The organism is Streptomyces microflavus, assembly GCF_014650075.1.
GTDB lineage: Bacteria > Actinomycetota > Actinomycetes > Streptomycetales > Streptomycetaceae > Streptomyces > Streptomyces microflavus.
Map to the genome: position 1 here is coordinate 113,209 of NZ_BMUG01000014.1, position 47,615 is coordinate 160,823.

The window sequence follows — 47,615 nt, forward strand, 5'->3', positions numbered from 1 at the left end:
CGGTCGCGGAGAGTCCCGCGATGGCGATGGTGGCGGCGACCAGCCCGATGTAGCCGAAGACCGGCTTGCGGCTGAAGACCGGGAAGATCTCGGTGACGATGCCGAAGAACGGCAGGGCGATGATGTAGACCTCGGGATGGCCGAAGAACCAGAACAGGTGCTGCCACAGCAGCGCGCCGCCGTTGGCCGCGTCGAAGACGTGGGCGCCGAACTTGCGGTCCGCCTCCAGGGCCAGCAGGGCTGCGGCCAGGACCGGGAAGGCGAGCAGGACCAGGACACCGGTCAGCAGGACGTTCCAGACGAAGATCGGCATGCGGAACATCGTCATGCCGGGGGCGCGCATGCAGATGATCGTGGTGATGAAGTTGACCGAGCCGAGGATCGTGCCGAAGCCGGAGAAGGCCAGACCCATGATCCACATGTCGGCGCCGATGCCCGGCGAGCGGACCGCGTCGTTCAGCGGCGCGTAGGCGAACCAGCCGAAGTCGGCGGCACCCTGGGGCGTGAGGAAGCCGGCCACCGCGATGAGCGAGCCGAAGAGGTACAGCCAGTACGCGAACATGTTGAGCCGCGGGAACGCCACATCGGGCGCGCCGATCTGCAGCGGCATGATCCAGTTCGCGAACCCGGCGAACAGCGGCGTCGCGAACATCAGCAGCATGATCGTGCCGTGCATCGTGAACGCCTGATTAAATTGTTCGTTCGAAATCAACTGGGTGCCGGGGCGTGCCAGTTCGGCGCGCATCACCAGGGCCAGCAGTCCTCCCACGCAGAAGAAGGCGAAGGAGGTGACCAGGTAGAGCGTGCCGATCGTCTTGTGGTCCGTGGTGGTCATCCACTTGATGACGACGTTGCCCGGCTCCTTGAGCCGTACCGGCAGTTCGTCCTGGTCGGCGGCATCGGTCTCCACCGGTTGTGAGATGCCCCTCGTCGTCACTGCGACGCTCCTTCGGTCAACGGCCCGTATGGACTCGGCGACCAGGATGGACCCGCGGCGATCGGTCCGGTGGGACATCCCTCCCCGTCCAGCGCGAGCGCCCGGGAAGGACACTCAAATGGCCCAACCGGCCCGGAATAGCTCCCCGGGCAGCGGAGTTGGTGAAGCCACAGAACCACTTCTTCCCCACTCAGCAGGTATCGGAAGGTCGGATCCATGAAGATCGGCATTATTGGCGCGGGCAACATCGGCGGCAATCTCACAAGGCGCCTGACCGCACTGGGACATGAGGTGTCGGTCGCCAATTCCCGTGGCCCCGAGACCCTGACCGCCCTCGCCGAGGAGACCGGAGCCACTCCGGTGACCGCGTCGGAGGCGGCCCGGGACGCCCGGATCGTGGTCGTGACCGTCCCGCTGAAGGCCGTACCCGACCTGCCCTCGGGGCTTCTGGACGGGGCGGCGGACGGCGTCGCGGTCATCGACACCGGGAACTACTACCCGCAGCAGCGCGACGGCAGGATCGCCGCCATCGAGGACGGGCTGACGGAGAGCCGGTGGACCGAGCAGCAGATCGGTCACCCCGTGATCAAGGCGTTCAACGGGACGTACGCGCAGGACATCCTGGACCGGGGCCGTCCGCAGGGCAGCCCCGGCCGGCAGGCGCTGCCGGTGGCCGGGGACGACGCGGCGGCCAAGCAGGCCGTCCGCGACCTCATCGACGAGCTCGGCTTCGACACGGTCGACACCGGTGGCCTGGACGAGTCGTGGCGTCAGCAGCCGGGGACCCCGGTGTACGGCAACCAGGGCGATGCCGACGCCATCGTGAAGGCGCTGGCGGAGGCGTCGCCGGAGCGCACCGCGGAGTGGCGCGCCTGACCCGCGCGGTGAGGGGAGGCCGTGCTGCCCGGGAGCGTCGTCCCGGGCAGCCGGAGGGGGCGGCGTCGGGCGGGCGCCGTCCCGGGCAGCCGGAGGGGGCGGCGTCGTCCCGGACAGCCGGGCGCGGTCACCCGCTACGCGGGCCGCCGGGGCGCCGTCTCCCCCGCCCGGGCCGGCCGTTCAGACCACCCCCGTCACCGTCACCCGTACCGAGACCGACGGCTCGGTGCGGACCGCGGCGAGCGTCGCGGTGTGTACGGCCCGGGTGACGTCGAGAGCACGGTGGCCGCGGTGCAGGACGAGGCGGATGTCGATGTGCCAGGCGCCCGTGGCCTCGTCCCGGCCCACCCGCACCCCCTGCGGCCGCCCACCGGACCCGCCGGCCGGACGCGGGGCCCGGCCGGCGACCCGCGTCCGCAGCAGGTCCACGACGCCGGGGCGCAGGAAGGCGACGCCGGGGACGTCCTGAGCGGCCCCGGCCGCCGCTTCGGCGAGCCGGTCCCGGAGTGTGTCGGCGGTCATCGCGCTGCTCCTCCCGTGCCGTAGCGGTCGTACTCATCGCCTTCGCCGCGTTCGCCGCCGGTACCACCGTCGTCACCTACGTCGTCCTCGTCGAGGATGTCCACGACCAGGACGTCGGCCGCGCCGAGGCGGATCCCGATGTCCCGGTCGGCGACCTCGGCGATCCGTGCGCGTACGGCATCGGCCAGGTCCGGCAACGACCGGTCCAGGGCCGCCGCGACCTCGACGCGTACGTGCACCGGGCCCGTCGGGTCGGCCGGGTCGAGGGGCTCGATCCGGCAGCTCCCGGCCCGTACCCCCGGCAGCGCGTCGACCGCCGCCCGCAGCAGCCGTGCGGCCGCGGCCTCGACGATCCAGTGGTCCTCCTCCGGTCCCCCGAGGGGAAGCGGGCGCCCGGGCCGCAGTTCGAGGCGGACGAGATCCATCACGCGGGCCGTGATGGCGGCCGTGGTCGCCTCGGGCACTCCGGGCTCCTCGGCGCAGGTACGGCGTACGGCATCGCCCAGGCCGGTGAGTTCGGCCAGGGCCGCCGAGCAGTGCGGGCACACCGACAGGTGCGGGTCGTCGGCCGCCCGGCCGGTGTCCCCGGCGTCCCAGACGTCGCTCAGCAGGCGCCCGCAGGCGAGCCGCTCCTCCTCTTCGTACCGGCTCTCTTCCGGCCGGTCGGGGTTGGCGCTCATCGCCATGCGCTCATCGCCTCCGTCAGGTAGCGGCGGGCACGGAAGACCCGGCCGCGGACCGCCTGCAGACTGATTCCGACCGTGTCCGCGATGCTCTCGTACGACAGCCCCTGCATCTCGCGGAGCACCCAGCAGACACGTTGTTCGGGCGACAGGCCCGCCATCGCCCCGGCCAGCGCGTCGGCCGCGGCCCGCGACTCGACGGCGCGGGCGGGGGACGCCTGGTGCTCGGGGGCGGCCTGTTCGGGCACCGAATCGAGGTCCGCCGCCGGTCTGCGTGATCGGAGCCGGTTGAGGCAGCGGTTGGTGACGATGCGGTAGAGCCATGTGTGGAAGGAGGCGTCCCGGCGAAACTCGGGAAGTTTGCGCCAGGCGCTGACGAAGGCGTCCTGAACGGCGTCCTCCGCGTCCGCCCGGTCTCCCAGGAGCCGCACCGCCAACTGCAGCATGGCGGGGCTGTGCCGTCGTACGAGCGCCTCGAACGCCTCCTCGTCGCCCTCCCCGGCCCGTACGACCAGCAGCGCCTCGTCGGCCCGGACGCCCTCCGGCGCCCGTTCCGTCATCTGATTCCCGTCGCCGGGCACGGACCAGCCCCTCCCTCAGTCGGTTGCACGACACCTTCTCGTTGTTGTCGGTCCTACTCGCCGGACAGGCGTCATCCGTCTTTCCTCTTCCGTCCTCCGTTGGACACCTGGCACGGCAGAACGTCACGCACGAGGGGTCGGCGGAAAGTTTCCGGGAACCCGCGTGACGAATCGGCGGACAGCGTGTCCAACGAGAAGTCAGGCGATACGAGCCGAGCGATACGCGAGGAGTTCTCATGACCACCACCCAGACAGCCGCAGCCGTTCCCGCCGCGGGCACGGGGCCGGGCACGGGCGGACAGAAGCAGAGCGGCGGAGTCGGCGGTACGACGACCCTGGGGAGCGGAGCCACCGGCGCGTCCGAGCCCGCGGCGACGCGGGGCCGCACGTCGATCGCCGACACCGTCGTCGTGAAGATCGCGGGGATGGCGGCCCGGGAGATCCCGGGCGTGCACGACATGGGCGGCGGTCTCTCCCGCACGCTCGGCGCGGTGCGCGACCGGGTGCCCGGCGGCCGGCCGAACGTCGGACGGGGCGTCAAGGTCGAGGTGGGCGAACGTCAGACGGCCATCGACCTGGACCTCGTCGTCGAGTACGGCGTCGCGATCACCGATGTGGCGCGCGACGTGCGCGAGAACGTCATCGCGGCGGTGGAGCGGACGACGGGCCTGGAGGTCGTCGAGGTCAACGTGACCGTGAACGACGTGCACCTGCCCGAGGACGACGACGAGGCCGCTCCGGCCGAGACCCGCGTGGCGTGACGGCATGACACGGAGGGTGGACGGGCCCGGCCCGGTGGACGGTGTGCCGGGCCGGGGCGTGCTCGGGGCCGCGGCGGGCATGGCGCTGGGGTTCGCGGGCTGGTTCGGCGGTTTCGGGGCGTTCCTCGTGGTGGCCGCGCTCGGCGCGCTGGGCTGGTTCGCCGGGCATCTCGTGGACCGGGGCACGGGTCTGCGGGAGTTCCTGGACTCGCTGGTGGGGAGGCGGCAGTGACGGTCCCCGCCGCCGGGCGCGGTACGACGACGGTGGCCCCCCGGGCGGTCCGGCGGATCGCCGAGCGGGCCGCCGCCGAGGCGCTGCCCGACGGCGGGTCGGTGATCCGGGGGTCGGCCGCTGTGCGCGGCGCCTCCGCGCGGATCGCGGTCGGTGTGCGGCTGCCCTATCCGGTGCGGGCCGACGAGGCCGCGCAGCGGATCCGGGAGCGGGCGGAGACCCGGACGGCGGCCCTGACGGGTCTGTCCGTGCCACGCGCCGAGGTCCGCGTCGACGCGCTGTCGGTCGCTGCTCCCCCACCGGTCCCGGAGGCCGAGCCCGGCCCGCCCGGCGACAAGGACGGCTCCGGCCCACGGATCAGGGCGCAACGGCGTGTCCCCGCGGCGGTCCTGGCGGTCGTGGGAGCCGCGGCGTGCGGGTTGGTGCTGGTGGACGTGATCGCGGTCCGGTTCGGCGGCTCCCCCGCCGGGTGGCGTACGACGGTGGTCGACTGGGCGGCGGCCCATGGTCCGGCGGACACCGCGGTCCGGCTCGCAGGCGTGGGCGCGGCGCTCGTGGGCGCCTGGCTGCTGGGCTGTGCGCTCCTGCCGGGGCTGCGGCGAAGGCTGCGGATGGCGGCGCCCGCGTCGGAGGTACGGGCAGCGCTGGACCGTACGGCGGCGGCCCGGATCCTGCGGGAGCGTGCGCTCGGCGTACCCGGGGTGGTGCGGGCCCGGGTGAGCGTACGTCGTCGGCGGGCGAGGGTACGGGCCGGTGTGGGGTACGGCCGCCCGGAGGAGGTACGCGCCGAGGTGGTCCGGGTGCTGGGCGCGAGCCTGCTGGAGCTGGGGCTGCACCGTACGCCCGCTCTGCGGGTCCGGGTGCGGCGCGTGGATCGGGACGGGGCTGAGGACGGGACTCAGGACGGGCCTCGGAACAGCGGGGCGGCGTGAGCGGCGTGACGGACTGCGGTGTGAGGGTGTGGGGAGCATGGCGGTGATCAGGCGTGGCGCGGTGAACCGGGCGCTGCTCGGGACGGTCGGTCTTGCCCTGCTGGCCGGTGGAACTCTGCTGGCCGTCGGGGACGGTTCGGGGCTGGGCCGGGTGGGCCGCGAGGTGCCGGGCTGGTGGTCCGGTCGCGCGGCCGACGGGGTGCTGCTGGATCGCGGCGGACTGGCCCGGCTCCGGGAGAACGGCTGGTGGACGCCTGCCGTGATCGTGGCGCTCACCCTCGTACTGGCGCTGCTCGTCCGGTGGTTCGCCGCCCAGGTGTCGGCGTCCGGACCCCGGTGGGTGGGCCTGCGGGGTGCCGGTCTCACGCTGCGGCGGCGGGCGTGGGAGCGGGCGATGACCTCGCAGGCGGGCGCGGTCGACGGCGTGGCCCATGCCCGGGTGCGGCTGGCGGGCCGGCCGCTGCGGGCGTCGGTGACGCTGGTCGTGGAGCCCGAGGCCAGGCCCGTGGAGGTGGTGCGCCGGGTCGCCGCCGGGGTGGTCTCGGACGCGCGTCGCTGCGCGGGCGTACGCGGCCTGCCGACCGATGTACGGGTGCGGGTGGCGAACCGGCGGGAGCGGCGCGCGCGGTGAGCCTCGGCTTGGATGGCGCCCAGGTGCCCGTGGGCCGCGGCCTGGACAGCCCTGGTGTCGGTGAGCCTCGGCACGGAGGACCCAGGGCCGATGCACCGGACCGCTCCCCGGCCCCACCCGTTGCCTACTCGTGAGTAAGGTGTGGGCCCGGGACGCGGCGCCACGGTCCGTCCGGTCCCGGAAACGGCCCGACGACGACCGTGGACAAGGAGTTGCGTCATGCCCCGCACCATGTCCGTAGCGGACAGCACCGTCATCGCCGCCCCTCCGGCGCAGGTCTACGAGCAGCTCAGCGACCCCACCGCCATGGGCCGTTGGAGCCCCGAGAACCGCGGGGCGACCGTGCGGGGAGAGCGGCGCGCCACGTACGTCGGCATGGTGTTCGAGGGCCGGAACAAGCGCGGCGCGGTGAGCTGGACGACCCGGTGCACCGTGACTGCGGCCGATCCGGGCGAGCGCTTCGCCTTCCGGGTCCATGCCATCGGCGTCCGGCGGCCGCGGCTTCCCGGCCCCATCGCGACCTGGGAGTACCGCTTCGAGGCGGTGGACGGCGGGACCCGCGTGACCGAGACCTGGACGGACGACCGGCGCTCCTGGCCGGACTTCGTCGCCAACGCCTTCGATCGCGTCGCGACAGGTGGCAAGACCTTCGCCCAGTTCCAGCGCGGCAACATCCGGACCACGCTCAAGCGCCTGAAGGCCGCCATGGAGGAGGACAACGCCCGGGGCGCCGCGTAGGGGTCCTTTCTTGCTTCGGGGGCCCTCCCTTGCTGCGGAGGGAGTCCGTTTCCCGGACGTGTCACTCCCCCGGTGCACACTGGGGCGCGTACGGGTGGTCCGAGCGCAGGGGGACGTATGGGCAGCGAGGAGGGCGCCGGGTTCGAGCCCGCGACCGGGGACGGGCCGCCGCCCGGTGGGAGCGGGCAGGCGCGCGCCGCTTCGGTGCGGACGGCCTTCGAGGGGCTGCTGCAGATCCGCCGCCTGACCGGGGAGGGCCGGGACGATCCGGAGGCCGCGCCTGCCGCGTGGGAGCTTCACCGGCCGGTCCGGGCCGTCGCGTTGGCCCTGGAGAGTTCCGGAGCCACTCCGTCCGCCGTCGACGCGTCGGGCCGACGAGTGGCCGCCGGGTACCGGGTGCGTACCGGCGAGTCGGCCGGGTCGGTGCGGGTCGACTGGGCCGGGCCGCCCGGCAGCGGCGCCGCGCACCACGAGGAGGAGGCGCTGGCCGAGTGCGCCGAGGTGCTGCGGCGGCTGGGCTGGACCGTGCTGCTCTACCGGGGTCCTCGCAGGCGGCGGTATCTGGAGGTTGAGCCGCCGGCGGGAGTTCCCGGGGTGCGGTAGCGGGCGTGGAGGGGCGTTGTCAGACCCATGGGAGATGCTTGACGGTCCGACACCTCTGACCAGGAGACGCTGAGATGGACAAAGACGAGCTCGCCGCGGCGCAGGCGTATGTCCGCCTGCTGGAGGCCACCCGGGCCGCGCTCTCGGACCCGGAAGACGCACCCTTGTACCTGCCGCTGCTCACCTCACCGATGCGGGAGGCCGACCGTGCCCTGCACGGGGCGGGGCTGACGGGGAACGAGGACAGGCTGTTCGCCCTGGTGCGGGAGTTGCAGCCGAGCCTGTCCGGCAGCGACAGGTAGTCAGGAGCGCCAGGCAGTCAGGGGAAGCGCCGGCCCGGGGGCTCGGTCTCAGGCCGTTCCGCCGGCGGTGGCGCCGGGGGCGAGACCGAGCTCCTGCTCACCCGGCCCGAGGGGGGCGAAGAAGCGGGCGACCGCGCTGTCGTCCACCTCGGCAAGGGTGGCCGGTTTCCACTGCGGGCTGCCGTCCTTGTCGATGATCCGGGCGCGTACGCCCTCCACGAAGTCGGGCTCCTCACGGATCCGGCCGGAGACACGGAACTCCTGGTCGAGGACGGCTTCCAGGCTGCCGAGCCGGGCGGCACGCCGTACGGCGGCGAGCGTGACCTTGAGCGCCAGGGGCGACCGGGCCGCGAGCTCCGCCGCCGTATCCACCGCTGCGGGGGTGGCGCTGTCCTGGAGCCGTCGGACGATCTCCTCGACGGTGTCCGCGGCGTAGCAGGCGTCGATCCAGTCGCGCTGCGCGGCGAGGTCACCGGCGGGCGGCTCCTCGCTGAAGCTCCGCACCGTCCGCGCCACCTCGTGGGCGGTCGCCGACGCGGCCAGGGCCTCGGTCAGCTCCGGCAGACGCCGCGTGGGTACGTAGTGGTCGGCGAGGCCGCAGAGCAGGGCGTCGGCGGCCCCGACGGAGCGGCCGGTGAGTGCCAGATGGGTGCCCAGTTCGCCGGGTGCGGCGGCCAGCAGGTGGGTGCCACCGACGTCGGGCACGAATCCGATACCGGTCTCGGGCATGGCCACGCGTGAGCGTTCCGTGACGATCCGGAGGGAGGCGTGGGCCGAGACTCCGACTCCCCCACCCATCACGATGCCGTCCATGAGGGCGACGTACGGCTTGGGGAAGCGGGCGATGCGGGCGTTGAGGCGGTATTCGTCGCGCCAGAACTCCAGCGATGCGCGGCCTCCGGCGCGGGTGTCGTCGTGGAGGGCGCGGATGTCGCCGCCCGCGCACAGGCCGCGGTCGCCCGCTCCGGTCAGTACCACCGAGGTGACCGTCTCGTCCTGCTCGGCCCGGGCGAGCGCCCCGTCGAGCAGCCGGACCATGGCGTGGGTGAGCGCGTTGATGGCGCGGGGCCGGTTCAGGGTGATGTGCAGGCAGTGACCGCGGGTCTCCAGCAGGACGGGCCGGTCGTCGTTCATGTATGCGCTCCGCTCACTGGGGACGGTGGGGGCCTGAGGGGCGGACCGTCCGCCACGGTCGGCCGGTCCGTTCCCGCCATTCTGCGACTCCCGGGCCGTGCTCCGGACAGGGGGGCGGCGGGGCGGGCCCGGAGGCGGTGCGCAGGGGCCGGTGAGCGGGGGGTCGGGGTTCCGGCGGCTGGTCCGGGTGGGAAGTTCGGTGGTGCTCCGCTGTGGCACTCCGGTGCGTGCGGCTCGACAATTGAGGCCTACGGGGCGCGTCGCCGCGCGCCCCGCCGGACGATCTCCGGAGCATGCATGACCGACCACGAACGGCGGCAGGATACCGAACCCGCTCCGCTGCGCCGGATCGACCGGAGGACCAACGGTGAGATCGGGCCGACGGAGCGCCTCGCCATGAACCGGACCGGGAGCTTCGACTGGGATCTCGACGCCAGGACCCTGGACATCGACGACGCGGGGCTGGCTGTCTTCGGTGTGGACCCTGCCTCGTTCGACTCACGTCCCGGCGCGCTGGTGGAGCGGCTGGAGCCGGCGGAACGGGCTCGGCTGGACGTCACGATCGACGAGGCCATCACCGGCGGCAGCAATTCCTACAACGTTCATTTCCGGGTTCCGCTGGACGACGGGACGACCCAGTGGACCCATGTCCAGGCCCGCATCCTGCGGTCGAAGGACGGGAAGGCACACCGGATCGTGGGGGTGGTCCGTGACGCGACGGCGGAAGTCACCCATTCGGCCTTCGTGCTCGATCTGGAAAAGCGCCGGCAGCGGCAGACCAATATCGTCGAGCGGACCACCAGCGCGATGTCACGTGCGGTGACCGTCGACGATGTGACAGCCGCGCTCACCGGTCCGGGCGGGCTGGCGCGGCTGGGGGCGGACGGGCTGGCCCTGGGGCTGGTGGAGAACTCCGCGCTGAACATCGTGGCGCTGAGCGGTGAGTCGCTGGAGGCGCTCGACGGGCTCGGCTCCGGGGACCTGGAGCGCAACCTTCCGCTGGCCGACGCCATCCGCAGCGGGCGGCCGCGGTTCATCACGTCCCTCGCGGCACTGGCGCGGCGGTATCCGGTGCTGGAGCCGCATCTGGGCAGGCTCGGGTTCCGGGCCGCGGCCTATCTGCCGCTGGTGGCCCAGGCCCGGTCGCTCGGCGGACTCGCCCTCTTCTACCGGGAGCGCACGGTCTTCAACGCCGACGAGCGGATCCTGTGCCTGGGTCTCGCGGCCATCGTGGCGCAGTCGCTGCAGCGGGCAATGCTCTTCGACGAGGAGCGGGAGTTCGCCACCCAGCTCCAGTCCGCGATGCTCCCGCCCCGTATACAGGACATCGAGGGCGGCGAGATCGCGGTGCGGTACCACGCCGCGTGGAGCGGGCGGCAGGTCGGCGGCGACTGGTACGACGTGATCGCCCTGCCCAAGAACCGTTACGGGCTGGTCGTCGGGGACGTCCAGGGGCACGACACCCATGCCGCCGCGATCATGGGCCAGTTGCGGATCGCCCTGCGTGCGTACGCCGCCGAGGGGCACCCTCCGGCGACCGTGCTGGCCCGGGCCTCCCGCTTCCTCTCCGAACTGGACACCGACCGTTTCGCGACCTGCACCTATGCCCAGGTCGACCTGGCGACGGGCGCGGCACGTGTGGTCCGCGCCGGGCACCTCGGGCCGCTGATCCGGCATGCCGACGGGCGGGTCGGCAGTCCGCAGGTGCGCGGCGGTCTGCCGCTGGGCATCTCCACGGAGTTCGGGGACGAGGAGTATCCGGAGACCCGGCTCGATCTGGTGCCCGGGGAGACGTTCGTCCTGTACACGGACGGTCTGGTGGAGGAGCCGGGCGCCGACCTGGACACCGGGGTGGATGCTCTGCGGAACGAGGTGAGCGCCGGTCCTGCGGGGGCCGAGGCGCTGGCCGACCATCTCTCGGACCGGCTCTGGGAACGGTGGGGGTCGGGGGACGACGTGGCGCTCCTGGTCCTGCGGCGCAGCCCCGATGTGGGGTCCTCGCAGGCGCCCCGGCTGCACCAGTACATCCACCAGGCGGACCCGGAGGGGCTGTCCGACGCGCGGGCGATCGTGCGCCAGGCGCTCGCCGACTGGGACATGGCCGACTTCGCCGACGACGCCGAACTGGTCACCGGTGAGCTGCTGGTGAACGTGCTGCTGCACACGGAGGGCGGGGCGGTCCTGAGCCTGGAGGTGCTGCCGGAGCCGGTGCGGCGGATCCGGCTCTCGGTGCAGGACCGGTCGAGCGCCTGGCCCCGGCGGCGTACCCCGGGAGAGACCTCGACGTCGGGCCGGGGGCTGCTCCTGCTCGACGCGGTCGCCACCCGCTGGGGCATCGAACCCCGCGGCGAGGGCAAGGCCGTGTGGTGCGAGATCGGTCCCGCTCCCCCGCCCGCCACCGCTCCTGCGCCGGCCGCCGTGGAGCAGGTGCCGCCCGCCGGGCAGCGATGAGGGGCGTGCCGCGTCACCTTCAGCGATGCGGCACGCCCCTCGACCGGCGGCTCCGACACATCGGGCGGCCCGGCGCCGCTCACCGCCTCAAGCGGGAGCGACTCCGGATGCCCTGGTGTCAGCTCTGGGTGGTACGCCGCTTGCGGACGGCCCACAGGATCCCGCCACCGGCGAGCAGCACCGCGAGAGCGGCGCCACCGATGACCGGCGTCGCGGACGACGAGCCGGTCTCGGCCAGGTCCGGCGAGCTGGGGCTCGGGGCGGGCACGGCGGGCGCGGACTCCGAAGGTTCACCGCTGGGGGTGGCGCTCGGCTCGGGCGTCTGCGTGCCGGGGGTCTCCGACGGCGTCGACTCGGTCGGAGTCGGCTCGGTGGGGGTGGGCTCGGTCGGAGTCGGCGTGGGAGTCGGCTCCTCCTCGCACGCCTCGACCGACTTCTCGTCCTTGAACGAGTGCTTGCCGCCCTCACTGGCGTCCTTGACGTCCAGTCGGACGGTCACCGGACCGGAGTGCTCGGGAAGAGTCAGCTTCGTGCTGAACTCACGGCCGAACTCCTTGGTGGGCAGCAGGTCCTTGCCGTCCACAGTGACCGTCACCGTGTTGGGGACGTTCGGCGAGTAGTTCTTGAGGTCAACGGTCACCTCGGAGCAGGTCACGGCCCAGGTGGGGGTGTGAGCCGCGGCCGGACCGGCGGAGATGACGCCTCCGGTCAGACCGACGACCGCAGCGGCCACGAGTGCTCCCGCGCCACGCCACGATCTCCTGGGTATGGTCATGGATACTTCCTCCAGCTGAATCTCATCGCCCGAATGGCGGTGGGGCGCACAGTACTGCCATCGCCACGTGTGGGCGCACCCACCCCGTGCGTCACCCCCCGAACGAACTCCGGCCATACCTCCGCCACTTCGCCCAAGACGGACAGCTACTTCGCGCCACTGTCCGCCGCCGATGGCTCATGTGGTGGCCGGTGGCGCCCGCCGGGAGCGCCGCGCGGAAAGCTGCGGAGGTCTCAGAGGGCCTTGTGCATGATGTGCAGGCCCACATAGCCCTCGGTCGGGTGGTGGAACCCCTCCGGGAAGGTGCCGATCACCTCGAAGCCGATGGACTCGTACAGCTTGACGGCGTGGACGTTCGTCTCGACCACCGCGTTGAACTGCATCGCCCGGAAGCCAGACGTACGAGCCCACTCGACCGAGTACTCGCACAGGGCACGGCCCACCCCCTTGCCGGAATGGGCGGGGTCGACCATGTACGTGGCGCTGGCCACGTGCGAGCCGTTGCCCATGTGGTTCCGGTTCATCTTCGCCGTACCGAGAACCTCTCCCGCGTCGTCGACGGCGACGACCACGCGGTTCGGGGCTGCGACGTACCACCAGCCCTGTGCGTCCTCCTTGCCGAGGTCGAGCGGGTAGGTGAGGGTCTCGCCCGCGGCGACGATCGTGTGGAAGAACGGCCAGATGGCGGGCCAGTCCTCGGTGGTGGCTTCCCTGATCAACATGCGGACATGATGCCCGACTCGAACATCCGTCTGCGAATGGCTATCCGTCGCTCCGCCGACCCCATCCCAGCCTGGTCAGCAGCCGTTTCCGGCCCGGCTTCCGTACTCCGGTGGGCCTGTGCTCGGCAGGAGGCGACGGGAGCGTTGCCGACTCCACGACGGGCAGGGGCCGTGGTGGAGCCAAGCGCGGGGCGGGCGATAGTGCCGGCGACAGGGCGTGTGGCTGGGCGGAGGGCGGGGCGGGAGCCGTCCGCGCCTCGTGGTCGTCGCCCGGGTGCGGTGCCGGTCGCACCCCACGGGCGTGGTCCAGACCGAGGGTCAGGTTGATCCGCCGCCACAGGATCTCGTCGGGTTCGTCCGCCAGCATCAGCTCCCCCATCGTCTCTCTGGCCGCCACGGAGCCCGGCCGCCCGAAGACGGGCTCCGGCCTGACCCGTGCGAGATAGGCGCGTTCATAGGGGTCCTCCACCACCTCCGCCAGGTGGGCGGGGTCCAGTGCGGTCGCCTCGACCGCGGCCCGCGCCCAGGGGTCCCCGGTGCGGTCCAGCAGCCGCTCGATCCGCTGGGTACGCCAGTTCCGTGCCCTCCGGTCGGCGCCCGCCTCCAGCATCGTGCGCATCCCGAGAGGCGTACGGCCGGCGAGCAGCTCGGGCTCCCGCACCGCGAACGAGGCCAGCTCGTCGGCGAGATAGAGCCAGACCACCGCGCGATACCGGTTCAGATAGAACGTGACCGGCGAGACGCAGCCCGCTCGGGCCAGCCGGGTGAACCGTGCGGCGGCGATGCCCAGCAGAGCGGCGCCGTCCGCGGTGCCGACGGTGCGTACCCGCTCCGCCAACCCGTCGGGAAACCCCGGGTCTTCACGCAGACGCGCGACCTCCCGCTCGGGCACCCGCGGCCGCCCGCCGCCGGGCCCGGCGGTGACGGCGATCAGCCCGAGGTGCACGGCGAGCTCGAATTCGCTGCGCCGCAGCCCCAGTTCCTGCGCCGCACGGCCGGCGGCCACCGTGGCCGCGGGTGCTTCGGGCGAGGTGTGCGCGGCCTCGTCCCGGATCTCGTCCGTACCTAGGATCTGCTGTGCGTCCTCGGCCTGCGCGCGGATCGCTTCCTTGACCGTCATGACCGTCCTCCCCGTGAACCTCGAATACTCTCCGTGATCACGGTAGCCCGGCGGGGTCATATGCGGTCAGGCCTGTGGATAACTCCGTCCGGCCGAGGAAAGCCGCAGTTCGGACGGGTCCCGGAAGGATTTCAGAAAGGTTCGGCGCCCTCCGGCCCGCCCTGGCGGACGGAGACACCGAGGTGCTCGCCGACCCGGTTGACGAGCAGGGTCATCTCGTAGGCCACCTGCCCCACATCGGCTTCGGCCGCGGTCAGCACGGACAGGCAACTGCCGTCGCCGGCGGCGGTCACGAAGAGCAACGCCTCGTCGAATTCGACCATGGTCTGGCGGGCTCGCCCGGCCCGGAAGTGCCGCCCCGAACCACGCGCCAGGCTGTGCAGACCGGACGAGACCGCGGCCAGATGTTCGGCGTCCTCGCGGGCCAGGCCGGTGCTGGCTCCGGTGACCAGGCCGTCGTTCGACAGCACCAGTGCGTGTCGTATGTACTGCACCCTGCTGGTGAGATCGTCCAGGAGCCAGTCGAGTCCCCGGTCAAGCGCCATGTGCTCGTCCTCCCCGTGCCTTCATTCCCCGTACCCCGTGCCCTGCTACGCGCGTAAGCCTTGCGCACCGCCTCCGTACGGGCAAGCGCCCCCCGCCGCCCGGGGCGCCGCTTCGCGCCACACGGGCATCGGGCCCAGGATGAGCGCATGGCACATCACATGACCGATGAAGAATGGCGGGCCTTCCTCTCCGAGGGCACCCGCACCGCGAAGGTTTCGACCGTGCGGGCCGACGGCAGTCCGCACATCGCGCCCGTCTGGTTTCTGCTCGACGGCGACTCACTGGTCTTCAACACCGGCAAGAAGAGTGTGAAAGGCCGCAATCTGGAGCGCGACGGACGGGTCTCCCTCTGCGTCGACGACGACCGGCCGCCGTACGCGTTCGCCGTGGTTCAGGGGCATGCGGAGCTGAGCGAGGACCCCGAGGAGCTGGTGCGGTGGGCGACGCGGATCGCCGGGCGCTATGTCGCGCCGGAGGCCGCCGAGGAGTTCGGCCGGCGCAACGGAGTGGCCGGTGAACTGGTGGTGCGGGTGCGGATCGACAAGGTGATCGCCCTGGCCGACATGGCCGACTGACGGCCGCGTACCGGAGCCGGGCGGTCAGCCGACGGAGTCGAGAAGCCGGGCGGTGTGCATCCGTCCGGCGTACTCGACCGTACGGATCAGGACGTCTTTCCCGGAGTCCCGGTCGCGGGCGTCGCACAGCACGACAGGCGTGCCCCCGTCCAGGTCAAGGGCGTCGGACACATCGTGCGCCGCATAGGTGCGCGCCCCGGGGAAGCGGTTGACGGCGACGACGAACGGGATGCGCCGGCGCTCGAAGTAGTCGACGGCCGCGAAGCAGTCCTCGAGCCGTCGGGTGTCGGCGAGGACGACCGCTGCCAGGGCGCCTTCGGACAGCTCGTCCCACAGGAACCAGAATCGGTCCTGCCCCGGTGTGCCGAACAGATACAGCGTCAGACCGGCGTGGATGGTAATACGGCCGAAATCCATCGCTACGGTCGAGGTGGCCTTCCGCGCCACCCCTGCCGTGTCGTCCACTCCCTGTCCGGCCTCGCTGAGCGTTTCCTCGGTCCGCAACGGCCGGATATCGCTGACCGCGCCGACCAGGGTCGTCTTCCCTGCGCCGAAGCCGCCCGCCACCACAATCTTCAAGGCCATCGCGGTGTCGTCGTCCCGGTGGGTGTTCGGAGCGCTGTGCGTGCTGTGAGCGTTCTCGGCGTACTCAAAGGACATCGACCACTTCTCCCGCGAGTGAGCCGCACACCTTGGCGGAGCTCGGTTCAGCCGTTCGGACATCGCTTCGGCACAGCATGGCAACCGGCTGTGCGAGCCGAGCGGGTTGATCGTTCTTGATCGATGCGGATCCGGCCCGCCCACTCCTGCCGCATCTCGCCCCTCTTCTGGCCTCTTATGGCCCGCATTGCGCTCGGTGTGCCCCGATCACGGCCCCGAGCGATTTCGGCATGGCCTCTACACTGGTTTTTTCGGTCGCGGCAACGGACGTGGTGACGGGTCCGGGCGGGCGGCCCACGGACGGGAGAGACAAGAGTGTCGACAGGTACCGGCGGCGGTTTCCAGGATCCGCCCGCCGAGGTGCTGGCCGAGGCCGCGGCCGCGTTCGGACTCCTGGCGACACCGGCGAGGCTGCACATCGTGTGGGCGCTGGCCCAGGGGGAGAGCGATGTGACGGGCCTCGCCGAGCGGGTGGGCGGCACGCTCCCCTCGGTCAGCCAGCATTTGACCAAGCTCAAGCTGGCCGGTCTCGTGCGTTCGCGCCGCGAGGGCCGCCGGCAGGTGTACCTGGTCGACGATCCCGATGTGGTGACGGTCGTCCGGCTCATGGTCGGCCAGCTCGCCGAGCGGGCCGGGCACCCGGCCCAGGGGCTCGTCCGCCTGCGTGAGCTCGGTGCCTGAGGGCAGCGCAGCCGCGGGACCCGGCCGTACCAGCCCCGGCACTTCGGCCTCCGTGACACCGTTCCCGGCCGTCGGCACATCGCCGTCGGACCCCGTACCCGAGGTCGTCGGCACGGAGCTCGGCACCGCCGACCCGCCTCCCGGCACCGGACCGGACTCCCCGCAGGTGAAGACCTCCCTGCAGATACTGCGCTCGCTGGACAGCGGACCGCGCGGACTCGTGGAGGCGCGGGCGGAGGAGCGGCTCACCCGGTTCGGGGAGAACGTGCTGCCCGCCTGGCGCCCGGTCTCCCGGCCCCGGCGCTTCGTCCGCAGTCTCCGGGACCCCTTCACCTCCGTACTGCTCTGTCTGGGGCTGGTCTCCGCCGTCGTCTCCGCCTGGGGCACGGCCTGCGTGATCCTGGCCCTCGTCGGGGTCAGTTGCCTGCTGCGCTCGACCGAGGAGCACCGCGCCGACCGTTCGACGGCGGCGCTCAGGGAGCTGGTGGCGACCACGGCGACGGTGGTTCGCCGGGCCTCGGCGGACGCGGCGCCCCGGGAACGGGAAGTGCCGGTGGCCGACCTGGTGCCCGGCGATGTGATCCGGCTGGGTCCGGGCGATCTCGTACCGGCCGATGTGCAGGTGCTCCGGGCGGGTGGGCTCACGGTGCATCAGTCGGCGCTGACCGGGGAGTCGGCGCCGGTGGCGAAGCACCCCCTCGACGCACCGGACCCCGCGCTCGACGGGGCCGGGCCCTTCGCGCGGCCGCAGCTGTGCTTCCAGGGCAGCAGTGTGACGTCCGGCAGCGGTACCGCGGTGATCGTGGCCACCGGTGGGGATACCCGGTTCGCCGCCGCGCACGACGGCCGGGCCCGGCAGCGGGGTGCCAGCGCCTTCGACCGGTCGGTGCAGGGCATCTCCTGGACGCTGATCCGCTTCATGCTGCTGACCCCGCCGCTGGTGCTGATGGCCAATGCGGCGCTGCGCGGCCGGGGTCTGGAGACGCTGCCGTTCGCGGTGGCCGTGGCGGTGGGGCTCACCCCGGAGATGCTGCCCGTCATCGTCACCACCGCGCTCGCACGGGGTGCGGCCCGGCTCGCCCGTACCAGCGGAGTGATCGTCAAACGGCTGCCCGCCCTGCACGACCTGGGTGCCGTCGATGTGCTGTGCCTGGACAAGACGGGGACGCTGACCGAGGACCGGCCCGTGGTCGAAGAGGCCGTCGACGGCTCGGACCTGCCCGACCCCGGCGTACTGGGGTGGGCCGCGCTCAGCGCTCTGTGGACCCTCCAGCTGGCGGAGCTGCCCGCGCCGGACGCCCTCGACGAGGCGGTGCTGGACGCCGCCGACGAGGCCGGAGGGTGGGGGCCGTCCGCCGCGTACGAAGGTGTGGCCGCGCTGCCCTTCGATCCGGTGCGGCGGGTCGCGACCGCGGTGCTCCGGCGGCCCGGCCGGGTCGGCATCCACACGCTGGTGACCAAGGGTGCCGTGGAGGCGGTGCTCGAACGGTGTGCCCTGGACGGGGACGAGCGGGAGCGGCTGCTCGCCCTCGCCGGCCGGAAGGCGGAATCGGGGCTGCGTCTGCTGGCCGTGGCACGTGCCGACCGGCCCGCCCGGCCGGGCGCCTACACCCCGGCGGACGAGCGCGGTCTGACCTTCGTGGGCCTGGTCGCCCTGCGGGACGTCCCCACGCCGAGCGCCGCCGACGCCCTCGGCGTACTGGCCCGGCGGGGAGTGACCGTCAAGGTGCTGACCGGCGACCATCCGGGCACGGCGGCCCGCGTGTGCCAGGACCTGGGCCTTCGTACGGACGCGGTCGGCGGGGGCGACGGCATCGTCACGGCCGAGCTGGTGGACGCGCTGTCGGACGCGGAGCTGGCGCGGGTAGCGGACCGGGCGACGGTGTTCGCGCGCTGTACCCCCGAGCACAAGGCCCGGATCGTCTCGGCGCTGCGCGCCGCCGGGCACACGACAGGATTTCTCGGCGACGGCGTCAACGATCTGCCCGCCCTGCACGCGGCCGATGTCGGCATCTGTCCGCGCAACGCGGTCGATGTGGCGCGCGAGGCGGCCGACGTCGTGCTGGCGGAGAAGGACCTCACCGCGATCGACCGGGCGGTGCGGGAGGGCCGGCACAGCAGCGGGAACATCGCGACCTATCTGCGCATCACCCTCTCCTCCAACCTGGGCAATGTCATCGCCATGCTGACGGCCGGGCTGATGCTGCCCTTCCTCCCCATGCTCCCCGCGCAGGTGCTGGTGCAGAACCTCTGCTTCGACGCGGCGCAGCTCGCCTTCGCGTTCGACCGCCCGGCGGCTTCCGCCCTGCGGGGGCCCACCGTGCTGCGGTCCCGCGACTTCCTGCGCTTCATCACCGGCTTCGGACTGCTCAACGCCGCCGCCGACCTCGCCACCTTCGGCGTGCTGGCCCTCGCACTCCACAACGCGGCCGGGACGGACGGCGAGGCGGCGTTCCACGCCGGATGGTTCACCGAGAACCTGCTGACCCAGGCCCTCGTGCTGGTCCTGCTGCGGACGGGCCGCAGCGCCGCCGAACGCCGGGCCGGGGGTCCTCTGCGGGCCGCCGCGGCCGGACTCGCGGTGGTCGGTGTCCTGCTCCCGGTGACCCCGCTGGGGCCGTTGCTCGGGATGAGCGCCCTGCCCCCTCTCTACTACCTGTTGCTCGGCTCGGTGCTGGGCCTGTACGCGGTGGGGCTCACGGCGGCACGGAGGCGCTACGAACGGCACCATCCGGCCGGCGTGGAGCAGGAGCGGAGCGTACGGAAGGCCGGCGCGGAACTCTGAGGGGGCGGCCGTCCCGGCCCCACGGCACAGTTGTACAGTTGCGCAATGCGGCAACTGTTGCCGTGTCGACGGAGAGAAGGGCGGGACCAGAATGTTGCGCAACGGCCTGGAGCCCTGGCACCTGTTGATCCTGGCCGTCGTGGTGGTCGTGCTCTTCGGTTCGAAGAAGCTGCCGGACACCGCCCGCGCCCTGGGGAAGTCGATGCGCATCCTCAGGAGCGAGGCGAAGGCCATGAAGGACGAGGAAGCCCGCTGACCCCCGGGGGCCCGGCAACCCGGACCGGGCACTCGGCCGCCGTTCATTTCACGGCTTGCGCAATCCGGGAACCCAGAAGGCCGCATGGGGCGTTTCTACGAGTAGCGGCCACACGAGTGACAGCAACGCAGCACGCTTGACGGATGACAGATCGAGGGATCCACCGATTCGGCGATCACCGATCAGACGTGCGGACCGACGGAACACTGGAGGAAATTCATGGGTGTGAGCCTGGCGAAGGGCGGCAACGTCTCCCTGTCGAAGGAGGCCCCCGGCCTGACGGCCGTGACGGTCGGCCTCGGCTGGGACGTACGGACCACGACCGGAGCCGATCACGACCTGGATGCCAGTGCGCTGCTGTGCTCCGAGGCGGGCAAGGTCCTCTCCGACGGCCACTTCGTCTTCTACAACAACCTCACCAGTCCCGACGGTTCGGTCCGCCACACCGGGGACAACCTGACGGGTGAGGGCGAGGGGGACGACGAGTCGGTCGAGGTCGACCTGGCCTCGGTCCCCGCCGAGATCGCGAAGATCGTGTTCCCGGTCTCGATCCATGACGCCCAGAGCCGGGGCCAGAGCTTCGGCCAGGTGCGCAACGCCTTCATCCGCGTGGTGAACCGGGCGAACGGTGTCGAGCTGGCCCGCTACGACCTGAGCGAGGACGCCTCCACCGAGACCGCGATGGTCTTCGGCGAGCTCTACCGGCACGGCGCCGAGTGGAAGTTCCGGGCCGTCGGCCAGGGGTACGCATCGGGGCTCGCCGGCATCGCGTCCGACTACGGCGTCAACGTCTGACCGGAACGAGCTTTCTGACCGGGACGAGCTTCGGGCGCCCGGACGGCACTGCGAGTCGGGCGCCCGGCGGCCCCGCCGGGACCCGTGGGCCCGGGCCCGTGCTCCGTGGCGTTCCGTTCGGGCGTCGGCTGCGCGATCATGTCCGCATGGCCGATCACCACACCCACGTCCTGGACTTCTTCACCCCGCGCGCGGCCGGCTGGGACAGCCGCTTCCCCGACGACGGCCCGGCCTATGCCGCCGCGGCCGGTCTGCTCGGGCTGCGGCCCGGGGACGCCGTGCTCGACGCCGGCTGCGGAACCGGTCGCGCGCTCCCGGCCCTGCGCGCGGTCGTCGGTCCGCGTGGGACCGTGCTGGGCGCCGACCTCACCCCCGCGATGCTGGAGGAAGCGGCACGGGCGGGGCGTGGGGAGAGCGGCACGCTGCTCCGCGCCGACGTCGCACGGCTGCCGCTGCGCGACGGGGCGCTGGACGCGGTGTTCGGGGCAGGGCTGATCTCGCATCTGGCCCGCCCGGAGGCCGATATGACCGAGCTCGCCCGAGTGGTGCGGCCGGGTGGGGTGCTGGCCCTGTTCCACCCGATCGGCCGGGCCGCCCTGGCCGCGCGGCACGGGCGAGCCCTCACCGACGACGATCTGCGGGCCGAGCCCGTCCTGCGGGCTCTGCTGGCCGGTTCGGGGTGGCGGCTGGACTCCTACACCGACGAGGACGACCGCTTCCTCGCCCTCGCCGTACGCCGGTCCTGACGGACCACCAGCCCGGCCCCGGTCCCGTACACCAGCTCTCGCGGCGGTACGGGGGCGGCGCCCCGCATCCTCACAGGACGCTGCCCGCGACGGCTGCGGCCAGCACATCGGGGCGGTCGAACATGACGTTGTGCCCGGCCCCGGGCACCTCGATCACCCGCACGCCCGAGGCGATCAGCTCGGCGGCGCCGAGGAGTCCGCCGCTCAGCGTCCCCTGGAGGTAGCACCGCTCCGCCGGTGACTCCAGCAGCATCCGCCGGACCGTCGGGGCGGTCCCCCGGACCAGTCCGGTGGCCGAGCGGTGCAGTGCCAGCGGGTCCGCCAGGCGCATGGTCGCCGCCCAGGTGGGGCCGGAGCGCCGCAGGACCTCGGCGAAGCCGCCGCCATGGACGAACTCCTCCTCGGTGTACGTGGCGATGGAACTGCTGCCGGCGGTCGGCGGCGGGGCCGGGTCGAGGTTCGCCTCTGTGAGGACCAGGCCCGAGACGAGATCGGGGCGCCGGTGGGCGAGTACGACGGACACCGAGCCGCCCATGCTGTGCCCGACGATCAGGCCGCCACGGACACCCGCCGTGTCCAGGACCGCGGCGAGCGCGTCGGCGTGGTCCTCCAGCGTGTAGCCGAAGCCTGCGGGACGGTCGCTGATGCCGTGTCCGGGAAGGTCGACGAAGAGCGACCGGCGACCGGACAGGGCCGGGTGGGCCGCCACATGGGCGTGATAGACGGCCGACATCGCGCCCAGCCCGTGCACATAGACCGTGGCCGCCCCCGCGACGCCGCCGTCCCCTCCCCCGCTCCCGGCCGCCTCGGTCCACCTGATCAGACCGCCCCGTCCGTCGAACTCGACCTCGTACACCGCGTTCTCCCTTCGTCGCCCGGCGCCGGGCACACCGTGTGGCACCGGCCCGGCTCCACCGTCCGGTCGTGAACATACCTCGACACCGAGGTACTACGTCAACGGAGTACTATGTCGGCGAGGTATCGGCGATAGGATGCGGGAATGCTGGAGCTGGCCATCCTCGGATTCCTCTACGACACCCCACTGCACGGCTACGAGCTGCGCAAACGCCTCACGGCGCTGATCGGGCACGTGCGCCCCGTACCGGAGAGCACGCTCTACCCGGCGATCAAGCGGCTGGAGAAGGCGGGGCTGCTGGCACGGGAGACGCAGCCGGGTGCCACAGCAGCTCCGCGCCAGGTACTGACCCTCACCGGGCCGGGCCGGGCGCAGCTGCGCGACCGGCTGGCCTCCCCGGAGCGTGCGGACATCACCGACGAGAACCGGTGGTTCGTCCTGCTGGCCTTCCTCCGGCACCTTCCGGACCCCTCGGCGCAGGCGGATGTGCTGCGCCGGCGACTGGTGTTCCTGGAGGAACCCGCGAGCTTCTTCTACGAAGGTGACCGGCCGCTGCGCGCCGAGGAGATGGAGGACCCCTTCCGCAGAGGTGTCCTCACCATCGCGCGGGCGACCGGTGAAGCGGAACTCGGATGGCTGCGGACCACCCTGGAGTCACTCGACGGGCACGTCTGACGGCCGCCGATGGCCGGGAACCGGGCAGCCGCGGACGCCCGGGGTGGGGAACGTACCGAGCGCGGCGATCTCGTAGCCGTCCGAGTAGCCCTTGATCTCGGGGTTCTGGCGTGCGTAGTGCGGCTTGCGACGCGGCGGCAGGAGTCGCACGGCGCGGGCGCGCAGGCGAAGGGCGCCCCGGGTCAGCCCGCGGGCCACGGGTCCCGGGCGCTGGTAGCGGAATGCCCTCAGCAGTGAGTCGTCCAGGAGCGCGAGGCTGGCGCCTCGGACCACCGGGGCGAGCGGTGCCGGGTACCAGGAGGCCATGAGCGCCAGGGTGGCGTCGGAGACCCTGCGGGCTCCTTCGTCCCAGCCGAAGTGATCGCGCTCGTAGGTGTCGAGGGTGCGCTCGAAGTCCTCGTAGCTCTGCGGGAGGTCTTTGATCCCCATCCGGGCGCCCAGGGTGCGGTAGTAGGCGGCGAAGGCCCGCAGCTCGTGGTCGGAGAGCCGGCGCCAGCCGTAGTCGTCCAGCCAGCGCTTCGGGGTGACGACGAAGGTGCACAGGACGTAGCGCATGTCGTCGTTGCTGATGTCGTAGCTGCGGTGCATCTGGTTGATCCGGCGGACGGCGGTGCGGCCCTCCTCGGTGTCGAATCCGTGCTCCACCACGGTGTCGAGGAGCAGGGCGGTGTCGTCGTACCGCTTCTGCGAACGCCCCGTCAACTGTGCTGTCTCATCGAGGAGTCGGCCGATGCTGGGCACGGCATAGGTGCGGTAGAGGGCCAGTTCGAGGGCGCGGGTGATGTCCCAGGGGAACTCGTAGCTGACGGTGAGGCGGTAGATCTCCAGGAAGTCCCGTTCCGGGTCGAGTCGCTGAATGTCCTTCAGCCGGCCGTAGCGCTGAACCATGCTCTTCCCCTCGCTCGTCCGAAGGTTCAACCTTACGCGGATCGTCCCGTACGTCCCGGTCCTTCCCGGCCACAGTCACCCGGCCGGGGCGTCGGCGGTATCCGGCCCCCCGCCTCCCTTCAGGGCCTCGACGGCGGGGTTACCCACTGGTTAAGGTGCGCCGACGGACGACGCGAAGGGAGCCCGGGCGGCGGGTGGCCCCGCGATCGGGAATGAGGGGAACGCTGTGGCCGGTGCGGACGCCGACGACGCGCTGCTTGTGCTGACTGCGATGCTGCTGACCCCTGCCCGCTTCCCGAGTGTGCTGGGCGACGACTATGTGGCCGCGTGCGCCGCGCTCACCCTCGAACCGTACGAGGAGGGTTACGGTCTCGTCCTCGGCCAGGACGGCGAAGGGGCACGCTGGACGGTGGTCGTGGACGACGTCTCGCTGGTGGCCGTGGCCATCGCCGCGTGGGACTGCGGTATGGCGCACGACCTCTCGCCCGACGAGCGCTCCGTGGTGTGCGCGCTGCCCGGCTGGCCGCTGGCCCTGACTGTCGCGGCGCCCGGTGTGCCCGCCCCGCACGACCCGGAGACGGACGGGCTGGGCCCTGCGCCGCTGACTCCTCCGGACCCGGAGTCCTGGGGTCCCGCGCAACGGCGGCTCGGGGCCGACGAGATCGCGGAGCGGTGGGCGCTGTGGCGGGAGCAGATCGATGACGCGGCGTTCGTCCGGCCGGACGGCGAGCGGCGCGGGGAGGCGGCCGAGGGCCCCGGGAGCGACGGGGCGGGAAGCGAGAACAGCGGCGGGCCGGGGAGCGGCGACGAGCCGGGGAGCGGGAGCACGGTCGGAGGCGGGGGCGCGGAGTCCGGTGCCCCTGCGGCCGGTCACCACCCCGGCGTACGGCGGGCTCTGTCGGAGGCCGTCGCCTATACGAGGACTCCGCCGCCACCCGGCCGGATCCGCTCCGTCTTCGCCTCGGCCGACACGCGCACCCTGCGCGTCGACGGCCCGGGATGGTCGATGGTCGCCAGGACCGACGACATAGCGCTGATCCTGCTGGACGAGGAGCCGGGCGCGGTCCTGCCCGTCGGCCGCGGTCCTGCCCTGCCGGGCCTGCTGGAGGCTCTCGACGCACTGGCTCCGCATCCGGCGTGACCGCGGCCGGCGTGGCCCGCGATCCGGTGTCGGGGCCCGCTACGGGCGGGCCCCCGGCTCAGCGGCCGATCTCCTTGCGGTTGATCCTGCGGAGCCTGCGTCGCTGGGACGGGTCCAGCAGCAGATAGCCCGCGACGGGAACGCCGATCACCACCAGAAGCGCCCACCAGAATCCGATCAGGGGCCACAGGACGGCCGCAGCCACCACTCCCGCGACAGCGACCTTCGCACCGTTCGACATGGTCCACGCCTCCTTCGCGGCCGGCGCCGCTTCTGTCCTGTCAACGCGTCTGTGCGTCCTTACGTTCCCCCCACTGTCCCCCGTGACGCCCGTCAGCGCAGCGGCTCACCGACCTCGTGCATGTGAGCCAGCGCCTGCCGGTAGGACTCGACGAGTCCGGTTTCCGCGTACGGCATGCCGATGCTCCGGCAGTGCGCCTTGACCAGGGGCTGGGCCAGCCGCAGGTGGGGCCGGGGCATGCTCGGGAACAGGTGGTGCTCGATCTGGTAGTTCAGGCCGCCGAGGAACCAGTCGGTGAGGATCGCGCCGCGCACATTGCGCGAGGTCAGGACCTGGCGCTGCAGGTGGCCCCAGCGGTCGCCGTCCGGGTCGGGCATCTCCATGCCCTTGTGGTTGGGGGCGAAGGCCATTCCCAGGTGGAGACCGAACAGCGCGTGCAGCAGCAGGGCGAAGACGACGGCCTTGCCGGGGGACAGGGTGGTCAGCAGCAGGGTCGTGTACAGCGCGAGATGCGCGGTCATCAGCACGGCCGACACGGTCCGCTCCCCCGTCGGCTGGCGGCGCAGGTACTGGAACCCGTAGATCTTCAGCGCGATGCCTTCGAGCAGCAGCATCGGGAAGAACAGCCGGGCCTGGTTGCGGGTCAGCCAGCGGGCGAATCCTTCGCGCTGCGCCGCCTGCTTCTGGGTCCAGACCAGGGCGCCGACGCCGACGTCCGGGTCCTTGTCGACGTGGTTGGGGTTGGCGTGGTGACGTACGTGCTTGTCGTTCCACCACGCCTCGTTCATACCGAGGAGCAGGTTGCCGTGCACCAGGCCGATCAGCCTGTTGGCCTTACGGCCACCGGATATCTGGGAGTGGCCCGCGTCATGGGCGACGAACGCCGTCCGGGTCCACAGGACCGCCAGCGGAAGGGCCAGGAACAGGCTCCACCATGTGTCGCCCAGCAGGACGAACGCTGTGATCACCCCGCCCAGGGCCACCAGATTGGCCGCGATGCTCAACGCATAGCGGCCGGTGCGCCGTTCAAGGAGGCCCTGCCCCTTCACGGCACGCAGCAGCGGGGCGAAATCGCTGCCGGCACCGGAGGGCCCGGTCCGGTCCGAACTGCTGTCACCGGCGGGATCCGCAACGGTGGCTGTCGCCTGGGGCATGACGTCTCCGGTCTCTGGAACATATGCGCTGACCTCATAGAACGTACGGATCGGAGGCTCGCGACAGCCATGGCGCCACCACCCCGTTCTTCCTGGGGCAGACCCCCGTGCCCCAGGGTGGTGCTGGCTGCACCTACTCCACCGGAGAGAAGAAGAAGTGAGGCAGGTCACAGGAGGGAACCGCACGCGGCGACGTGGGGTGGAGTACCCTCGGCGACCCCGACCCACTAGTCAAATTTGAGGAATCTGACACGCTGTGCACCGGCACCCCGCGGCAACGCCTTCCGAGATTTCCGAGCTGTCCCGCTGCTCCGCGGTCTTCATCCCCGCGGATCCGTCCCGTACCGGCCTGATCGCCTTCTGGAACCCGGACGGTAGCACCCCTCCCGACGCGCCCGGGATCTCGTCGGAGCTCATCGTGGTCGGGGCCGACCTCCGGCGCCGTGCCGTGCCCGCCCTGCACCTTCCCGTACGGGAGGCCCTGCCGGTGCTGACACGGGCGCGGGCCGACAGCCAGGCCTCCCCCGCGACCGCCTTCTGGGGCGCCGCCGCACTGCTGGGCCTGCAGTTCGTCGCCCGGGGTCTTCTGCTGCCGGGCCTGAGCCCCACCGACCAGGACGCCTGGCGGGTCGGGCCGCTCGGCGCCGGGGACCTGGAGCGGATCCGGGAACTCGCGGCGTCGATGCCGCCCACCGCCCACGCGACCCCGCTGGAGAACGGCGCGACGGCGGACGGGCCGCTGCTGCTGCCCGAACCGGAGCGGCTGCTGCGGGCGTTCCTGGACGCGGTGGCGGACGGGCTGCCCCGGACGCCCGCCGCCGGGTTCGCCGCGGCGGGCCCCGCGTTCGCCGCACGGGAGCCGCAGCACCTGCCCGAGGGGCGGGCCTGGGCGGCCGATGTGGCGGCCGGTCACGACGCGGGCGTACGGCTCTCGTTGCGTATCGAGGTCACCGGAGCGGCATCGCCGATGGCCCAGGTCGCTGGAGCAGCCTCGCCGAGTACCGAAGCCCCTCTTCACGACGGTACGGGGCCTTCGTTCCGCGCCGTGCTGCAGATCCACAGCGTCAGCGACCCCTCCCTGGTCGCCGACGCGGCCGAGGTATGGGCGGGCGGCACGCGGAGCGCCGCGGCGTTCGGGCCGCGGGCCCGGATGGACGCCCTCCTCGCCCTGCGCCGCGCCGCCCGTGCCTGGCCGCCGCTGGCGCCGCTTCTGTCGGCCGCGGTGCCGGACGCGGTGGAGCCGGCCGACGAGGAGATCGCCGAACTGCTGGGGCCCGCCTCGCGCGCTCTGGCCGCCACGGGTGTGGAGGTGCACTGGCCCAAGGAGCTGGCGAGGAAGCTGACCGCACGCGCGGTGATCGGCCCGGCCGACGGACAGGACGCCGGCGGCGAAGAGGGGGACGGACAGCGGGGGCGGATCGCCGCGGACACCCCGTCGTTCCTGTCCGCCGACGCCCTCCTCGCGTTCGACTGGCGGTTCGCCCTGGGCGACCAGCAGTTGAGCCGCGAGGAGCTGGAGCGGCTCGCGGAGTCGAGCAGGCCGATCGTTCGGCTGCGCGACCAGTGGGTCCTCATCGACCCGGAGGAGGCGCGGCGGGCCCGGGAGACCCAGGACCGCAAGATCACGCCCATGGACGCGCTGGGCGCGGCGCTGACCGGCTCCACCGAGGTGGACGGGCGCCGGGTGGAGGTCGCGGCGACCGGCTGGCTGGAGCAGTTGCGAAAGCGCCTGGCCGATCCGGAGTCCGCCGCCCAGCAGTCGGTCGGCCAGCCCGAGGCGCTGACCGCGACACTGCGCGACTATCAACTGCGCGGTCTGAACTGGCTGAACACCATGACCTCGCTCGGCCTCGGCGCCTGCCTCGCCGACGACATGGGCCTGGGTAAAACAATCACCCTCATCGCCCTGCATCTGCACCGCCAGAGCGACCGGGACGCGGCCGGGCCGACGCTGGTGGTGTGCCCGACCTCGCTGATGGGCAACTGGCAGCGGGAGATCGAGCGGTTCGCCCCGGGCACCCCCGTACGCCGCTTCCACGGCGCGTCGCGTTCCCTGGAAGGGCTGGTGGACGGCGAGTTCGTCCTGACGACGTACGGCACGATGCGCCTCGACGCGCCCCGGCTGGCCGCCGCGTCCTGGGGCATGGTCGTCACCGACGAGGCCCAGCACGTCAAGAACCCGCACTCGGCGACGGCCAAGCAGCTCCGCACCATCGGCGCCCGGGCCCGTGTGGCCCTCACCGGCACCCCGGTGGAGAACAACCTGTCCGAGCTGTGGGCGATCCTGGACTGGACGACGCCGGGGCTGCTGGGCCGGCTCTCCACCTTCCGTACCCGGTACGCGGCCGCCGTCGAGGGCGGCAACGACCCGGGGGCAGCCGAGCGGCTCGCGACCCTGGTGCGCCCGTTCCTGCTGCGCCGCCGCAAGTCGGATCCGGGGATCGCCCCGGAGCTGCCGCCGAAGACGGAGACCGACCGGGCGGTGTCGCTGACGGCCGAACAGACCGGCCTGTACGAGGCGGTGGTCCGCGAGACGCTGGCCGAGATCTCCGGCGCGGACGGGTTCGAGCGGCGGGGGCTCGTGATGAAGCTGCTGACGGCGCTCAAGCAGATCTGCAACCATCCGGCGCAGTACCTGAAGGAGGAGCGGCCCCGGATCGCGGACCGCTCGGGGAAGGTCGAGCTGCTGGACGAGCTCCTGGACACGATCCTGGCCGAGCAGGGATCCGTACTCGTGTTCACGCAGTACGTACAGATGGCCCGGCTGCTGGAGGAGCATCTGGCCGCGCGCGGGGTGCGTACGCAGTTCCTGCACGGCGGTACGCCGGTGGCGCGGCGCGAGGAGATGGTGAACCGCTTCCAGGCGGGCGAGGCTCCGGTGTTCCTGCTGTCCCTGAAGGCGGCGGGGACCGGGCTCAACCTCACCCGGGCCGGTCATGTCGTGCACTTCGACCGCTGGTGGAATCCGGCCGTGGAGGCACAGGCGACGGACCGGGCCTACCGGATCGGGCAGACCCAGCCCGTCCAGGTGCACCGGCTGATCGCCGAGGGCACGATCGAGGACCGGATCGCCGAGATGCTCGCCCGGAAGCAGGGGCTCGCGGACGCGGTGCTCGGCTCCGGGGAGGCGGCGCTGACCGAACTCACAGATGCGGAACTGGCCGATCTGGTCGAGCTGCGAGGGGGCGCACGATGAGCGACGACTACGAGGCGGACGCTGCCGACGGTGGCAGTGGAGCGGACCGGGCCGAGGTCACGTTCGCGCCGCTGCCACCGCCAGGGGGCAAGGGTTTCGCGACGTCCTGGTGGGGCCGGGCGTGGCTGAAGGCGCTGGAGGACACGGCTCTGGACGGCGAGCAGCTCAAGAAGGGGCGGCGGCTGGCCAGGGAGGGCTGCGTCGGGGCGGTCTCCGTGCGCCCCGGCCGGATCACGGCCGTCGTACGGGACCGGGACGGGACGGGCTACCGGAGCGATGTGCTGCTCCAGGAGTTGAGCGACGACGCGTGGGACCGCTTCCTGGACATGGCGGTGGACCGGGCCGGGCACATCGCGGCGCTGCTGGACCGGGAGATGGAGCCGCACCTGGTGGAGGACGCGGCGGGTGCCGGGGTGGATCTGCTGCCCGGTATCGGCGACCTGGAGCCGGAGTGCACCTGTGGAACCTGGGACCACTGCCCGCATTCGGGTGCCCTGTGCTACCAGGTGGCGCGGCTGCTGGACGAGGACCCGTTCGTCCTGCTGCTGATGCGGGGGCGCGGCGAGCGGCGGCTGCTGGACGAGCTCCAGGTCCGCAGTGCCGCCCGTGCGGTGCGGGGTGCGGAGGGCGACGCCCCGGAGGACGTGGACCGGGAGGTGTACGGGGTTCCGGCCGGTGAGGCGTACGCGGCGGGCTCCATACTGCCGCCGCTGCCCGGCCCGCCGCCGGTCCCCGCCGAGCCGGGGGTGCCGCCGTCGCTGGACACGGAGGCGGGTCCCGCGCCCGGCCTCGACCCGGCCGCGCTGGAGGTCCTGGCCGCCGACAGCGCCGTACGGGCCCACCGGATGCTGCTGGAGGCGCTGGCTCCGGGGCACGAACGGCAACCGGTCCCGGCGGAGCTGACGCCGGAGCAGGACGCGGTACGGCTGGCCGCCGACGCCCGGCCGGAGCCCTGGATCGCGACGCGGCTGGCCAAGGGGTCCGGGCGGCCGCGCGCCGAGCTGGAGTCGGCGGTGCGCGCCTGGCGCTACGGAGGGGCCGCCGCGCTGGCGGTGCTGGACGAGGAGTGGGACCCGGACCCGGACTCCCTCGCACGGGCCCGTGGACGGCTCGCCACGGCCTGGGAGGAGGGCGAGCGGCCGCAGTTGCGGGCGGTGCGGGCCCGCTGGACGGTGGCGGTCGCCGACCTCCAGCTCCGGTACGACCGCGACGGCCGGTGGTGGCCGTACCGCAAGGAGGGCGGCCGCTGGGTGCCCGCAGGGCCGGCGGACGACGACCCCGCGAGTGCGCTGGCGGGGGCGGTCGCGGGGGCTTCGGCCGGGGGCTGAGGCTGGTCGGCGGGCGTGGGGAGCGGGAACCGGCGCCTTCTTCGTGACGTCATCACCCTGAGACGGCTTCGGCCTCCTCTTTCCCTCACGCGTCAGCCATAAGGCAACCCCGGCCTCCACAGGAGTGCGATGCACCGCAGAAGGCTCCTGCAGGGAGCCGCCGTCACCGCGGCGGCGGCTCTGGTTCCGGCGTCCGCACGGGCCGTGGCGGTCCCGGCCGGCGCCGCGGACCACCCGACGGCTCTCTGGGCACCGGCCCACACGGCGAACTACACCGTCCCCTCGCACCCTTCCGAGCGCCGGATCGACCGTGTCGTCATCCACGTCGCCCAGCAGATGTTCACCCCGACGATCGGCATCTTCCGCGATCCGGCCAAGCAGGTCTCCGCCCACTACGTGGTGCGTTCCGGTGACGGTCATGTCGCGCAGTGCGTGAGGGAACAGGACATCGCCTGGCATGCGGGCAACTGGGACGTCAACACCCGCAGCATCGGCATCGAGCACGAGGGGTGGGTGGACCGGCCGGAGTACTTCACCCCCGTCATGTATCTGCGCTCGGCACGGCTCACCGCGGACATCTGCGAACGGCACGGCATACCCAAGGACCGGGCGCACATCATCGGCCACCACGAAGTGCCGGGCAGCGACCACACCGACCCCGGTGTCCTCTGGGACTGGGAGCGCTACCTCCGGCTCGTCAGCCTCTCCTGAGCGCCCGCCGATTACCCACCGCAGCCAGGTTGTCGCGGAGACCGGTGGCGACGACGATGGGGAGGCGGGACGGCCGGACGGCCCCGGACGGCCCCGGACGGAGGGTGAGTTGACGGACCCCTGGGTGGCTCTGGCCGCTGATACGGACCCCGGTGAGCAGGTGGGTGCGCTGCGCCGCGCGCACGAGGTGTTCACGTCGGCGGGCCGGCTGGAGCGGCCGGTCCGCACGGTGGTCGGCGAGTCCTGGCTCCGCTCGGCACGGGCCCGCGTCAGCCCGGACGGCGCGCCCGCGGTGGAGTTCGGTGCGGACGAGCTGGGGCCCTACCGCGAGGCGCACCCGCTGGCCCGGGCGATGCCCGTGATCCGCGAGCTCATGGGCGCGTACGCGACGGACGGGGAGCATCTGCTGGCGGTCTGCGACGCCCACGGCAGGCTGTTGTGGGTCGAGGGCCATGCGGCGGCCCGCCGCCGGGCGGGCGCGATGAACTTCGTGGAGGGCGCCCGCTGGGCGGAGAGCGTGGCCGGGACCAACGCGCCGGGCACGGCCATCGCGGTCGACCGCCCGGTGCAGGTCTTCGCCGCCGAGCACTTCCTGCGCCCGGTGCAGCAGTGGACGTGCGCGGCGGCCCCCCTGCACGACCCGCACACGGGCCGGGTGCTGGGGGCGGTGGACATCACCGGCGGCGACCGGCTGGCGCACCCGCACAGTCTGGCCTTCGTGCAGGCGGTGGCGCGGGCCGCCGAGTCGCAGCTGGCGCTGCTCGCACCGGCGGCGGACCGGGGAGCCGTCCGGCTGAGCGCCCTGGGCCGGGACGAGGCGCTGCTGGTGACCGGGGACCGCAGGATCCGGCTCAGCAGGCGGCACAGCGAGATCCTCGTCGCCCTGGCCCGCCGCCCGGAGGGGCTGAGCGGGGAGGAGCTGCTGATCGATCTGTACGAGGACGAGTCGGCGCCCCCGGTGACGTTGCGGGCCGAACTCTCCCGGCTCAGGAGGCTGCTGGGCCCGGACCTGCTGCACTCGCGCCCGTACCGGCTGGCCGCTCCGGTGGACGCCGACTTCGACACGGTGGCGCGCCGACTGGGTTCCGGGGCGGTGGCGGCGGCACTGGAGGCGTACGCGGGCCCGCTGCTGCCGGGTTCGCGGGCCCCTTCCGTCGTACGGCTGCGCCACCGCATCGCGGACCAGTTGCGAGCCGCGCTGATCGCCCGAAGCGATCCGGGGCTACTGGCCGACTGGGCGTACAGCCCCTGGGGCGAGGACGACCTGGCGGTGTGGCGGGCGCTGGCGGGTGCGGTGCCGGAGGGGCAGCGGCCCGCGCTGCTGGCGAGGGTGCGGGGGCTGGACGCGGAGCAGGGCGGCTGAGGCCGGGCCGCCGCGGGCCGCGTAAGCGGCTCCCCGTACCGCAACGGTGTTGCAACGTCTCTCCTCCTAGCCTCGCGCCGAGGGCCGTCCAACGGCGGGCGGCACCGGATCCGGGAGGCCATAGAGATGACCCGTTACGCTGCGCCGGGCACTGAGGGCGCGATCGTCACGTACGCGTCCCGCTACGACCACTGGATCGGCGGCGCGTACGTCCCGCCGGTCCGGGGCCAGTACTTCGAGAACCCGAGCCCCGTCAACGGCCGCCCCTTCACCGAGATCGCCCGTGGCACCGCCGAGGACGTCGAACTGGCCCTGGACGCGGCGCACTCGGCCGCACCCGCGTGGGGAACGACCTCCGCGGGCGACCGGGCGGCCGTCCTGAACCGGGTCGCGGACCGTATGGAGGCGCATCTTGAGGAGCTGGCGGTCGCCGAGAGCTGGGACAACGGAAAGCCGGTGCGCGAGACGCTGGCCGCCGACATCCCGCTGGCCATCGACCACTTCCGCTACTTCGCGGGGGTCCTCCGGGCCCAGGAGGGCTCGCTCAGCGAGCTGGACGAGGACACCGTCGCGTACCACTTCCACGAGCCCCTGGGCGTGGTCGGCCAGATCATCCCGTGGAACTTCCCGATCCTGATGGCCACCTGGAAGCTCGCCCCGGCGCTGGCCGCGGGCAACGCGGTGGTGCTCAAGCCGGCCGAGCAGACTCCGGCGTCGATCCACTTCTGGATGAGTCTGGTGGCCGATCTGCTGCCGCCGGGCGTCATCAACATCGTCAACGGCTTCGGCGAGGAGGCCGGAAAGCCGCTGGCCTCCAGCCCGCGCGTCGCGAAGATCGCGTTCACCGGTGAGACCACGACGGGGCGGCTGATCATGCAGTACGCCTCCGAGAACCTCAAGCCGGTCACGCTGGAGCTCGGCGGCAAGTCGCCGAACATCTTCTTCGACGACGTCTCCCGCAGCGACGACGACTTCCTCGACAAGGCCCTCGAAGGGTTCACGATGTTCGCCCTCAACCAGGGCGAGGTGTGTACGTGTCCCTCGCGCGCCCTCATCCAGCGCGGGCACTACGGCGCGTTCCTGGAGGCCGGGGTCGCCCGCACCGAGAAGATCGTGCCGGGCAACCCCCTGAACACCGACACGATGATCGGTGCGCAGGCGTCCGACGCCCAGCTCCAGAAGATCCTCTCCTACCTGGAGATCGGCCAGCAGGAGGGCGCGAAGATTCTCACGGGCGGTCAGCGCATCGAGCACGGCGGCGAACTGGCGGGCGGCTACTACGTGCAGCCGACGGTCTTCGAGGGCGACAACCGGATGCGGGTCTTCCAGGAGGAGATCTTCGGCCCGGTCGTGGCGGTGGCCTCCTTCACCGACTTCGACGACGCCATCACGACGGCCAACGACACCCTGTACGGGCTCGGGGCCGGCGTGTGGACCCGCGACACCAACACGGCCTACCGGGCGGGGCGCGCCATCAAGGCGGGCCGGGTCTGGACGAACTGCTACCACGCCTATCCCGCGCACGCGGCGTTCGGAGGCTACAAGGAGTCGGGCATCGGCCGGGAGAACCACAAGATGATGCTGGAGCACTACCAGCAGACGAAGAACCTTCTGGTGTCCTACTCGCCGAAGAAGCTGGGCTTCTTCTAGGCACCGCAAAAGGGCGCCTGACCAGGGGATTTCCCTGGCAGGCGCCCTTCGTTGCGCACGTTGGACCCCTGGGTCGAATTACGAGGCTACTCCCGATATCTCCCACCGCTGTCCCACCTCTGAACAGCTGTTCCGGGGCATTTCCGGGCCAAGGTCCGCCCCGGGCGCCCTACGCACCGCTCTCCGGCACCCACCGCCGCATCGACTCCTCTATCAACGTGTTGGCGTGGTTGCGCGCCTCAGCCAGGAACTTGGCGTAGTAGCGGAAGAGAACCTGGATGCTCTGCCCCGCTCTGCGCGCACACTCCGCAGGGTCGACGCCGGAGGCGAGCCAGAACGAGATTCCCGCATGGCGCAGGTCGTAGGGGCGCTTCGCCAGCGCAAGAGCGTGCTCGTCAAGGGTGAGTGTGGCCTCACGTGCCCGTCGCCATGTGATGCCGTACGCCGCAGCCTCGATGTAGTTTCCCGCCGCGTTGCGAAACAAACGTCCGTCAGGCGCGACACCGAAGCGTTCTATGTGCTCGCGCAGCATGCGGACGAGTACGGGCGGGATGGGCACCGGACGCGTGGCCTTGGCGGCCCGTCGCCTCAGTGAGTGGATCTCGTGGACGGCGCCGTCGTTCGTCCACGCCTTGCCGGCCGCCACGACACCGCCCTTGAGGTTGAGAAGACCCCACCCGCTGGCCGGCAGGCGGCACTGGGCCTGCTGCAGGTGGATGACCTCAGCGGGGCGCATGGCGGCGTAGTACATGCAGCCAAAGAATGCATAGAGGTGCGGGCCACCTGCGCCGGGTTAGGCACGCAATCTGGATCGACCTCGTCAGCAACCGTCGGAGCAGACCACCGAAGGCCGGTGAGTGGATTCGCGTTGAAGTAGGGCCTTGACCCCGAATCCTGAACACGGGTTATGCGGCTCGTGCCAGCGTAGTTGGTGTGCGGTAGAAGGCGTTCTCGAAGGCGATCGGTGATCGTTGCCCGAGGTGGGAGTGTCGGCGTCGGGTGTTGTAGCGGTTGAGCCATCGGAACGCGTCGAGGCGGGCCTCACGCTGGTTCGGCCAGCTCTTTCGTCCTTGCAGGGTCTCGCGTTTGAAGGTCGCGTTGAAGGACTCGGCGAGTGCGTTGTCCGCGCTGGACCCGACAGCGCTCATGCTCCTGCGCACCCCTGCTGACCTGCAGGCTTCGGCGAAGGCCCTGCTCGTGTACTGAGCTCCGTGATCGGTGTGCATGATCGATTCGGCCAGGCTGCCGCGGGTGCGGACCGCTTCGGCCAGGGCGTCGGTCACAAGATCCGTGCGCATGTGGTCGGCGATCGCCCAGCCGGCGAGACGGCGGGAGGCGAGGTCGATGACGGTCGCCAGGTAGCAGAGCTTCCCGCCATCGAGGGGCAGGTAGGTGATGTCGCCGACGTACTTCGTGTTCGGAGCCGTGGCGGTGAAGTCGCGGCCGATCAGGTCCGGCGCCTTGGCCGCCGCCGGGTCGGCGACGGTGGTGCGGTGCCGACGGCGCAACCGGACCCCTTCGATGCCGAACGCCCGCATGATCCTGGCGACGCGCTTGTGGTTGAGTGCCTCTCCGCTTGTCTCGCGGAGTTCGGCGGTGATTCGCGGGGCTCCGTACGTGCCGTCCGAGTCCTGGTGCACCGCCCGTATCAGGGCGGCCAGCCTCGCGTCGGCCGCCTGCCGGGCGGCCCGGTCCGCTGCTGTCCGGCGCCAGTAGTAGAAGCTCGAGCGGCTGATGCCGAGGATGCTGCACAGCCGCTTCACGCCGTAGCGGCGGTGGAGGTCGGCGACGAACTGGAAGCGGTTCACCAGCGCGTCTCCCCGGCGAAATACTTCGCCGCTTTGCGGAGGATCTCGCGTTCCTCCTCCAGCTCACGGACCTTCTTCCTCAAGGCCGCGTTCTCAGCCTCCAGCGGGGTCGGCGGCTGGGCCGGTTCCTGCGTCCGGCGTCCCCGCGGACGGCTTGCTCCTGCGGCCCTCACCCAGTTCCGCAGCGTCTCCGGATTGATCCCCAGATCAGCGGCGACCGATCTGATCGTCGCTTCGGGCCGCGACTCGTACAGCGCGACCGCGTCCGCCTTGAACTCCGGCGGGTAGTTCTTCATGACCACGAGATGTCCGTCCTCAGATCCTCAGGATCCAGTGTCTCGTGTGTCCAACATCAGGGGTCAAGGCCCGCCAGGCTGTGTCCCCAGAGCCCGCACGCAGTTCCGTTCTGAGGGAGCCCCGGTCGCACTCGGGGGCGTGTCCTCGCTTCCGGCTGCCTGGGCCTGCCCCCGCGAGCGCGCTCTGGGGCCGACGGTACGTACCCGTGGTGCCGTCGGCCGCTGGAGGCACGGTGGTCGCGCGGAGCACCTGGGTGTGCTGATGTCCGGGATGCGAGGGATCATCGGAGAATGAGTGGTGATGATCCACTGGCGCCGTCTGGAGGGCGGGGCGGGCGGAGCCGATCGGAGACGGCCGCAGGCGGTGCCATGCCGCCGGCCTGGTCCTCGGGCTCGTCGGACCGGCGGCGGAGGGGACGGCCGTGAACCAGGAACGTCTCCTCAGGCGGTACCAGGCGCTTATGGGGGCCGTGCCGCAGTCGGTGTGGGTGATGTCGCCCGGCGGCATAGTCACCGTGTTGTCCGGGGGCGGGATCGCCGAGAAGCTGTGGACTCCCGGCGCTGACACCTCGTGGATGGATGCCGTGCATCCCAAGGACCGGGACTGGTTCCAGCGGGCGTGGCGCAGGGCCACGCGGCAGCGGTCCCCTCTCGACACGATCGTCAGGGTGCGGGTCGACGGTGCCGTCGACCGTTTCCGCCACGTCAAGATCATCGCTGCGCCCGTTGTCGACGAGGACGGTGAAGTGGAGTTTGTTGGAACGGCTACCGACGCGGAGGAGCACTGGCGCGGCCGGATGCGGGAGAAGTTGCTGGCGCGTATGGCGGCGGTGCCCGCGGCCCGCGATCTTTCGGAGGCTTTTCTGACGACGGCGGCGGCTGTTGTGCCCGAGCTCGCTGATGCGGTGGCCATCTTCCGTGTCGTGGACGGCGTCGAGGCCGGTGTGCGGCCTTCCGGGGTACCGGCCGCGGCGTCGCAGGAGCGTGTGGGGCTTGCCCCCGGGCTGCCTTCCCTGCCCCCGCTGGACGCCGATTTCGTGCTGGGTCCGGTCGCCCAGCGGGCGATCGAGAGCCAGGAGGCCCGGCTGTTGGTCTTCCCGCCCGACGGGCCTCCCGGGGACGGGCTTTCGGACGTTTCCGTGCGGTGGCTGCGGGAGGCCGGGGCGACGGGTGTGGCGTTGGTGCCCGTGGTGGTGGACGGCCGGACCGTCGCTCTGGCGACGATTGCGACCTGCCGGGGCAACCCGCCCCCGGACGAGGCAGACCTCTCGCTGCTGCGGGACGTCTTCCAGCAGATGAGCGGGCCGCTGCGCCGGACGATGGAGTTGCAGAGCATCCGTGGCAAGGCGCTTGCGCTGCAGCAGTCGTTCCTGGCGGCGCCGCCGTCCATCGACGGTCTTACGATCACCGCGCTCTACCATCCGGCGGACTCGGCGGCGGAGGTCGGCGGGGACTGGTACGACGCCGTCCGGCTCTCCGACGACGCCCTCGCCCTGTCCATCGGTGACATCGCGGGGCACGACCTCGACGCGGCCATGGCAATGGGACGGGTCAACAGCATCCTGAGGGGACTCGCGTACGACAGCGGCCCGGCCGCCAGCCCTGCGGTGACTCTGAGCCGACTCGACCGCATCGTGCAGGCGCTCGACAGCCCGTCGATGGTCACAGCGGTGCACGCGGTCCTGCGCCAGCAGACAGACGGCGGCTGGCACATCGCCCTGTCCAACGCCGGCCATCCGCCGCCCCTCCTGATCCCGGCGGACGCGCCGTCGCGGTACCTGCACGGCCTCACGGCCCCGGACCCGCCCCTGTGCGTCACCGACGACCTCACCCGCACCACCCTCCACGCCGACCTGCGGGAGGGCGACACCCTGGTGTTCTACACCGACGGGCTGGTGGAGACGCCGGACACGGACATCGGTGACAACCTGCTGCGGCTGCGGACACGCTCCGACGCGCTGGCCCGCCGGGACCTGCCGCTGCACTCCGTGATCCGCGGCCTTCTGCCGCCTCTCCACCACCGCCGGGACGACATCGCCATCATCGCCCTGCAAGCCGGGCCGGCGGACTCATGACCCCGCCCGTATCGACCACCTCATCGTTTGCGCCAGGAACAGCGCCTCTATACCGTCGAGAAGGCCCGTCCCCGGACGAAAGAGGCTCTGCATGAACACGCCGAACGACCGTCAGAGCGGGCTGGCAACCACACGGGCCCACTCCGCCCGGGTGTACGACTACATCCTGGGCGGCAAGGACCATTACCCGGTGGATGTGGAAGCAGGCGACGCCATGGCCCGGCACTGGCCCGCCCTGCCCGTACACATGCTGGAAAACCGCCGGTTCATGCACCGCGCCGCCCGCTTCCTGGCAGAGGAACGGGGCATCCGCCAGTTCCTCGACATCGGAACCGGCCTGCCGACGTCGCCGAACCTGCACGAGATCGTGCAGGAGGTGGCCCCGGAATCGCACGTGGTCTACGTCGACAACGACCCCATCGTCCTCGCTCACGCCCGCGCCCTCCTACAGAGTTCACCCGAGGGCGCAACCGCCTACGTGGACGCGAACATGCACGACCCCGACGCCATCCTCGACAGCCAGGAGTTCCGGGAGCTGATCGACTTGAGCCAGCCCGTCGGCCTCATGGTGATCGGCATCATGCACTTCATCCTGCCCCCGGACGACCGGCGCCTGGTCCAACGCCTGCTGGACCCGCTGCCGTCCGGCAGCTACCTGGCGATGACCATCGGCACCGCAGACTTCGCGCCAGAGGAGGTCAACCGGGTCGCCCAGGAGTACCGCCAGCAAGGCATGCCCTTCGTCCTGCGCGAACTCGCCACAGCCACCTCGCACTTCGACGGGCTGGAACTGCAGGACCCGGGGGTCACCCAGGTCCACTCCTGGCGGCCCGGACCGGAACAGAACGGCATCGACGGCCGCGACATCGCCATGTACGGGGCAGTCGCCAGAAAGCCCTGAGCGTCCGCGGCGTCGACCGGGTATGGATTCCGTCATCGCCGCCGCCACGTCAGCGAGCCCGGGCTCGTCGCACTCGGCATCACCGCCGACGACGAGGAGAGCGCCCTGGCCCTGATGGATGGGCTGCAACAGCTCTGGGCCGCCTCCGGCATCACCGAGATCCGCGCGGCCCCGCCCACCCCCGGCGTCCGCGTCAGGGTGCACGCGGGCATCCGGCGCACCAACCCCGGCAGCCAAGCCAGCCTGCCCCAGGACGAGGAGCAACCGCTCGCGACAGCGGACCAGTGAGGGCTGGATCAAGGGCAAGCTTAGGTATAAACGCCACCTTCGAGATTGTCGAACAGTTCAACCCATTCGCTGTACTCATGGTTGAACGGCAGCGGGTCCACCAGGCGGATCGCGTCGTGGATGGCGTCGACCTCCCGCTTCCGTCGAGCGTATTCCACGTCCTCGTCGTCCTCGGCATCGTCGCGCGTGTAGTTCTCGACATACCCGACGAATGAGCTGATGGTCTTAGCCAGGGAGGACACATCCGCATGAACGGGAATCGCTTCCATTGACGCGTCGGCGTACTGGTAGACGATTCCTGTAGCCGGGTCTATGACTACGGCGTTGATGGGGAAATTCCCAATCTTGACCAGAGCCTGAACCCCATCAGGGAATTTCCAGCCTTGCGATTCCTGCACGGAGCAGCCCCAGATGTAACCGCTATCAAATTCTGTGGGGAGACCGAAGGAGAGCCCATAGTCTTCGGCGGATGGAATCCCTATCTCAGTGAAGAAGTCGAATGTCTCCGCAGTAAATCCGTAGCGGTCTGCGGTCTCGACCGGCAGTCGATGAACGTTTTCCTCACCGACTGCGTCCGCCAGTACGCCGCGGTCGATCTCAAACAGCATGTTCTAGCCTCGCTTACCTTTCCTGGCGGCTTCCATTGCCGCCCCGTCCGACTCGGTCATCATGGTGCCGAGGCCGTGTTTATTGTGCCAATCTTCCAAGCTCGCCCTGCTGGACGTAGGTATCGAAGACGTTGCTGAGCGCGGAGGTGGACGGGTCGACGGTCACCGGGTAGCGGGTCTTCGGGTCTGCGAGGAATCCGGCGTCCGGGGTCGGGGACCTTCAGGACGGCCTGGTGAATGGCGTCGGTGATGGTCATCCCGAGCCGGATCCGTCAGGAAGGAGTTGCCCTTGGTGATGCCCGATAGGCTCGCCGTCATGAGCGACGACCTTCACCAGCAACTTGCCGACTACGACCGGGCGGTGGGTATCGCCGGTTCCACCTACCCGGAGATTTCCCGAGATGAGCGCGGGGCCCGCGAGCTGGCGGGGCGCGCGCTGGCGCTGCACGCCCCCAGCGATCGGACGTCCCCGACCTGTCAGGGATGTGACGGTGGTCCGTGGCCCTGCTCGGCCGTCCAGGGTGCGATCAAGTACGCCGACCCTCGGTACAACTGACGACTGGGTTCCAAGCCGGGTGCTGTGTCCCCCTCCACCGTCAAGGCGCCCGCCCGGTAGACCCGCTCATGCCGCTGCGCCCCGGAACTCTCTTCCGGGGCGCAGCGGCGGTCGTTCAGGAGGCGGTGACGCCCCATCCGGGGTCCTGGTCCTGTCGGGCGGTGCGCGGGTTCGGCGTGGTGGTCATGGCCGGAGCGTACGCCCGGCAGACCGCCGGAAAACAGTCCCGTACCACCTTGCCTGCCGGACCTTCTCGCCGCCCAGCGCTGGTCTGGTGCCTACGTTCCGCTGGCTGGTAGGCCCGGCGTGGCTCACCCCTCACCCCCAATGTGAGCACCTGTTCTATTGGATACACGTTCGGGTGCTGTCGGGGCTCTACGCCTTCCCTCCTCCGCTCTCAGCCGTTCTCTGTGGGAGATAGCAGCGATGGGTGGAAAGGAACCGGGCGATGCGGACGAGGGAGGCCGGGGCTGTTCCCTGGCCGACAGAGCTGTTCCCCACTGGCCTCGTGGGGGTGCAGCATCGGATGGTTTCCGCCTTGGCGGCCAGGGTCGGGGCGGATGGTGCGGTGCGTGATCCGTGCGGCAGCCGGGTCCTGGAGTCGGCCTTGGCCGCCGCTCTGCTGGAGCGCACGGGCGCTTTGCCGGGGCACATGCCGTCCGTTGCCGCCCCCGATGCCGGCGCCGCCGCGCGCGGGTTCCTCCGCTCGCGGATGGCTGCCGGTGAAGTCGGGGGTGCGGAGGGTGTGCTGGCTGCCGCGGTGCTGGAGCGGCGGGCCGTCGCCTCGGCCGACCTGTGCGTCAGGGAGGTGACCGGTACGGCGCCCGACTTCACGGCCCGGCGCAAGCAGGCACTGGTCCCCGCGTTCGCGGCGGCCGTCGACGAAAGGTTCCTGCCCTCCTGGGACGAGGCCGCGTTCGACCTGTCGGGGCTGCACAGCTGGGCCGCAGTGCAGGTGACCGCGAGCAAGGTGATCCTCGCCCGGGCCACCGGGAACACCGCCCGGATCAGCGACGAGGACGTACGGCTGCTGCTGGACACGCAGGGCCGGCCGCACCTGTGGGAGGGCAACGTCCTCATCCACCTGTCCGTCCTGCACGCCCTGTCGGGGCTGCCCGGCACCACGGCGACCGTCCTGGAGGGTCTTCAGCGCGTCCTCGGACACCAGCGCCCCGACGGAGGGTTCCCGTTCGTGACGGACACCGACACCTGGTGCTCCGCCACGGCAGGCGTCGCGCTGGCGGCCTCGGGCGCTCCGCAGGACGTGCTGGACCGGATCGCGGCCCACCTCGTCGACCGCCAGCTGCCGGGCGGCGGCTGGTCCTACACCGACCTCGCGTACCAGGCGGACGTCGACGACACGTCCGTCGCCGTGCAGTTCCTCCACTCCCTGGACCCCGCGCGGTACCGGGGGCCGGTCACGCGAGGGATGGACTCGATGGTCGCGGTGGCCTCGCCGGACGGCGGCTACCCCACCTATGTGGCCGGGGCACCTTCCGAGGCCTGCATGACCGCCGCTGTCGTGGACGCGCTCACCGTCCGGCCGGCGGACAACGCGGACCGCGTCCGTGCCGGGCTTCGCCACCTCGCAGCCCGGCAGCGCGCCGACGGCTCCTTCCCTCCCGACTGGAGCAGCAGCCGCCTCCACACCGTCTTCCGGGTGCTGCTGGCGGCCTCGCTCCACCCCCGGGAACAGCCCGCCGAAGTGCGCCGGATGGCCGAGCGGAGCATGCGTCTGGTGCTCACCCGGCAGAACGGCGACGGCGGCTGGGGTCAGCAGGACGGGGAGGCGAGCGACGTCATCAGCACCGCGTACGGGCTGATCGCCGTGTGCGGCCAGGACGACCCTCGGCCCGCGGCGGCCGCAGCGGCCTTCCTTGTCGCGGCCGAGCGCGACGGAAGCGTCCGGGGTGCGCGCCCCGACTCCATCGGCCCGCGCCCCTTCGTCTTCACCGTTCCCGTCCTGGCGGACATCTTCACCGTGCTGGCCCTCGGGCACCTCGCGCACCGGACCGCCCCGGTGGGCGACGTCTCCGGCAAGCGGCTGGCGGGCGTCCGATGAGCGGGGCCGTCAGGCATGCACCCGGTGAGTGTCCGCCGAGCGGACCCGTGCCCCGGCACCTGGGGATCGTCCCGGACGGCAACCGGCGCTGGGCCCGGCAGCGCGGGGTCCCGGCCCGGGAGGGATATCAGCGCGGGGCCGACCGGACCGTCGAGGTGGTGCGGTGGTGCGAGGAGGCGGGGGTGGAGACGGTCACCATCTGGGCGCTCTCCCAGGACAACGCCGCCAAACGGCAGGAGCTGCCCGTGATGGTGGAAGGGATCACCGCCCTCATGGGCGGCCTCACGGCCGCAGGGGCGTGGGACGTCAACGTCCTGGGCTCGCCCGAGCACCTGGACGCCCTCGGGCCGGCGGGCCTCTCCGGCCGGTCCCGGCGCGCAGCGGTGGGTGCGTCCGGCGACGGGTACGGGTGCGGCGACCGGCTGCGGGTCAACCTCGCGGTGGCGTACGACGGGCGGGAGGAGATCGTGGCCGCCGCCCTCGCCGTACTCGCCGAGAGCGGGGCCGACGGCCTGGACAGTGCGGCGATCGGCCGCCGACTGGAGCGCTGGGGGCAGCCGGACTGCGACCTGATCCTGCGGACCTCCGGCGAGCAGCGCCTCTCCGGCTTCCTGCTGTGGCAGAGCCTCACCGCCGAACTGCACTTCAGCCCGGAGCAGTGGCCGGACTTCGACCGGGCCGCCTTCGACGCCATGCTCGCCTCGTTCGCCGGCCGTGAACGCAGGTTCGGGGCATGACGGGCGGCGGGCAGGTTCGGCGGACGACGGGCGGCGGCACGGACACCCCGTACGCGCTGGCGGCGTACTCCCACCGGCATCTCCTGCGGCTCTCCCCGGCGGCCGGCGACCACCCGGCGGCCGAGGAGCTGGAGGCGGACGTACGGTCCTGGGCGACGGGCCGCGGCCTGAGCGCCCCGGGCGACGACGGCCTGGCACGCCGCAGGATCGGCCGCCTGGTGGGCCGGTGCATGCCCGGCGCGCCCGTCGCCGTGGCCCGGCTCACCGCGCGCTACCTGGCGTGGGTGTTCCACTTCGACGACACGGTCGCCGAGCACGCCGACCGGCTGGCCGTGCACCGGGCGTCGGACCCGCCCGGCATCCTGCTCTCCGGCCGCCTACCCGCCGGGGCGCCCGCCTGCGCCCATCTCACCTCCCTGGTCTCCGTACACGAGGCCGTCGTGGCCGCGGGCGGCACCGCACTGCTACCGCTCCTCGCCGACGGGCTGCGGCGGTACGTCGAGAACTGCGCGCGGGAGACACCCTGGCGGGCCACAGGGACTCCCCCGACGCTGGCCGAGTATCTGGCCCAGCGCGTCCACACATCGGGCGGCCACCCGATGTACCTGCACCTGCTGGCCCCGGGCATGCCCGGGGGCCGCGACCCGCAGACCGGCCCGCCTAACGCACCACTGACCGCCCCGCTGACCGGCCTGGCTGAACTCGCCTTCCTGATCGGCGGACTCGCCAACGACCTGCTCGGCCACGCCGCCGAACAGCGCCGGGGCGACCCGGTGAACGCCGTCACCGTCCTCGCGCACGAGTACGGGCTGCCCGTGCCGGAGGCGTACCGGGCCGTGGTCGTCCTGCACGCCGGCCACCAGCACCGCTTCGACGCCGCGTGCGCCGGGCTGCTGGCCGATGCCACGCTCCCCGCGGCCCAACGGCGGTTCGTGCACGCCGTCATGGGCTGGGTGGCGGGAAGCGCCGCGGCCGTCGAGCCCTACTGGCACCAGCTGCTCGCCACAGAACCGACCCAAGGAACAGGCTGATCACCGTGGAGACCCGCCGCCCCACCGCCACCGCCACCGCCGTCGTCGTCGGAGCCGGAATCGCCGGGCTCACCGCCGCCTGGCGTCTGCGCCAGGCCGGCCTGGTGGTCCGCGTCCTGGAACGGGAGCCGATGGCCGGCGGCCGTATGCGGACCGTCGACCACGACGGCTTCCGCATCGAACTCGGCGCCAGCATCCTCGGCCGCAACTACACCGGCATGCTCCGCCTCATCGAGGAGCTGGGCCTGTCCCACCAGTTCGGCCCCTCCAGCACCCTGTGCGGCTTCGACCGCGACAACACCGTCCACCGCCTGCGCACCGACTCCCGGGCCGACCTGCTCCGCACCCGGCTGATCGGCCCCCGTACCAAGGCGGCGGTATTCCGTGCCCTCCCGAACTTCCTGGCCCACCGCAAGCGCCTGGACTGGGACACCATGGACCGGAACACCTACCTCGACACCCTCAGCGCCACCCAGTACGCCCGGCGGCACCTCACCCAGGAGGCGATCGACCACCTCTGCGAGCCGCTCTTCGGCGGAGGCATCGTCCTGGCCTCCCCGGACCGCATGGCGGCCGCCGACATGCTCTTCTACACGGCGAAGCTGCTCGTCCCGCACTTCAACAGCCCGCAGGGCGTCGGGCTGCTCACCCGCACCCTGGCCGAGCGCCTCGGCGTGGAGCTGAACACCCGGGTCACCGCCGTCCGCCGACGGGCCGACGGGCTCTCCGTCACCTGGCAAGGCGGGGACGGGGAGCAGCGCACGGAGCAGGCCGACGCCGTTGTCGTGGCCGTCCCAGCCCCACAGGTGCCGGGCATCCTGCCCGACCTGTCGCCCCCGGACCGCGACTACCTCTCCTCCCTCCCCTACTCGCGAGCCCTGATCGTTTCCCTCGGCCTCGAACGCCCGCCATCGGAAAAGGCCTTCGCGCTCTTCCTCGCCCAGCGGACGCACCCCGCGCTGGTCGGCGTCGAACTCCACCACAACAAGATCCCCGGCCGGGTCGACGGCAGCCGCGGGCTCGTCACCCTCCACCCCCGGCAGGAGTTCACCGACCGCTGGTGGGACGCCGACGACCGCACCGTCACCGAACGGGCCGTCACCGCGGCCGCCGCCGTCTTCCCGGGCCTCCGCGAGACCGTCCTGACCAGCCACGTCAGCCGCCAGGACCCCGCTCTCGTCGTCCGCCCGCCCGGCGGCTACGCGGAGCTGCGCGCCTTCAACGCCCGCCGGCGCACCACCGACCCCCGCCTCCAGCTCGCGGGAGACTACTTCGGGCCCTCCAGCACCTACGGCGCGCTGCGTTCGGGGGAACAGGCCGCCGCCCGCATCCTGAACCACCTGCCCGCCGGGCGCCCGAGGTAGCCGACGGATCAGCTGTCGAGGGCGACCTCCGCGGTGACCACCATCGGCGTACGGTCGTCCGCCTCGGCGAGGAGTGCGCCGCCCGGGGCCCAGATCGCGGCCCGGCCGCAGCCGGTCCACGGGCCGGAGGGGCCCACGTGGTTGGCGAGGGCGACGAAGAGGTCCGTGTCCTCGGCGATACGGGGGTAGATGGTCGCCCGTTGGGCGATGCCGTCGCCCGTTCCGTACAGCGTGGAGGCGAGGTAGACCTCGCAGCCGTCCGCCGCCGCCCGGGCGGGCAGGTCGGGGAAGTGGCTGTCGTAGCAGGTGGCCAGGGCGAAGCGGAGGCCGCCGAGTTCGAACCGCCCGTCCCGGTCGCCGGGTGCGAACACTGCGGTCTCCTGGTCGTGGAGGTGCTGCTTGAGGTAGGTGGCGAGCAGCGCGCCGTCGGGGCCGTAGACGAACGTGCCGATGGCGGGGCGTGTGCCCGGGCCGCCGGTCGTCACCGCGCAGTTGACGACCGTGGCGATCCCGCTCGACCGGAGGGCGTCCAGCCGCGGATCGTCCGCGTTCACCTGGAGGCCGGGATCGTCGGAGAGCGCTCCGAGTTCGTACCCGGTGAGGGCGAGCTCGGGGAGCACGAGCAGCTCGGCCCCCTGGTCGCGCGCCTGCCCGGCGAGGGCGGCGAACCGGCGGACGTTGGCGGGGATGTCCGCCGGGACGGAGGTGAGCTGGGCTGCGGCTATCTTCATCGGCAGAGCTTGCCACGGGGGCCTCTCTTTTCAGGGGGCCGACTTGTCCCAGGGGGCTGGCTGTCCAAGGGCCCTCTCTCCGTGGCCTTACCGCCTACCGTGCGAGGGCCTCGGTCGCCTCCACGATGACCAGCGTGCCCTTGCTGCCGGGGCGGACCGCGTGGGCGGTGCCCGCTGCCACCACGTACATCTCGCCGGGCCCCACCGTCACCGCCGCCCCCTCCACGTCCAGTTCGAGCAGACCGTCGAGCACCAGCAGGACCTCGGGCTCCGCGTGCCGCTCCTCCTCGACCGGCAGCTCGTCCATGCGCAGGACCTTGACCTCGGCCGCCCCCACCCGGCCGAGCACCGTGGAGCTCCACGCCCGGGGCAGGACAGCCGCCGCTTCCGACACCTTGACCACGCTCATCGCACACACCTCTCGGCGGACCCCCTCGCCGCCGGAGAACTCGCAGGTGACGAAGTGGTCCGCGCATCAGGATCAACGGATATACGGACGCTATCCGGGGCGGGGCGGTGGGTGGTCGACCGTTCGGTAAAGACCTGGGGAATCACCACGTCATGTACGGGCGGCCGCCTTCTCAGTACCCCGGCGCCCCCAGCGCCCGCAGCACATGGGCCACGAGGTCGGCGATCGTCTCCTCGTCCTGGACCGGTTTGCGCAGGACGTGGCAGTAGTAGACGGGGCCGTACAGCATCTCCACCGCCAGCGGGAGGTTCGCACCCGGCGGGATCTGGCCCTGGTCCTGGGCGCTGCGCAGCCGGGCCACCGCCTCCTCCACCCGCGGGTCCACCAGCTGGTCCTTCAGCGCCTGCGCGAGGACGTCGTCGTGGTGGAGCTCGGAGAGGATACCCCCGTACGCCGGGCCGAAGGGCGGTACGGAGAGCAGCCGCACCGCGCCGGCGACATG

The 47,615-nt window shown here is 72.0% G+C and carries 48 protein-coding genes and 2 pseudogenes (1 of these 50 running past the window's edge); 30 read left to right on the forward strand and 20 right to left on the reverse strand.

Annotated elements, in window-relative coordinates; all coding sequences use genetic code 11:
• Positions 1–937: the 5' portion of an aa3-type cytochrome oxidase subunit I gene (ctaD, locus tag IE264_RS33020; RefSeq protein WP_043971305.1), read on the reverse strand. The gene continues 794 nt to the left of window position 1, outside the view; 937 of the gene's 1,731 nt are visible here — the first part of the coding sequence; it begins with the start codon at positions 935–937; the stop codon falls past the left edge of the window.
• A gap of 207 nt (positions 938–1,144) precedes the next feature.
• Here ctaD and IE264_RS33025 point away from each other — a divergent pair.
• Positions 1,145–1,813: pseudogene (locus tag IE264_RS33025) on the forward strand (NADPH-dependent F420 reductase); the annotation flags it as partial.
• A 180-nt stretch (positions 1,814–1,993) separates the two neighbouring features.
• Here IE264_RS33025 and IE264_RS33030 read toward each other — a convergent pair.
• From IE264_RS33030 to IE264_RS33040, 3 genes are read right to left on the reverse strand one after another with little or no spacing between them, the layout of a single operon-like run.
• Complete coding sequence (locus IE264_RS33030) at positions 1,994–2,335, reverse strand: hypothetical protein (RefSeq protein ID WP_032760634.1); 342 nt, start codon at positions 2,333–2,335, stop codon at positions 1,994–1,996.
• A complete protein-coding gene (locus tag IE264_RS33035) occupies positions 2,332–3,021 on the reverse strand; it encodes an anti-sigma factor (protein ID WP_032760633.1) in 690 nt (229 codons plus the stop codon). The genes IE264_RS33030 and IE264_RS33035 overlap by 4 nt, the downstream gene beginning before the upstream one ends.
• Positions 3,012–3,578, reverse strand: coding sequence for an RNA polymerase sigma factor (locus tag IE264_RS33040; protein WP_032760632.1), 567 nt, complete (start codon positions 3,576–3,578; stop codon positions 3,012–3,014). Before IE264_RS33040 ends, IE264_RS33035 begins: the two co-directional genes overlap by 10 nt.
• Before the next feature lie 257 nt (positions 3,579–3,835).
• On the opposite strand from IE264_RS33040, the gene IE264_RS33045 reads away from it, so the two are divergent.
• From IE264_RS33045 to IE264_RS33075, 7 genes are all read left to right on the forward strand, one after another.
• Complete coding sequence (locus IE264_RS33045; protein ID WP_015606439.1) at positions 3,836–4,360, forward strand: Asp23/Gls24 family envelope stress response protein; 525 nt, start codon at positions 3,836–3,838, stop codon at positions 4,358–4,360.
• 4 nt (positions 4,361–4,364) lie between these two features.
• Positions 4,365–4,592 (forward strand): hypothetical protein, encoded by a 228-nt coding sequence (locus IE264_RS33050; RefSeq protein ID WP_031125296.1) that lies wholly within the window; start codon positions 4,365–4,367, stop codon positions 4,590–4,592.
• On the forward strand, positions 4,589–5,524 hold the full coding sequence (locus IE264_RS33055; RefSeq protein ID WP_032760631.1) for a DUF6286 domain-containing protein: 936 nt from the start codon (positions 4,589–4,591) through the stop codon (positions 5,522–5,524). Before IE264_RS33050 ends, IE264_RS33055 begins: the two co-directional genes overlap by 4 nt.
• 37 nt (positions 5,525–5,561) lie before the next feature.
• Positions 5,562–6,155: a hypothetical protein gene (locus tag IE264_RS33060; protein ID WP_051822081.1), complete on the forward strand. Its 594-nt coding sequence runs from the start codon at positions 5,562–5,564 to the stop codon at positions 6,153–6,155.
• Between the two features lie 219 nt (positions 6,156–6,374).
• Complete coding sequence (locus IE264_RS33065) at positions 6,375–6,893, forward strand: SRPBCC family protein (protein ID WP_015606443.1); 519 nt, start codon at positions 6,375–6,377, stop codon at positions 6,891–6,893.
• Positions 6,894–7,010: 117 nt separating this feature from the next.
• Complete coding sequence (locus tag IE264_RS33070; RefSeq protein WP_032760629.1) at positions 7,011–7,496, forward strand: hypothetical protein; 486 nt, start codon at positions 7,011–7,013, stop codon at positions 7,494–7,496.
• Positions 7,497–7,570: 74 nt separating this feature from the next.
• Entirely contained in the window at positions 7,571–7,798 is a 228-nt protein-coding gene (locus IE264_RS33075; RefSeq protein ID WP_032760627.1) for a hypothetical protein, read from the forward strand.
• A 48-nt stretch (positions 7,799–7,846) separates the two neighbouring features.
• Here the strand turns inward: IE264_RS33075 and IE264_RS33080 are convergent, their stop codons facing one another.
• The gene (locus IE264_RS33080) at positions 7,847–8,932 is read right to left on the reverse strand and encodes an enoyl-CoA hydratase/isomerase family protein (RefSeq protein ID WP_032760625.1); all 1,086 of its coding nucleotides are present in this window, start codon (positions 8,930–8,932) and stop codon (positions 7,847–7,849) included.
• Positions 8,933–9,229: 297 nt separating this feature from the next.
• Here IE264_RS33080 and IE264_RS33085 point away from each other — a divergent pair, with 297 nt between their 5' ends.
• Positions 9,230–11,383 (forward strand): SpoIIE family protein phosphatase, encoded by a 2,154-nt coding sequence (locus tag IE264_RS33085; RefSeq protein WP_015606447.1) that lies wholly within the window; start codon positions 9,230–9,232, stop codon positions 11,381–11,383.
• A gap of 118 nt (positions 11,384–11,501) precedes the next feature.
• Here the strand turns inward: IE264_RS33085 and IE264_RS33090 are convergent, their stop codons facing one another.
• From IE264_RS33090 to IE264_RS33105, 4 genes are all read right to left on the reverse strand, one after another.
• Positions 11,502–12,158: an LAETG motif-containing sortase-dependent surface protein gene (locus IE264_RS33090; RefSeq protein WP_015606448.1), complete on the reverse strand. Its 657-nt coding sequence runs from the start codon at positions 12,156–12,158 to the stop codon at positions 11,502–11,504.
• A gap of 233 nt (positions 12,159–12,391) precedes the next feature.
• Positions 12,392–12,880 carry a GNAT family N-acetyltransferase gene (locus tag IE264_RS33095; RefSeq protein WP_015606449.1) on the reverse strand — a complete coding sequence of 163 codons (489 nt, stop codon included), beginning with the start codon at positions 12,878–12,880 and terminating at the stop codon, positions 12,392–12,394.
• 40 nt (positions 12,881–12,920) lie between these two features.
• Positions 12,921–14,000, reverse strand: a complete 1,080-nt coding sequence (locus tag IE264_RS33100) for a DUF6397 family protein (RefSeq protein WP_032760621.1) — start codon at positions 13,998–14,000, stop codon at positions 12,921–12,923.
• A gap of 131 nt (positions 14,001–14,131) precedes the next feature.
• Positions 14,132–14,545, reverse strand: a complete 414-nt coding sequence (locus IE264_RS33105) for a roadblock/LC7 domain-containing protein (RefSeq protein WP_015606451.1) — start codon at positions 14,543–14,545, stop codon at positions 14,132–14,134.
• Between the two features lie 147 nt (positions 14,546–14,692).
• Between IE264_RS33105 and IE264_RS33110 the strand changes: the two genes are divergently transcribed.
• The gene (locus IE264_RS33110; protein WP_031125286.1) at positions 14,693–15,121 is read left to right on the forward strand and encodes a PPOX class F420-dependent oxidoreductase; all 429 of its coding nucleotides are present in this window, start codon (positions 14,693–14,695) and stop codon (positions 15,119–15,121) included.
• Positions 15,122–15,145: 24 nt separating this feature from the next.
• On the opposite strand, the gene IE264_RS33115 is transcribed toward IE264_RS33110, so the two are convergent.
• Positions 15,146–15,781, reverse strand: coding sequence for a GTP-binding protein (locus tag IE264_RS33115; protein ID WP_032760619.1), 636 nt, complete (start codon positions 15,779–15,781; stop codon positions 15,146–15,148).
• Between the two features lie 315 nt (positions 15,782–16,096).
• Here IE264_RS33115 and IE264_RS33120 point away from each other — a divergent pair, with 315 nt between their 5' ends.
• From IE264_RS33120 to IE264_RS33140, 5 genes are all read left to right on the forward strand, one after another.
• Positions 16,097–16,462, forward strand: coding sequence for an ArsR/SmtB family transcription factor (locus tag IE264_RS33120; protein ID WP_015606454.1), 366 nt, complete (start codon positions 16,097–16,099; stop codon positions 16,460–16,462).
• Positions 16,455–19,247, forward strand: a complete 2,793-nt coding sequence (mgtA, locus tag IE264_RS33125; protein ID WP_051822080.1) for a magnesium-translocating P-type ATPase — start codon at positions 16,455–16,457, stop codon at positions 19,245–19,247. Before IE264_RS33120 ends, mgtA begins: the two co-directional genes overlap by 8 nt.
• A gap of 91 nt (positions 19,248–19,338) precedes the next feature.
• Positions 19,339–19,503, forward strand: a complete 165-nt coding sequence (gene tatA, locus IE264_RS33130) for a Sec-independent protein translocase subunit TatA (RefSeq protein WP_015606456.1) — start codon at positions 19,339–19,341, stop codon at positions 19,501–19,503.
• Positions 19,504–19,722: 219 nt separating this feature from the next.
• Positions 19,723–20,298, forward strand: a complete 576-nt coding sequence (locus tag IE264_RS33135) for a TerD family protein (RefSeq protein ID WP_015606457.1) — start codon at positions 19,723–19,725, stop codon at positions 20,296–20,298.
• 146 nt (positions 20,299–20,444) lie between these two features.
• Positions 20,445–21,044 carry a class I SAM-dependent methyltransferase gene (locus IE264_RS33140; RefSeq protein ID WP_015606458.1) on the forward strand — a complete coding sequence of 200 codons (600 nt, stop codon included), beginning with the start codon at positions 20,445–20,447 and terminating at the stop codon, positions 21,042–21,044.
• A 70-nt stretch (positions 21,045–21,114) separates the two neighbouring features.
• On the opposite strand, the gene IE264_RS33145 is transcribed toward IE264_RS33140, so the two are convergent.
• Positions 21,115–21,900: an alpha/beta fold hydrolase gene (locus IE264_RS33145; RefSeq protein WP_032760615.1), complete on the reverse strand. Its 786-nt coding sequence runs from the start codon at positions 21,898–21,900 to the stop codon at positions 21,115–21,117.
• Between the two features lie 144 nt (positions 21,901–22,044).
• Here IE264_RS33145 and IE264_RS33150 point away from each other — a divergent pair, with 144 nt between their 5' ends.
• Positions 22,045–22,575: a PadR family transcriptional regulator gene (locus IE264_RS33150; protein ID WP_032760614.1), complete on the forward strand. Its 531-nt coding sequence runs from the start codon at positions 22,045–22,047 to the stop codon at positions 22,573–22,575.
• Here IE264_RS33150 and IE264_RS33155 read toward each other — a convergent pair.
• Positions 22,555–23,463, reverse strand: a complete 909-nt coding sequence (locus IE264_RS33155) for an oxygenase MpaB family protein (RefSeq protein ID WP_032760613.1) — start codon at positions 23,461–23,463, stop codon at positions 22,555–22,557. The genes IE264_RS33150 and IE264_RS33155 overlap by 21 nt on opposite strands.
• Positions 23,464–23,689: 226 nt before the next feature.
• Here IE264_RS33155 and IE264_RS33160 point away from each other — a divergent pair, with 226 nt between their 5' ends.
• Entirely contained in the window at positions 23,690–24,604 is a 915-nt protein-coding gene (locus IE264_RS33160) for a hypothetical protein (RefSeq protein ID WP_051822079.1), read from the forward strand.
• A 58-nt stretch (positions 24,605–24,662) separates the two neighbouring features.
• Here the strand turns inward: IE264_RS33160 and IE264_RS33165 are convergent, their stop codons facing one another.
• Positions 24,663–24,845: a tail-anchor membrane protein gene (locus IE264_RS33165; protein ID WP_015606463.1), complete on the reverse strand. Its 183-nt coding sequence runs from the start codon at positions 24,843–24,845 to the stop codon at positions 24,663–24,665.
• Between the two features lie 92 nt (positions 24,846–24,937).
• Complete coding sequence (locus IE264_RS33170; protein WP_032760611.1) at positions 24,938–25,999, reverse strand: fatty acid desaturase family protein; 1,062 nt, start codon at positions 25,997–25,999, stop codon at positions 24,938–24,940.
• 256 nt (positions 26,000–26,255) lie between these two features.
• Here IE264_RS33170 and IE264_RS33175 point away from each other — a divergent pair, with 256 nt between their 5' ends.
• The 5 genes from IE264_RS33175 (at position 26,256) to exaC (ending at position 34,247) form a co-directional block, all read left to right on the forward strand.
• Positions 26,256–29,195, forward strand: coding sequence for an SCO1167/SCO6262 family helicase (locus tag IE264_RS33175; RefSeq protein WP_032760608.1), 2,940 nt, complete (start codon positions 26,256–26,258; stop codon positions 29,193–29,195).
• A complete protein-coding gene (locus IE264_RS33180; protein ID WP_032760607.1) occupies positions 29,192–30,523 on the forward strand; it encodes an SWIM zinc finger family protein in 1,332 nt (443 codons plus the stop codon). The genes IE264_RS33175 and IE264_RS33180 overlap by 4 nt, the downstream gene beginning before the upstream one ends.
• A gap of 129 nt (positions 30,524–30,652) precedes the next feature.
• Positions 30,653–31,234, forward strand: coding sequence for an N-acetylmuramoyl-L-alanine amidase (locus IE264_RS33185; RefSeq protein ID WP_015606467.1), 582 nt, complete (start codon positions 30,653–30,655; stop codon positions 31,232–31,234).
• A gap of 109 nt (positions 31,235–31,343) precedes the next feature.
• Positions 31,344–32,597, forward strand: coding sequence for a GAF domain-containing protein (locus tag IE264_RS33190; protein ID WP_032760606.1), 1,254 nt, complete (start codon positions 31,344–31,346; stop codon positions 32,595–32,597).
• A 126-nt stretch (positions 32,598–32,723) separates the two neighbouring features.
• The gene (exaC, locus tag IE264_RS33195) at positions 32,724–34,247 is read left to right on the forward strand and encodes an acetaldehyde dehydrogenase ExaC (protein ID WP_032760604.1); all 1,524 of its coding nucleotides are present in this window, start codon (positions 32,724–32,726) and stop codon (positions 34,245–34,247) included.
• Between the two features lie 169 nt (positions 34,248–34,416).
• Here the strand turns inward: exaC and IE264_RS33200 are convergent, their stop codons facing one another.
• Both IE264_RS33200 and IE264_RS33205 read right to left on the reverse strand, forming a co-directional pair.
• Entirely contained in the window at positions 34,417–34,998 is a 582-nt protein-coding gene (locus IE264_RS33200; RefSeq protein WP_032760602.1) for a site-specific integrase, read from the reverse strand.
• A gap of 154 nt (positions 34,999–35,152) precedes the next feature.
• Positions 35,153–36,357 (reverse strand): IS3 family transposase gene (locus tag IE264_RS33205; RefSeq protein WP_106960069.1). Its coding sequence is split into 2 segments (ribosomal slippage): positions 35,153–36,066 and positions 36,066–36,357, totalling 1,206 coding nucleotides; the frame shifts between segments, so codons are not numbered across the junction.
• Between the two features lie 416 nt (positions 36,358–36,773).
• Here IE264_RS33205 and IE264_RS33210 point away from each other — a divergent pair.
• From IE264_RS33210 to IE264_RS33220, 3 genes and pseudogenes are all read left to right on the forward strand, one after another.
• A complete protein-coding gene (locus tag IE264_RS33210; protein WP_032760600.1) occupies positions 36,774–38,426 on the forward strand; it encodes a PP2C family protein-serine/threonine phosphatase in 1,653 nt (550 codons plus the stop codon).
• A gap of 91 nt (positions 38,427–38,517) precedes the next feature.
• Entirely contained in the window at positions 38,518–39,327 is an 810-nt protein-coding gene (locus IE264_RS33215; protein WP_032760598.1) for an SAM-dependent methyltransferase, read from the forward strand.
• A gap of 54 nt (positions 39,328–39,381) precedes the next feature.
• Positions 39,382–39,615: pseudogene (locus tag IE264_RS33220) on the forward strand (DUF6207 family protein); the annotation flags it as partial.
• Positions 39,616–39,635: 20 nt separating this feature from the next.
• Here the strand turns inward: IE264_RS33220 and IE264_RS33225 are convergent.
• The gene (locus IE264_RS33225) at positions 39,636–40,223 is read right to left on the reverse strand and encodes an SUKH-4 family immunity protein (RefSeq protein WP_032760596.1); all 588 of its coding nucleotides are present in this window, start codon (positions 40,221–40,223) and stop codon (positions 39,636–39,638) included.
• A gap of 316 nt (positions 40,224–40,539) precedes the next feature.
• Here IE264_RS33225 and IE264_RS33230 point away from each other — a divergent pair, with 316 nt between their 5' ends.
• The 5 genes from IE264_RS33230 to IE264_RS33250 all read left to right on the forward strand — a co-directional run bounded on the left by IE264_RS33230 (position 40,540) and on the right by IE264_RS33250 (position 45,973).
• Entirely contained in the window at positions 40,540–40,779 is a 240-nt protein-coding gene (locus IE264_RS33230) for a hypothetical protein (RefSeq protein WP_158706598.1), read from the forward strand.
• Positions 40,780–41,347: 568 nt separating this feature from the next.
• Positions 41,348–42,841 (forward strand): prenyltransferase/squalene oxidase repeat-containing protein, encoded by a 1,494-nt coding sequence (locus IE264_RS33235; RefSeq protein ID WP_190167749.1) that lies wholly within the window; start codon positions 41,348–41,350, stop codon positions 42,839–42,841.
• Between the two features lie 47 nt (positions 42,842–42,888).
• The gene (gene uppS, locus IE264_RS33240; RefSeq protein ID WP_229887879.1) at positions 42,889–43,578 is read left to right on the forward strand and encodes a polyprenyl diphosphate synthase; all 690 of its coding nucleotides are present in this window, start codon (positions 42,889–42,891) and stop codon (positions 43,576–43,578) included.
• Positions 43,575–44,609: a terpene synthase family protein gene (locus IE264_RS33245; RefSeq protein WP_032760593.1), complete on the forward strand. Its 1,035-nt coding sequence runs from the start codon at positions 43,575–43,577 to the stop codon at positions 44,607–44,609. Before uppS ends, IE264_RS33245 begins: the two co-directional genes overlap by 4 nt.
• 5 nt (positions 44,610–44,614) lie before the next feature.
• Positions 44,615–45,973 (forward strand): protoporphyrinogen/coproporphyrinogen oxidase, encoded by a 1,359-nt coding sequence (locus tag IE264_RS33250; protein ID WP_032760592.1) that lies wholly within the window; start codon positions 44,615–44,617, stop codon positions 45,971–45,973.
• An 8-nt stretch (positions 45,974–45,981) separates the two neighbouring features.
• Here IE264_RS33250 and IE264_RS33255 read toward each other — a convergent pair whose 3' ends face one another.
• The 3 genes from IE264_RS33255 to IE264_RS33265 form a co-directional block, all read right to left on the reverse strand.
• The gene (locus IE264_RS33255) at positions 45,982–46,704 is read right to left on the reverse strand and encodes a carbon-nitrogen hydrolase family protein (protein WP_032760591.1); all 723 of its coding nucleotides are present in this window, start codon (positions 46,702–46,704) and stop codon (positions 45,982–45,984) included.
• A 94-nt stretch (positions 46,705–46,798) separates the two neighbouring features.
• Entirely contained in the window at positions 46,799–47,113 is a 315-nt protein-coding gene (locus IE264_RS33260) for a cupin domain-containing protein (protein WP_015613134.1), read from the reverse strand.
• 172 nt (positions 47,114–47,285) lie between these two features.
• Positions 47,286–47,615, reverse strand: a 330-nt coding sequence (locus IE264_RS33265; protein WP_190167750.1) for a TetR-like C-terminal domain-containing protein, incomplete at its 5' end; no start/stop codon positions are given.

Excerpts from the sequence above, each read along its gene's own strand:
- IE264_RS33030 (WP_032760634.1), bottom strand. The coding sequence starts at position 2,335 with ATGACCGCCGACACACTCCGGGACCGGCTCGCCGAAGCGGCGGCCGGG.
- IE264_RS33035 (WP_032760633.1), bottom strand. The coding sequence starts at position 3,021 with ATGGCGATGAGCGCCAACCCCGACCGGCCGGAAGAGAGCCGGTACGAA.
- IE264_RS33040 (WP_032760632.1), bottom strand. The coding sequence starts at position 3,578 with ATGACGGAACGGGCGCCGGAGGGCGTCCGGGCCGACGAGGCGCTGCTG.
- IE264_RS33045 (WP_015606439.1), top strand. The coding sequence starts at position 3,836 with ATGACCACCACCCAGACAGCCGCAGCCGTTCCCGCCGCGGGCACGGGG.
- IE264_RS33050 (WP_031125296.1), top strand. The coding sequence starts at position 4,365 with ATGACACGGAGGGTGGACGGGCCCGGCCCGGTGGACGGTGTGCCGGGC.
- IE264_RS33060 (WP_051822081.1), top strand. The coding sequence starts at position 5,562 with ATGGCGGTGATCAGGCGTGGCGCGGTGAACCGGGCGCTGCTCGGGACG.
- IE264_RS33065 (WP_015606443.1), top strand. The coding sequence starts at position 6,375 with ATGCCCCGCACCATGTCCGTAGCGGACAGCACCGTCATCGCCGCCCCT.
- IE264_RS33070 (WP_032760629.1), top strand. The coding sequence starts at position 7,011 with ATGGGCAGCGAGGAGGGCGCCGGGTTCGAGCCCGCGACCGGGGACGGG.
- IE264_RS33075 (WP_032760627.1), top strand. The coding sequence starts at position 7,571 with ATGGACAAAGACGAGCTCGCCGCGGCGCAGGCGTATGTCCGCCTGCTG.
- IE264_RS33080 (WP_032760625.1), bottom strand. The coding sequence starts at position 8,932 with ATGAACGACGACCGGCCCGTCCTGCTGGAGACCCGCGGTCACTGCCTG.
- IE264_RS33085 (WP_015606447.1), top strand. The coding sequence starts at position 9,230 with ATGACCGACCACGAACGGCGGCAGGATACCGAACCCGCTCCGCTGCGC.
- IE264_RS33090 (WP_015606448.1), bottom strand. The coding sequence starts at position 12,158 with ATGACCATACCCAGGAGATCGTGGCGTGGCGCGGGAGCACTCGTGGCC.
- IE264_RS33095 (WP_015606449.1), bottom strand. The coding sequence starts at position 12,880 with ATGTTGATCAGGGAAGCCACCACCGAGGACTGGCCCGCCATCTGGCCG.
- IE264_RS33100 (WP_032760621.1), bottom strand. The coding sequence starts at position 14,000 with ATGACGGTCAAGGAAGCGATCCGCGCGCAGGCCGAGGACGCACAGCAG.
- IE264_RS33105 (WP_015606451.1), bottom strand. The coding sequence starts at position 14,545 with ATGGCGCTTGACCGGGGACTCGACTGGCTCCTGGACGATCTCACCAGC.
- IE264_RS33110 (WP_031125286.1), top strand. The coding sequence starts at position 14,693 with ATGGCACATCACATGACCGATGAAGAATGGCGGGCCTTCCTCTCCGAG.
- IE264_RS33115 (WP_032760619.1), bottom strand. The coding sequence starts at position 15,781 with ATGTCCTTTGAGTACGCCGAGAACGCTCACAGCACGCACAGCGCTCCG.
- tatA (WP_015606456.1), top strand. The coding sequence starts at position 19,339 with ATGTTGCGCAACGGCCTGGAGCCCTGGCACCTGTTGATCCTGGCCGTC.
- IE264_RS33135 (WP_015606457.1), top strand. The coding sequence starts at position 19,723 with ATGGGTGTGAGCCTGGCGAAGGGCGGCAACGTCTCCCTGTCGAAGGAG.
- IE264_RS33140 (WP_015606458.1), top strand. The coding sequence starts at position 20,445 with ATGGCCGATCACCACACCCACGTCCTGGACTTCTTCACCCCGCGCGCG.
- IE264_RS33150 (WP_032760614.1), top strand. The coding sequence starts at position 22,045 with ATGCTGGAGCTGGCCATCCTCGGATTCCTCTACGACACCCCACTGCAC.
- IE264_RS33155 (WP_032760613.1), bottom strand. The coding sequence starts at position 23,463 with ATGGTTCAGCGCTACGGCCGGCTGAAGGACATTCAGCGACTCGACCCG.
- IE264_RS33165 (WP_015606463.1), bottom strand. The coding sequence starts at position 24,845 with ATGTCGAACGGTGCGAAGGTCGCTGTCGCGGGAGTGGTGGCTGCGGCC.
- IE264_RS33170 (WP_032760611.1), bottom strand. The coding sequence starts at position 25,999 with ATGCCCCAGGCGACAGCCACCGTTGCGGATCCCGCCGGTGACAGCAGT.
- IE264_RS33180 (WP_032760607.1), top strand. The coding sequence starts at position 29,192 with ATGAGCGACGACTACGAGGCGGACGCTGCCGACGGTGGCAGTGGAGCG.
- IE264_RS33185 (WP_015606467.1), top strand. The coding sequence starts at position 30,653 with ATGCACCGCAGAAGGCTCCTGCAGGGAGCCGCCGTCACCGCGGCGGCG.
- exaC (WP_032760604.1), top strand. The coding sequence starts at position 32,724 with ATGACCCGTTACGCTGCGCCGGGCACTGAGGGCGCGATCGTCACGTAC.
- IE264_RS33200 (WP_032760602.1), bottom strand. The coding sequence starts at position 34,998 with ATGTACTACGCCGCCATGCGCCCCGCTGAGGTCATCCACCTGCAGCAG.
- IE264_RS33215 (WP_032760598.1), top strand. The coding sequence starts at position 38,518 with ATGAACACGCCGAACGACCGTCAGAGCGGGCTGGCAACCACACGGGCC.
- IE264_RS33225 (WP_032760596.1), bottom strand. The coding sequence starts at position 40,223 with ATGCTGTTTGAGATCGACCGCGGCGTACTGGCGGACGCAGTCGGTGAG.
- IE264_RS33230 (WP_158706598.1), top strand. The coding sequence starts at position 40,540 with ATGAGCGACGACCTTCACCAGCAACTTGCCGACTACGACCGGGCGGTG.
- IE264_RS33245 (WP_032760593.1), top strand. The coding sequence starts at position 43,575 with ATGACGGGCGGCGGGCAGGTTCGGCGGACGACGGGCGGCGGCACGGAC.
- IE264_RS33255 (WP_032760591.1), bottom strand. The coding sequence starts at position 46,704 with ATGAAGATAGCCGCAGCCCAGCTCACCTCCGTCCCGGCGGACATCCCC.
- IE264_RS33260 (WP_015613134.1), bottom strand. The coding sequence starts at position 47,113 with ATGAGCGTGGTCAAGGTGTCGGAAGCGGCGGCTGTCCTGCCCCGGGCG.